38 protein-coding genes are annotated in these 49,247 nt (G+C 70.3%); 18 read left to right on the forward strand and 20 right to left on the reverse strand.

What is annotated here, in order from left to right:
* Window positions 1-47: 47 nt before the first annotated feature.
* Window positions 48-1,673: a hypothetical protein gene (locus tag CAP_RS51460; protein ID WP_052376723.1), complete on the reverse strand. Its 1,626-nt coding sequence runs from the start codon at window positions 1,671-1,673 to the stop codon at window positions 48-50.
* A 433-nt stretch (window positions 1,674-2,106) separates the two neighbouring features.
* Between CAP_RS51460 and CAP_RS38315 the strand changes: the two genes are divergently transcribed.
* Window positions 2,107-2,655 (forward strand): hypothetical protein, encoded by a 549-nt coding sequence (locus CAP_RS38315; protein ID WP_044250155.1) that lies wholly within the window; start codon window positions 2,107-2,109, stop codon window positions 2,653-2,655.
* Between the two features lie 595 nt (window positions 2,656-3,250).
* On the opposite strand, the gene CAP_RS38320 is transcribed toward CAP_RS38315, so the two are convergent.
* Both CAP_RS38320 and CAP_RS38325 read right to left on the reverse strand, forming a co-directional pair.
* Complete coding sequence (locus tag CAP_RS38320) at window positions 3,251-4,615, reverse strand: NAD-dependent succinate-semialdehyde dehydrogenase (protein ID WP_044250187.1); 1,365 nt, start codon at window positions 4,613-4,615, stop codon at window positions 3,251-3,253.
* Window positions 4,616-4,852: 237 nt separating this feature from the next.
* The gene (locus tag CAP_RS38325) at window positions 4,853-5,779 is read right to left on the reverse strand and encodes an aldo/keto reductase (RefSeq protein WP_044250157.1); all 927 of its coding nucleotides are present in this window, start codon (window positions 5,777-5,779) and stop codon (window positions 4,853-4,855) included.
* Between the two features lie 306 nt (window positions 5,780-6,085).
* Between CAP_RS38325 and CAP_RS38330 the strand changes: the two genes are divergently transcribed.
* Both CAP_RS38330 and CAP_RS38335 read left to right on the forward strand, forming a co-directional pair.
* Window positions 6,086-7,024, forward strand: a complete 939-nt coding sequence (locus tag CAP_RS38330) for a nucleotidyltransferase family protein (protein ID WP_052376724.1) — start codon at window positions 6,086-6,088, stop codon at window positions 7,022-7,024.
* 34 nt (window positions 7,025-7,058) lie between these two features.
* A complete protein-coding gene (locus tag CAP_RS38335; protein ID WP_081865703.1) occupies window positions 7,059-7,886 on the forward strand; it encodes a metallophosphoesterase family protein in 828 nt (275 codons plus the stop codon).
* A gap of 39 nt (window positions 7,887-7,925) precedes the next feature.
* Here the strand turns inward: CAP_RS38335 and CAP_RS38340 are convergent, their stop codons facing one another.
* The 4 genes from CAP_RS38340 to CAP_RS38355 form a co-directional block, all read right to left on the reverse strand.
* Complete coding sequence (locus tag CAP_RS38340) at window positions 7,926-8,450, reverse strand: hypothetical protein (protein WP_052376725.1); 525 nt, start codon at window positions 8,448-8,450, stop codon at window positions 7,926-7,928.
* Between the two features lie 200 nt (window positions 8,451-8,650).
* The gene (locus tag CAP_RS38345) at window positions 8,651-9,568 is read right to left on the reverse strand and encodes a sugar-binding protein (RefSeq protein ID WP_156041514.1); all 918 of its coding nucleotides are present in this window, start codon (window positions 9,566-9,568) and stop codon (window positions 8,651-8,653) included.
* Window positions 9,569-9,835: 267 nt separating this feature from the next.
* Window positions 9,836-10,819 (reverse strand): hypothetical protein, encoded by a 984-nt coding sequence (locus CAP_RS38350; protein WP_052376726.1) that lies wholly within the window; start codon window positions 10,817-10,819, stop codon window positions 9,836-9,838.
* A complete protein-coding gene (locus CAP_RS38355) occupies window positions 10,816-12,696 on the reverse strand; it encodes a protein-arginine deiminase family protein (protein ID WP_052376727.1) in 1,881 nt (626 codons plus the stop codon). The genes CAP_RS38350 and CAP_RS38355 overlap by 4 nt, the downstream gene beginning before the upstream one ends.
* 484 nt (window positions 12,697-13,180) lie before the next feature.
* Here CAP_RS38355 and CAP_RS46515 point away from each other — a divergent pair, with 484 nt between their 5' ends.
* Window positions 13,181-16,258, forward strand: a complete 3,078-nt coding sequence (locus tag CAP_RS46515; protein ID WP_156041515.1) for a hypothetical protein — start codon at window positions 13,181-13,183, stop codon at window positions 16,256-16,258.
* A gap of 27 nt (window positions 16,259-16,285) precedes the next feature.
* Here CAP_RS46515 and CAP_RS38365 read toward each other — a convergent pair whose 3' ends face one another.
* Window positions 16,286-17,314: a hypothetical protein gene (locus CAP_RS38365; RefSeq protein WP_044250162.1), complete on the reverse strand. Its 1,029-nt coding sequence runs from the start codon at window positions 17,312-17,314 to the stop codon at window positions 16,286-16,288.
* 263 nt (window positions 17,315-17,577) lie between these two features.
* On the opposite strand from CAP_RS38365, the gene CAP_RS38370 reads away from it, so the two are divergent.
* The 4 genes from CAP_RS38370 (at window position 17,578) to CAP_RS38385 (ending at window position 22,774) form a co-directional block, all read left to right on the forward strand.
* Complete coding sequence (locus CAP_RS38370) at window positions 17,578-18,861, forward strand: hypothetical protein (RefSeq protein ID WP_044250164.1); 1,284 nt, start codon at window positions 17,578-17,580, stop codon at window positions 18,859-18,861.
* Window positions 18,862-19,069: 208 nt separating this feature from the next.
* A complete protein-coding gene (locus CAP_RS38375) occupies window positions 19,070-20,413 on the forward strand; it encodes an oxygenase MpaB family protein (protein WP_052376729.1) in 1,344 nt (447 codons plus the stop codon).
* Window positions 20,414-20,432: 19 nt separating this feature from the next.
* Window positions 20,433-20,987, forward strand: a complete 555-nt coding sequence (locus CAP_RS52965) for a hypothetical protein (RefSeq protein ID WP_197041538.1) — start codon at window positions 20,433-20,435, stop codon at window positions 20,985-20,987.
* A 158-nt stretch (window positions 20,988-21,145) separates the two neighbouring features.
* A complete protein-coding gene (locus CAP_RS38385; RefSeq protein ID WP_044250167.1) occupies window positions 21,146-22,774 on the forward strand; it encodes a VWA domain-containing protein in 1,629 nt (542 codons plus the stop codon).
* A 62-nt stretch (window positions 22,775-22,836) separates the two neighbouring features.
* Here the strand turns inward: CAP_RS38385 and CAP_RS38390 are convergent, their stop codons facing one another.
* Entirely contained in the window at window positions 22,837-23,742 is a 906-nt protein-coding gene (locus tag CAP_RS38390; protein WP_231511944.1) for a terpene synthase family protein, read from the reverse strand.
* Window positions 23,743-23,989: 247 nt separating this feature from the next.
* Here CAP_RS38390 and CAP_RS38395 point away from each other — a divergent pair, with 247 nt between their 5' ends.
* From CAP_RS38395 to CAP_RS38405, 3 genes are all read left to right on the forward strand, one after another.
* Entirely contained in the window at window positions 23,990-25,714 is a 1,725-nt protein-coding gene (locus CAP_RS38395) for a cation:proton antiporter (protein ID WP_044250169.1), read from the forward strand.
* A 162-nt stretch (window positions 25,715-25,876) separates the two neighbouring features.
* Window positions 25,877-27,175, forward strand: a complete 1,299-nt coding sequence (locus CAP_RS38400) for a DNA topoisomerase IB (protein ID WP_231511945.1) — start codon at window positions 25,877-25,879, stop codon at window positions 27,173-27,175.
* Between the two features lie 70 nt (window positions 27,176-27,245).
* A complete protein-coding gene (locus tag CAP_RS38405; protein WP_044250170.1) occupies window positions 27,246-27,980 on the forward strand; it encodes a hypothetical protein in 735 nt (244 codons plus the stop codon).
* 21 nt (window positions 27,981-28,001) lie between these two features.
* Here CAP_RS38405 and CAP_RS38410 read toward each other — a convergent pair whose 3' ends face one another.
* The 6 genes from CAP_RS38410 to CAP_RS38435 all read right to left on the reverse strand — a co-directional run bounded on the left by CAP_RS38410 (window position 28,002) and on the right by CAP_RS38435 (window position 36,816).
* On the reverse strand, window positions 28,002-28,958 hold the full coding sequence (locus CAP_RS38410) for an HD domain-containing protein (RefSeq protein ID WP_044250171.1): 957 nt from the start codon (window positions 28,956-28,958) through the stop codon (window positions 28,002-28,004).
* A gap of 106 nt (window positions 28,959-29,064) precedes the next feature.
* Complete coding sequence (locus CAP_RS38415; protein ID WP_231511946.1) at window positions 29,065-29,961, reverse strand: hypothetical protein; 897 nt, start codon at window positions 29,959-29,961, stop codon at window positions 29,065-29,067.
* A 217-nt stretch (window positions 29,962-30,178) separates the two neighbouring features.
* Complete coding sequence (locus tag CAP_RS38420) at window positions 30,179-30,703, reverse strand: SixA phosphatase family protein (protein WP_044250172.1); 525 nt, start codon at window positions 30,701-30,703, stop codon at window positions 30,179-30,181.
* Between the two features lie 3 nt (window positions 30,704-30,706).
* Window positions 30,707-31,852: a recombinase RecA gene (recA, locus tag CAP_RS38425; protein ID WP_044250174.1), complete on the reverse strand. Its 1,146-nt coding sequence runs from the start codon at window positions 31,850-31,852 to the stop codon at window positions 30,707-30,709.
* A gap of 164 nt (window positions 31,853-32,016) precedes the next feature.
* Window positions 32,017-33,354 carry a DegT/DnrJ/EryC1/StrS family aminotransferase gene (locus CAP_RS38430; protein WP_156041518.1) on the reverse strand — a complete coding sequence of 446 codons (1,338 nt, stop codon included), beginning with the start codon at window positions 33,352-33,354 and terminating at the stop codon, window positions 32,017-32,019.
* Window positions 33,355-33,567: 213 nt separating this feature from the next.
* Entirely contained in the window at window positions 33,568-36,816 is a 3,249-nt protein-coding gene (locus CAP_RS38435) for a POTRA domain-containing protein (protein ID WP_052376732.1), read from the reverse strand.
* Window positions 36,817-37,125: 309 nt separating this feature from the next.
* Between CAP_RS38435 and CAP_RS38440 the strand changes: the two genes are divergently transcribed.
* Entirely contained in the window at window positions 37,126-38,067 is a 942-nt protein-coding gene (locus tag CAP_RS38440) for a hypothetical protein (protein WP_044250175.1), read from the forward strand.
* Window positions 38,068-38,178: 111 nt separating this feature from the next.
* Here CAP_RS38440 and CAP_RS38445 read toward each other — a convergent pair whose 3' ends face one another.
* Window positions 38,179-39,009 (reverse strand): SDR family NAD(P)-dependent oxidoreductase, encoded by an 831-nt coding sequence (locus tag CAP_RS38445; RefSeq protein ID WP_044250204.1) that lies wholly within the window; start codon window positions 39,007-39,009, stop codon window positions 38,179-38,181.
* 166 nt (window positions 39,010-39,175) lie between these two features.
* Here CAP_RS38445 and CAP_RS38450 point away from each other — a divergent pair, with 166 nt between their 5' ends.
* Complete coding sequence (locus tag CAP_RS38450) at window positions 39,176-40,060, forward strand: hypothetical protein (RefSeq protein WP_044250176.1); 885 nt, start codon at window positions 39,176-39,178, stop codon at window positions 40,058-40,060.
* Window positions 40,061-40,111: 51 nt separating this feature from the next.
* Here CAP_RS38450 and CAP_RS38455 read toward each other — a convergent pair whose 3' ends face one another.
* A complete protein-coding gene (locus tag CAP_RS38455) occupies window positions 40,112-40,546 on the reverse strand; it encodes a PRC-barrel domain-containing protein (RefSeq protein WP_156041519.1) in 435 nt (144 codons plus the stop codon).
* Between the two features lie 205 nt (window positions 40,547-40,751).
* On the reverse strand, window positions 40,752-41,855 hold the full coding sequence (locus tag CAP_RS55405) for a PDZ domain-containing protein (protein WP_044250179.1): 1,104 nt from the start codon (window positions 41,853-41,855) through the stop codon (window positions 40,752-40,754).
* 137 nt (window positions 41,856-41,992) lie between these two features.
* On the opposite strand from CAP_RS55405, the gene CAP_RS38465 reads away from it, so the two are divergent.
* Together CAP_RS38465 and CAP_RS51465 are read left to right on the forward strand one after the other, a co-directional pair.
* Window positions 41,993-43,522: a hypothetical protein gene (locus CAP_RS38465; RefSeq protein ID WP_231511947.1), complete on the forward strand. Its 1,530-nt coding sequence runs from the start codon at window positions 41,993-41,995 to the stop codon at window positions 43,520-43,522.
* Window positions 43,523-43,681: 159 nt separating this feature from the next.
* Window positions 43,682-43,846, forward strand: a complete 165-nt coding sequence (locus CAP_RS51465; RefSeq protein WP_156041520.1) for a hypothetical protein — start codon at window positions 43,682-43,684, stop codon at window positions 43,844-43,846.
* 480 nt (window positions 43,847-44,326) lie between these two features.
* On the opposite strand, the gene CAP_RS38470 is transcribed toward CAP_RS51465, so the two are convergent.
* Both CAP_RS38470 and CAP_RS38475 read right to left on the reverse strand, forming a co-directional pair.
* Window positions 44,327-44,770, reverse strand: coding sequence for a DUF4879 domain-containing protein (locus tag CAP_RS38470; protein WP_044250207.1), 444 nt, complete (start codon window positions 44,768-44,770; stop codon window positions 44,327-44,329).
* A gap of 261 nt (window positions 44,771-45,031) precedes the next feature.
* Complete coding sequence (locus CAP_RS38475) at window positions 45,032-45,943, reverse strand: LysR family transcriptional regulator (RefSeq protein ID WP_044250180.1); 912 nt, start codon at window positions 45,941-45,943, stop codon at window positions 45,032-45,034.
* Between the two features lie 186 nt (window positions 45,944-46,129).
* Here CAP_RS38475 and CAP_RS38480 point away from each other — a divergent pair, with 186 nt between their 5' ends.
* The 3 genes from CAP_RS38480 to CAP_RS38490 form a co-directional block, all read left to right on the forward strand.
* Window positions 46,130-46,975, forward strand: coding sequence for an oxidoreductase (locus CAP_RS38480; protein ID WP_044250182.1), 846 nt, complete (start codon window positions 46,130-46,132; stop codon window positions 46,973-46,975).
* 148 nt (window positions 46,976-47,123) lie between these two features.
* Window positions 47,124-47,987: an urease subunit beta gene (gene ureB, locus CAP_RS38485; RefSeq protein WP_081865711.1), complete on the forward strand. Its 864-nt coding sequence runs from the start codon at window positions 47,124-47,126 to the stop codon at window positions 47,985-47,987.
* 18 nt (window positions 47,988-48,005) lie between these two features.
* The coding region (locus tag CAP_RS38490; RefSeq protein ID WP_044250183.1) for an urease subunit alpha at window positions 48,006-49,247 on the forward strand (1,242 nt) is incomplete at its 3' end.

Genomic DNA, 49,247 nt, shown 5'->3' on the forward strand with positions numbered 1-49,247 from the left:
GTCCGCATCAGGAGACCGAAGCGCCCCTCCGCTCCGCTCTGCTCCGTTCAGGGCCCGACCGGCAACTCCAGCACCTTCGCCGCCAGGCCGCCCTCCGCCACCTCTCCGCTGGCCATCCCCCCGCCGGGCCCCCCCACCCCGGCCGCCCCGAACTGGAGCGGCGTCGACTCCTCCATGGTCACGGCAGCCCCGCTGAAAGCCACCGCCGCCGCATGCCCCCCAAGCCCGCCACCGCCAGGCCCCCCATCTCCGCCCTTCCCGCCGGCGCCACCCGGGCACCCGTCGGTCGCAGCTCCCGGGTCTCCCCCTCCGAGCCCACCAGCCCCGCCAGGACCCCCGACCTGACCCTCGCCTCCGGTACCTCCCACGCCCCCGCTCGCCGCAGTCACCGTGCTTGCCGTGAGCGTCACCGAAGCGTTGATGCTCACCAGCCCGAAGCTCGCGCCCCCGGGACCGCCGCCCTGGCCTGGCTTCCCACCGCAACCACCGCTCCCGCCGCTCCCGCCGGCACCGAAGGCCCCCTGGAAGAACGAGCAGTACCCCCCGCGTCCGGCTCCGCCGCCCCCGCCGCCTTGCCCGGGTCGCCCCAGGGTACCGGCGCCTCCGGCCATGCCCACGAAGCCCGTGGCCGACGACAGCATCCCCAGCCCGCTCGCAGGAGCGCCAGGCGTTCCCAGCATCCCCTCGGAGCCGGTGCCGCCGAGGCCCTTCCCTGCCGTGCAGGCCCAGGTCGTCGAACCGGCGGCCTGCCCGAGGCCTCCGGGTCCGGCGCTGCCGATCTGACCCGCCGCGCCGTCGAGACCCACGTTCGTGGTGCTGTCACCGCCCTTGCCGCCGATCGAGGCCGAGCCGTCCTCGCAGATGTTCTGCATGGCCGCACCGCCTGCGTTCACGGGGGCCACGCCGCCGGTCACCAGGACGCAGGGCTTGGTGCCCTGGTTGCCCTGTGTACCCGGGGAGGCCGGCGGGGCGGGGTCGCCTTCCATGACAGGTACCGCGCCGGGGGCGCCCGTCGCGCCAGTGGCGCCGTTGCCCGAGGCGAGATCGCAGCGCACGAGATCGGCGCGCGTCTCATGGGCCAGCACGGCGATCGACGAGGCGCCGGGGGTGGCACCGTCGGCGGCGCGGATCACGAAGTCTTCCACCCGTGTCGTGGCCTCGCCAGGGAGGAGCTTCATCGCGATGAGGTCGGGGGGCGCGGCGAGCACCGACTTCTCCTGGGCGCCGATGTACTCCCAGGTTCCCGTGCACTCGAGGCCGCCGTAGAGCGTGATGCCGGGGGGGATCTCGACGGCCTCGGGGAACTCCTCGGCGCAGGCGTAGACGCGGCCGGTGCCGTCGGGCTGAATGGCGCGCGAGATGGCCTCGGCGAGCGTCTTCGTGGGGCCAGCCTTGATGCCTGCGTTGCCGTCGTTGCCCTGGCTGCTCGAAGCCCAGACGCCGCAGTCGTCGGAGACGGGGATGGCGCTCTCGCTCGGGATGCAGCCACCGTAGCTGGTCGGGCCGTCGGTGCCGCTGTCGGGCTGGATGTCGGGGGAGGGGGAGACGGTGCCTTCGGCGCAGCCAACGCCGAGGGCCGTGGCGGTGGGAACCACGAGGGCGACGAGGCCGAGAACCGGGCCGCGCCAGGTGCTCCTGGGCGTGCCAGTGGGTGTGCGTGTGCTGGTCGTCATCGGTCGCGCTCCCTCTTCGAGCCGTAGAACGGCACTTTCGAGCCACCCATGTCAGTGCGGCGCCGCGCCGCGGAAGGGTGCCCTCACGACAATTAATATTCCGGATGGGAGGGCAGGATTGCCTGATCTGCCCATGGTTGATGCGTGAAGCCGTGCGGCGGTCGCGGGAGGCGCGTCGGAAGGCAAAGAGGGTGTGCGCGGCACAATGACGACGGAAGACGTGGGAAGAGGGCGTGGGGCATGGGGAGGTGGCAGGAGGAGGGGGGTGGCGGTGAGGAGGGAAGGCGGTGGGGAGGGGAGAGAAGGCGAGGGGGCAGGGCAGGCGGGCGAGGGGGTAGGTCGGGGCAGACGCGTGCTTGCGGAAGGGCGGCTATCGACCCGGGCCGGAGGGTGCGGCAAGATGGGGCACCTCGTAGAAAGGATCCAAGGCGTCATGCACTCCGGACTCTCGCTGTTTCTGCTGGCCTCGGCGGATGGTTCCACGCCGTGCTCCTGTCAGGGCATGGCGTTCCTGGGCTTTTCGGCCTCGTCACTGCTGTTCCTGGCGTTCGTGATCTGGCTGGCAGTGAAGCTGCTCCGGAAGCTGCGCAGGAAGGGGAAGCCCGGGAAGCGTCAGCGGACCGATCTGGATCGGTGGGTGGACGACATGCTGGCGCGTGAGGTCCACAAGAAGCTGGGGAAGAACGGGATCGATCGCGACACGGTGCAGCGGGCGCTGGAAGGGACACCAGAGCCGGAGGCCGTGAGCGCCATCGAGGATGCAGTGAAGAGCATCCAGATGCGCTACGCGAAGACGCCGCGCGAGGAGTACGAGGCCCGCCTCGAGGTGAGCTTCGAAGACGGCACGACAGCGACGGCGACCCGGTTGCTCACGGCCGCGCAACTCCCGCCAGAGGTGTGGGAGGAGCTGGGCCGCACCGGCGGCTCCTACGTGTTCCGGACCGTGCACTTCTCGTGGTCCGAGCCCGAGCGCTGGAGCTGAGGTACTGCGCACGGCAAATCAGGGACCCAGGGTCCCTACGCTCCCATTGGTCGGTACTGCGTACCCTGGAGCAGGGGCCTGTCGGCCCCTACGCTCCCGTTGGTCGCTACCCCCGTGACCTTGCGTGGACGCCAGCGCAAGGACCCGGGACGAGGGAGAACGGCCCCTTGCTGGTCACGTCCTCCCTCCGGCCTCGGGTGAGCGCTCTCCGGCTGACCACCGCCGTCCTTTCCGTCTCGTGATCCCCGGGTCCCTCTGCCTTTTCCCCGCTGCCCGGGCCCGCCACCCCCCATAGCCTGCCTCTTCGCGCCTGCGCCGGCCTGGAACAACCCCCGTCGGTCGCCCACCAGCGCTGTTCCGGTCCGGAACAAGACCGGTCGGCCTCCGACCACCGGCGTTGTTCCCGGGAACAAGACCGGTCGGCCTCCGACCCAGGCGCTCCCGGGCCGGAACAAGACCGGTCGGCCTCCGACGGACCCCTTTCCACGGCCGGAGCGATCCGGTGGTCCTCCGCGACGGGCGTGACCGCTGCCAGTCCGGGGGCTGCCGGGCGCCACGGGGCGGGTTCCGGCGTCGGACTGCCTCTCCAGCGGGGCTACTGCACCCAGACCGTCTTGATGTTCTGGAACTCGCGCATGCCGTAGACTCCGAGTTCGCGGCCGTAGCCCGACTGCTTCACGCCGCCGAAGGGGAGGCGGGGGTCGGAGGCGACCATGGCGTTGATGAAGACGGCGCCGGCGTCGACCTCGGTGGCGAGGCGCTCGCGCTCGTCAGGGTCCTGGGTCCAGGCGCTGGCGCCGAGGCCGAAGCGGGTGGCGTTGGCGAGGTCGATGGCCTCGTCCAGCGTCTTGACGCGGAGGAGGGCAGCGACAGGGCCGAAGGTCTCCTCGGCGGCGGCGGGGGCGTCGTGGGGGAGGTCGGCGAGGGCGGTGGGCTCGTAGAAGTAGCCGGGCCGGTCGAGGCGCTTGCCGCCGGTGAGGGCGCGGGCGCCAGCGCGGAGGGAGGCTTCGACCTGGGCCTCGATGTCGGCGCGGACGCGCTCGGTGGCGAGGGGGCCGATCTCGGTCGCGGGATCCATGGGGTCGCCGACCTTGAGGCGGGACATGACCTCGGCGAAGCGGCGCTCGAACTCGGGGGCGATCGACTCATGGACGATGAAGCGCTTGGCGGCGATGCAGGACTGGCCGTTGTTGATGGTGCGCGCCTTGACGGCGGTGGTGACGGCGGCGTCGAGGTCGGCGCTGGGCATGACGATGAAGGGGTCGCTGCCGCCGAGTTCGAGGACGGTCCTCTTGATCTGCTTGCCAGCCTCGGCGCCGACAGCGCGGCCTGCGCCCTCGCTGCCGGTGAGGGTGGCGGCGGCGACGCGGTCGTCGGCGAGGATGCGAGGGACCAGCTCGGGTCCGACGAGGAGGGTCTGGAAGGCGCCCTCCTGGAAGCCGGCACGGAGGAGGATGTCCTCGATGGCGAGCGCGCACTGGGGGACGTTGGAGGCGTGTTTGAGGAGGCCGACGTTGCCGGCGGCGAGGGCAGGGGCGGCGAAGCGGAACACCTGCCAGAAGGGGAAGTTCCACGGCATCACGGCGAGCACGGGGCCGATGGGCTGGAAGAGGACGTAGCTCTCCTTGGCGCTGGTCTGGACGGCCTCGGGGGCGAGGAAGCGCTCGGCGTTCTCGCCGTAGTAGCGGCAGACCCAGGCGCACTTCTCGGCCTCGGCGATGGCGGCGCGGATGGGTTTGCCCATCTCCAGGGTCATCAGCTTGCCGAGCGCTTCTTTCTCGGCATCGAGCAGCTCGGCAGCCTTGAGGAGGGCCGCGGTGCGCTGCTTGATCGGGCTGCGGCGGAGGGCGCGGTAGGCCTTCTCGGCAGCAGCGAGCTTGTCCTCGATGGCGGCCTCGGGGAGCGGGGTGAAGGTGCGGAGCGTCTCGCCAGTGGCGGGGTTGACGGTCGCGATGGTCACAGGGCCTCCTCTGGTAGCAAGGTCGATGGCGGCAAGGTCGTTGGCAGCAAGGTCGATGCCGGCAAGGTCGATGCCGGCAGGGTCGATGGCGGCTGGGTTGATGGCGGCTGGGCCGGTGACGGCTGGGCCGGCGCGCACCCTACCACGTCGGCCAGGTGGTGGGCGGTGAGGGGGCGCGCAGGCGCTCCAGGGGGATCAGCCGATGCGGCGAGGAGGCGCGCAGGCGCTCCAGGGGGATCAGCCGATGCGGTGATCGATGTCGGCAAGCTCGGCGTCGGAGAGCTTCCAGCTCGTGCCGGCGGCAGCGTTGGCGCGAACCTGCTCGGGGGTGGTGGCGCCGGCGATCACGGAGGCGACGGCGGGCCTCGTGAGCAGCCAGGAGAAGGCGAGGTCGAGGAGGGTGTGGTTGTGGAGGGCGACGAAGAGGATGAGCGCCTCGACGCGGTTGAGGTTCTCGTCGGTGAGGCTCTTCTTGAAGTAGTCGCTCGACGCGATGCGCGAGCCCTCGGGCAGGGGGTGTCCCTTGCGGTACTTGCCGGTGAGCAGGCCGTTGGCGAGGGGGAAGTACGGGAGGAAGGCGAGGCCTCCACGCTTGCACGCGTCGAGCACCCCGTCTTTCTCGGGCTCGCGCTTGAGGAGGCTGTACTCGTTCTGGACGCTGACGAAGCGGGCCCCATCGGCCTTCTTCGCGGCAGCCTCGGCGGCCTGGAGCTGCTCGGCGGAGAAGTTGGAGCAGCCGATCTCGCGCACCTTGCCGGCCTTCACGAGGGCGTCGAGGGCGCCGAGGGTGTCCTCGATGGGGACGGTGGGGTCGGGGGCGTGGAGCTGGTAGAGGTCGATGCGGTCGGTGCCGAGGCGGCGGAGGCTGTCCTCCACGGCGCGCTGGATGTACTCGGGTCGGGCGCCCTTGCGCTGATCGTCGACCTTCATGCCGAACTTGGTGGCGACGATCACCTCGTCGCGGCGCTTGCCGAGGGCCTTGCCGAGGTACTCCTCGCTCTTCGTGCCGCCATAGATGTCGGCGGTGTCGAAGAAGTTGATGCCCGCGTCGAGCGCGGCGTCGACGACCCTGGCCGTCTCGGCGGCGTCGATCTTCATGCCGAAGTTGTTGCAGCCGAGGCCCACCACCGACACGTCGAGGGCTCCGATCTTCCGCGTCTCCATGACGATGTCTCCTTGGAACGTTGGTTCGAGCGTTGAGTTACTCGACGGCGCAGGCGCGGTCCAGGCGGGGAGCGCAGGGAGCGCAGGGAGCGCAGGGGCCGCAGCATCCGCGCACGCCTACGCAAGCGCACCTGGTGTGCCCCGGGATGGCAGCGGAATCGTGCAACGTGCCGGATCGCCGTGCGCGCTCCAGAGATCTGTCTCCGATGCCGGTCGCGGACGTGACGTCGCGCCTTCCACGTTTTTCTCCATCGGCTGCTGGGAGGGCTGGCCATCGGCTGGGCAGGTTCTTAATCCTCTCCAGGTATGAGGCTGTTCGAGCGAGCCGAGGACTTGCTGCTGGATGCGGAGCCGGTGACGTTGGCCTCCCCGGCGTGTCTGTCGCACTTCGTCCTGGTGCCGCGCGCGGAGGAGCCGCCGGCGCAGGGGGAGGAGGCGAAGCCTCCGCCGACGGGCAAGGCGCACGAGATCGAGATCCGGGCGCGCGCGCTGGCGGCCATGATCGACGGTGAGGTGCCCTTCCTGGTCGCGGGCAAGTACGCGCAGTTCGCGTACACAGGCATTTACCGCGAGACGAAGGATCTCGACCTCTTCCTCCTCGAGCGGGACCTGCCCGCGGCGTTCCGCGTGCTGGAGAAGGCAGGCTTCCGCACCGAGATTCAGGACGCGCGCTGGATCGGGAAGGCATACTTCGGCGACAGCTTCGTGGATCTGATCTTCGCGTCGAGCAACGGCCTGTGCGTGGTGGACGATCTGTGGTTCCAGCACGCGCGCGAGGGAGCGGTGCTCGGCTACCAGGTGCCGCTCGCGCCGCCCGAGGAGATGATCTTCTCGAAGGCCTTCGTGGACGAGCGCGAGCGCTTCGACGGGGCGGACATCAACCACCTGATCTATGCGTGCGGGCACGAGATGGACTGGGAGCGGCTCCTGGCGCGGTTCGGGCCGCACTGGGAGCTCTTGTTCGCGCACCTGAGCATGTACCGGTTCGTGTATCCGGGCGCGCGGAGGCAGGTGCCGGACTGGGTGATGGATGAGCTGTGCCGGCGAACGCAGGCGGTGTCGCGGGCAGGCGACGCGGCGTCCGAGGTGTGCCGCGGGCACCTGATCAGCAACGAGCAGTACCGCCAGGATTACGAGCTGCGGGGGATGGCCAGCGTGGACGCGCTGCCCCTCTGTCTGTCACCAGGGTGGGGATCGAACGTGGCCCCGCCGCGCCCGAAAGCGCTCGGCACGGGAAGCGCATGACGGAAAGTGCACGGGAGAGTGCGCAGGAGGTCTCATGGCGTCGGACGCGAGCGAGCAGGGAGCGCCCGCTGCAGGGAGCACGGTCACGGCAGTCACGGCAGTCCCCGCGGAGGACGGGGAGGCAGGCCACGGTCGGTACACGCCGCCGCGGTTCAGGCTCGCCGCGACCTCGGATCTGCACTGCCGCGGGATCGACCAGGTGGTGCGCTTGAAGGAGCTGTTCCGGGCCGTGAACGACGGTGCGCAGGGGCTCGTGATGTGCGGGGACCTGACCGACCACGGGCTCATCGACGAGGCGAAGGCGCTCGCCGATGCGCTCACCGAGCTGAAGGTGCCGTGCGCAGCGGTGCTTGGGAACCACGATCTGGAGAACGGCGCAGCGCACGAGATCTGTCAGATCCTGAAGGCGGCAGGGGTGCACGTGCTCGACGGGGATCACGTGGAGTTCACGGACGACCTCGGGGTCGCGGGGGTGAAGGGGTTCTGCGGGGGCTTCGGGAGCGCGACGCTGCAGGCGTTCGGGGAGGCGTCGATCAAGGCGTTCGTGCAGGAGGCGGTGAGCGAGGAGCTGAAGCTCGAAGCGGCACTCGCGCAGCTCGACACGGCGCGGAAGGTGGTGATCATGCACTACGCGCCCGTGCCCGACACGACGGTGGGAGAGAACCTCGAGATCCGCGCCTACCTCGGGTCGAGCCGGCTGGCGACGCCGGTGGACATGCACGGGGCCGACGTGGTGTTCCACGGGCACGCGCACCACGGGACGCTGGAGGGGCGGACCGCGAAGGGCGTGCCGGTGTACAACGTGGCGTTCCCGCTGCTCCGGAAGAGCGTGGGGCAGGGGTTCTTCGTCGTGGATCTGTGAGGTCCCCGAGGGATCAGGCGGTGAGCAAGCGGTGGGGGCTCAGGGCTCCTCGACCTCGTCCCGGCTGAGGGTGATGTCCTCCTGAAGGGGGACGGGGCCCTCGCAGGCTTCACTCATGGGGGGTGTGAGGGTCTGGTCGTAGGCCGCGAAGCCTTCGGCCGAGACCTCGACCCGGGTGGGGCCGCTCGTCCAGATCTGGCAGCGGAGCTCGTGGACGTCGACCGGGGGTTGCTGGGCCTCACCCACGACGCAGACGAGGTTGGACTCGTCGAGCGCCTTCCAGGTGGAGGTGTCGTCGAGGCGGAACACGGGCTCTTCCCCGACGCTCCACGTGACGCGGACGGTGGTGTCGGGAGGGACGTTTCCTTCCTCGGCGCGGATGGTGATGTTGAGCAGGGCCTGAAGCTCCACGGGACACCCGCCCGCACCACCGGCACCTCCGCTGCCGCCGCCGCCCTCGCCGCCGCCGCCGTCGTCACAGGCGCCTGCCATGGTCGCGAGCGCCATGCCGAGGGCACCGAGGATGCTCGCGAGGAGAGAAAGAGGTCGCCACATGTCCGACACGGGGCGAAGGATAGGCATGAAGGCGGGCCGGATCCAGACGGACGGGGGCGAGAGATAGGGACGGAATGCGGTGGGTGGTACTGCGTACCCTGGATCAGGGACCTTCGGTCCCTACGCTCCCGACGGTCGCTACCCCCGTGACTTCGCTCGAACGCCGAGCCGAGGACCCGGAATGAACCTGGGAAACGGAGTACCAGGGACTAGGGGCAGGCTTGGAGCTGGAGCTTCCCGTAGCTGAGCGTGTTCTGGTGGTTCTGGGCGGTGCCCTGCCACATCAGGTGGAAGTCGCGGCCGGCGCCGTTGACGTCCGCGTTCACGCCGACGTCGAAACCGATGACCTTTCCGGCGGCGGGCGTGGTGCCCAGCGTGGACCAGGGGATGGCGAGTTCCACCTCGTAGCCGCTGTTGACGTCGGTGTCGTTGGACATCACGCCCATGGTCCGGCCGTTGCGCTCCCAGTTGTTACCGGAGTTGTTCCAGCCGACGTTGAACTGGAAGTCGTCGAACCCGAGCACCCCCGTGGGCATGTTGTTGACGTCGAGGTAGACCTCGATGGAGTCATCGTCGTAGCTGGAGGGATCGCCCGAGTCGTTGTAGCGCGTGCTGTCGTCCACGTGCACCCCGACGTAGAGGTACCCGGCGTTCCACCGGGCCTGGAAGTGCGCCGGCTGGACGGGGGGATCCTGGCCCACGTTCGGCTCCACGACCTTCTCGATCGGGTACGCGGTGCCGTCCCACTGATCGTCGAGCGAGCCGTCGAGCGTGATCTCTTCCGTGTTGCAGCGGGCGATGACGACCCCGGAGGTGGTGCCGCCGCCAGCGCCACCCGAGCCGCCAGCGCCGCCCGTACCGCCAGCGCCGCCGCTGCCGCCCGGGCCTTCGACATTCCCACCCGCGCCGCCGCTGCCACCCACGTTCATGCCCGTGGTGCCTCCCCCACCCTGGGAGGTGGTGCCTCCGCCGCCTTCCCCGGTGCCCGCGCCAGCGCCGCCAGCGCCGAGGGGGCCGGTGCCGAGCGGGTCGAGGACGCAGCCCGCGCCGAGGAGCGGGACGACGAGGGAACCGAGGAGAGGGGCGACGAGGCGCCACAGCGGCGCGTGCTTGCTGGGGTGCTGCATGGAGGGGGGACCCATTCTAGGAGACGCGCACGCGGGCCTGCCGTCAATGCGTCCGGTCATGGCGCATCGTCGGCGTCCGTGCGCTTGCGAGCCCGCGGGTCCTGACGCACACGGCCGGGGACAATGTGCGCTTCCCGAGGCGACAGGCGTCAGGCCCGAAGCGGCAGAACACTCCGGGAGAGCGCAGGTGGATCGCGGAGTGGGGGGCCCCGGCGAGCCTTGCTCGGCGGGGGGCGGGGGCGGGAGCCCCTGCCGTGTAGAGCAGGGTCAGGGCTTGCGGCGGAGGGGGCTCGCGGCAAAGCGCCGGGCGAGCGTGTCGAGGGCGGCGAGGGTCTCCGGCGAGGCGTTCTGGCGGGAGGCCTGGATCAGCGCCGGGGTCGAGGGATCGTCCACGACCAGGATGGCGGTGGCTGCGGCGCGGCGCACCTCGCCGTCGTGGGCCACGAAGGCGCTGACCAGGGCCTTCGCGGCCTCCGCGCGGGTGGCGGTTTCCTCGCCGCTCGCGGAGATGACGGGGGTCTTCCACGCCCACGCGGAGCCCACGTCGCCGAGGGCGTGCACCACGTGCCGGAGCGTCGCCTGGTCGGAGGTTTTGGCGACGGAGGCGGCGAGCGCGCGCGCGACGGCGTGGCGGCGGCAGGCGCCCATGCCCGCGAGGACCGCGGCCTGCTTGGGGCCCTCGGTCGCGGCGAGGGCGGTGAGCTTCGTGGCCGCGGCGTCGGTGCCGAGCTTGCCGAGGGCCGACGCGGCCTCGCGCATCACCTCGAAGTCCGTCGCGGGGGCGTCGAGGATCGCGGTCAGCACGGGGGCGGTGCGGGCGTCGCGCAGCATGCCGGTCGCTTCGAGGAGGCTGACCCGCCAGGTGAGCCACGCCGTCTCGGTCAGCTCTCCGCGCGCGCCGCCCTCCACGGCGAGCTGGTCGAGCATGGGGTAGAGCGCGTCGGCGCCGAGGCGCTTGAGCAGCGGGGTGACCGAGGCCATGCGGCCGCGGCGGCTCTCGTCGAGCGCGGGGAGCTGCCTGCGCACCTCGGCCAGCGCCTTGAAGGCCTCGGGGTGGGCTGCCCTGGCGGCGGCGATGTCCGCGGTGAGGCGGGTCCGCTCCGCCGGGGCGAGGCGGCTCGGGGCGAGGAGGGCGCCCTCGGCGCGCGCCTCGCCTGGAAAGCCGACCACGCCGCCGACCACGCCGGAGAGCACCGCCCCCGCGAGCCCGAGCTTGAAGACCAGCGCTGCGACCTTGCTCTTCGTGATCATTGCTCCGCCTCCCACCAGTTGAACGCCGGGATGGCCCGGGTGGTGTTGGTACCGCAGTGCACCTCGCCGCTGAGGAGGTGGTACAGGCTCCAGTTGTCGATCCAGTGCAAGGTGATGCCGAGCGGGGTGAAGGCCGAGATCATCTGCTGCTTGAAGAGGTCCTGCCCGCCGATCTGGGGGCCGAACGGGTTGGGCGCCGCGAAGTGGGTGTCCGAGAGGTAGATGCCGTTGACCATCCCCGGGACGTACGCGACAGCGTAGCCGCCCTGGGACTCGAAGATGCTGCCGATGCGGATGATCTCCGCCTCGGCGAGGCCGGTCTCCTGCACCAGCACCTCGCGCTGCCCGTCGATCTCGGCGGCGGCCCAGGCGCTGGTGTTCATGAGGTCGGGGTCGTCGAGGACCTCGCTGATGGAGATGCGGGCGTTGCCCTTGGCGACGAACATGTCGACGTCGCCGTTCCCCGCCGCCGCGGCGTCTTCGAGCATCTGCACGCCCATCGCAGGGTCGGCCAGCACGAGGACCCAGCCGCGCGCGTTCGGCGCCTTGACGAAGCTCGTGGTCTCGTCGACGTGGCCGACCGAGAGCCACTCGGTGTCGATGTACACGGGCGACTGGTAGCCCTGGGAGGTGAGCATCGTGTCGAAGCTCTCGTCCGGGTAGAAGCTCGCGGTCTTGCCGCGGAGGATGCGGCCCACAGGGTAGGTCTGTCCGGCGAGGGTGTAGGGCGGGATGGTCTCGGTGTTCCCGAAGGAGTTCAGCGAGTCCATCGAGTTCGGGTGGTTGGGGTCGTACTGCGCAGCGCCGGCGACGTCCTTGCCGCGGAGCTGGGTGAACACCACCCGGCCCGCCGAGCGGAGGTTGCCCCCCGAGCTGTAGTTGGCCGAGCGGACGTTGACGTGGATGGTGTGCTTCTGCCCGCCGGGGCCCGGCATCGCCATGTAGCCGGTCTCGAAGAAGTCCTGCGTCCACTGGTCGCTGACGGTGAACTCCCGGGTGGCCACCGGCACGCCCGCGGCCTGCACCGCCTCGGCGAGGCCGGCCCGGAAGACGGTGGAGCCGCTGCCGTCGGTGCGGGTGACGTAGGCCTGCTGCGCGGGGTCGAGGTGGTGGCGGAGGAGCAGCGGCGCGACCCGCATCCGCACGGTGTCGGTGATGGGGGCCTCCCAGGTGTCGCCCTCGACCCGGAGGGTGATGTCCGCGAAGCCCTCCCAGGTCGCCGCGTTCCTCACGAAGTTCTTCGCCTCGATGGCGAGCTCGACGCCCTCCTTCAGGTCGTCGAGCGACAGCGCGCCGTCCTCGTCGAGCGCCTGGAAGCCGGTCGGGGTGGCCTTGAAGATGCGCACCCTGCCCGTGGCGTTCGCGTCCGGGGTGACGGTGACCCGCGCGACGTCGACCGGCATTTCGGGCCAGGGGGCGACGCGCAGGCGGGCCAGATCGAGGAGATCATCCTCGCCGTTCACCACCTCGTCGGCCGCGTCGTTGCAGGCGGCGAGGTCGGCGTTGCTCACGCTCGCCGCGGTGGGGCACGTCTGGAGATCGTCGTCGATGTTGGCGAGGAAGATGGCCCCGTGGCTCGCGTCCCAGGTGTCCTCGTCCGTGTCGTCCGCGGGGTCGTCGAGGTCGACCGTGCCGTCGCGGTTCACGTCGGCGCGCAAATCCACGCCGCCCGAGACCGCGCTGCCTCCGCCGCTCGCGCCCGCGCCTCCCGCCCCTCCCGAGGCTCCTGTCCCGCTGCTGGTCGGGAGGAAGCCGCCAGCCCCGCCGGCCCCGCCCGTGCCGTAGTTCGGGAAGAGGTCCTCAACCTCCGTGCCGCACGCCGTGGCGCCAGCGGCGAGGAAGGCAGCGCCCAGCCACGTCCATCGACCTTTCACCATCAGGGTCCTGCTCCTCGGTGGCCGGTGGTTCCGACCTCGGTGGGATCCCAGATACCACGGACCTCACCTGCCCCCGAAGCGCCGTGAACGGTGATCGCACGCGCTCGGGCAGCGTCACCGCAGGGTTCCAGCAGCCACGTCGATGAGGCTGCCAGGGCGAGGTATGGAGGGCCCGGAGAGCGGCCGGGGTGGCCGGGGTGGTCGGAGAAGACAGCTCCTCGGGGTCTGAAAGCGGGGCGACAAAAAGCAGCGTGCCTTCAACAGGTATGTCCAGCCTCACCGCAGGTCCTTCTTCCCAACGGTGAGGCGGGCGGGCCATCATGGCCCTTCACGAGGTATGCGACGTCTCGGCCTGACAGCCCGTCAAGCATCGGTATCGCTCGCAGCTCAGGAGGACGGCATGGCAGGCGCTCCGAGGTTGACTCCCCCCCTTCTCCGCAGACGCTCCGGTGCAGCCCCGGTCGCCTCTGCCCCAGGTCGGACGATGGCCGGAAGGGCGGCGCGCGGCGTGTGGTGGGCCGGGTGTCTGCTCGCCGCGGCGTGCATGTCGGGGTCCGGAGCGGACACGCTGGGGGAGTCGCTCTCCAGAGATTCTTCGGGTGCCCCTGCTGCCCTGCGCGCCGCGTACATCGCGTCCATCCAGGCCGACGCCCCGGAGGCGTTCCACTTCCGCGCGGCGCCCAGCGGCCTCGCGGCGGAGGCAGAGGGCAGGGGGCTGACCGCGAGCCTCGGGGGTGAAGGCGCGCGGGTCGTGGCGCGGGGGCGCGAGGGCGCGCGGGGCTGGGAGGCGTCGTTCGGCGCGGTTGCGCTGGGGTGCGAGGGGGCGGCGGTGGAGGTCGGGGAGGCGACGCCGGTGCTCGCCGGGCGGCGCGCCGAGTACCGGCAGGGAGAGGTGGTCACCTGGTACCAGCACGGGCCCCTCGGCCTGGAGCAGGGCTTCGACCTCGCCCGGCGTCCCGGTTGCGCGGCGCGGGGCGAGGGCGCAGTGGAGGTGTCCGTGGCCGTGGGAGGCTCGGTGCGGCCAGTGCGCCTGGACGCGACGGCGGTGCGCCTCGTGGACGAGGCGGGAGAGGAGGCGGGCCGCTACGCCGAGCTGTTCGTGCGCGACGCGGAGGGGCGCGAGGTGCCGGCGAAGCTCGACGTGCAGGGGGAGCGGATCCGGATCCTCGTCGACGACCGGGAGGCGGTCTATCCGCTGGTGATCGATCCGCTCGTCTGGGAGGTGTCCCAGGTGCTCACGTCGTCGGGGGGGTCGGGCGCGCAGCAGCTCGGGGCGTCGCTCGCCATCTCGGGCGACACCGCGGTGATCGGGGCGCCCCGGGCGACGGTGGCGGCTGTGGGCGAGGCGGGCGCGGCGTACGTGTTCACGCGGACGGGTGGTGCCTGGGTGGAGCAGCAGAAGCTCACCGCGTCGTACCTGCCGGGGAGCCCCGTCGCGGCCCGCTTCGGAGCCTCGGTGGCGATCTCCGGCGACACGGTGGTGATTGGGGCGCCGGCCCCGATGCCGGTCGGTTCGCCGGGCCGCGCGTACGTGTTCACGCGATCGGGCAGCACCTGGACCCAGCAGCAGCAGCTCACGCCCGCGGACGGTCAGGCCAACGACGAGTTCGGCAACGCGGTCGCGGTGGACGCTGACACGCTCCTCGTGGGGGCCCACTTCGACGACGATCAGGCCACCAACGGCGGCTCGGTGTACATCTTCGGAGAGACGGGCGGCATCTGGTCCCAGGTCGAGAAGCTCATCGCGATCGACGGCGGGGCGGGGGACGCGTTCGGCGAGTCGCTGTCGTTCTCCGGGGACCTGGCGCTGGTGGGCGCGCCGGGCCACGTGAACCCCGGAAACCCTACCATCCTGGCGGGGGCGGTCTACGTGATGGCGCGCGTCTCCGGGGCCTGGGAGCAGGCCCAGAAGCTCGACGCTCCGGGACCCACCGTCCGCAGGTTCGGCTACAGCGTGGCGCGGGATGGCACGACGGCGGCGGTGGGCGCGCCCGGCGACACGGCGGCGGGGCTGGCCGCCGGCGCCGTGTACGTGCTCACGCAGAGCGGGGGGATCTGGACCCAGGCGCAGCAGCTCCTGCCGGATACGGGCACGTCGGAGGCGTTCGGGACCTCGGTCGCGCTCCGCGCCGACAGACTGGTCGTAGGGGCGCCGCTCGAAGGCGCGACCGACGCGGGGGCTGTCCACTTCTTCGATCGCTCCGGCGGCACGTTCCTCCGGACCGGCAGGCTCCCCTCGACGGCGGGCAACGACAAGCTGGGCATCTCGGTGGGGGTCGGCGCCGACACGGTGATCGCCGGCGCCCCCGGTGCGCTGGCCTTGCAGGGTGTGGCGCGGGTCTTCCACCAGGTGGAGAAGCTCGACGCGGGGCAGCCCTGCGGCGGGGCCGCCGCCTGCCTGTCGGGCTTCTGCGTCGACGGCGTGTGCTGCAATCAGGCCTGCGGCGGCGGGACCGAGGCGTGTCGGGCCTGCAGCGAGGCGGCCGGCGCGGCGGCCGACGGGGTGTGCACGATCCGGGCAGCCGGTGAGGTGTGCCGCCCTGGGGCAGGGGCGTGCGACGCGGAGGAGGTCTGCGATGGCGTGGTGGGTACTTGCCCCGGCGACGCGCTGGCACCGGCGGGGACGAGCTGCCGCGCCTCGGTGGGAGGCTGCGACGCGGAGGAGACCTGCGACGGCGCGACGGTGGACTGCCCGGAGGATGCGCTGCTGCCGAGCGGCGCCACCTGCCGCGCCTCGGTGGGGGGCTGCGACGCGGAGGAGACCTGCGACGGGCTGACCGATGCCTGCCCGCCCGACGGGATCGCCGCGGCGGGCGTGGAGTGCCGCGCGGCGACCGGGGCATGCGACGTGGCCGAGGTGTGCGACGGCACGTCGGGCGCGTGCCCGGACGATGTGGTGGCGGGGGCTGGCGTGGAGTGCCGGGCGGCGACTGGAGGCTGCGACATGGCCGAGGTGTGCGACGGCCTGTCGGGCGTGTGCCCGGACGACGCGCTCGCCGCGGCGGGGACCGTGTGCCGTGACGCGGAGAGCCTCTGCGACGCGGCCGAGGTGTGCGATGGCGCGAACGCGGCGTGCCCCGACGACGTGATCGCGGCCGCGGGGGTTGCCTGCCGCCCGGCGGCTGGCCCCTGTGATTTCCCGGAGAGCTGCAATGGCGTGACCGCAGACTGCCCTGCCGACGTCGTCCGCGGAGCCGGGGTGCTGTGCCGCGCTGCCCTGGGGACGTGCGACGTGGCCGAGGTGTGTGACGGCGTGGGGGCTGCGTGCCCCACCGACATGCTGGCCGCCGAGGGCACGGCGTGCCCTGGAGGCGCGTGCGTGGCCGGCGTCTGCACGCAGGATGGCACGGGCGGTGGCGCGGGGGGCGAGGGCGGCGGCGGCGTGGGTGGGGCAGGCGGCGGCAGCGTGCCCCCGATCCTCGGCGGCGACGCGTGCTCCTGCAGGCTCCCGGGAGACCCGGCCGGGGCATCTGCCGGCGTCCTCGGCGAGCGCGCAGCGTTCTCGGCGCTCGCCTTGATGGCGCTCGCGGTGCGTCGCCGTGGGCGGCGCGGCAGCCGGTAGCGGCGCGGAAGCGCGGATCAGCGCACGTCAGATCTCGTACATGCTCTGCTCGTAGACCACGACCTTGTGGGACTGCGGGAAGAGGATGATGAAGAGGCTGTCCCAGTGGTCGCCATTGGGACCCGTCTGGTAGGTGCGGTAGTAGCGCCGCACCTGCACCGCCTCGGTGCCATTGCCGTACTCCGCGAGGATCTCCGGGTGCAGGCCCCGGTAGAACGACACCATGTACCCGAAGAAATCGGCGTAGGTGAGCGTGAGCGGCCCGGTGTCGTACTTGTAGCGGTAATCGTAGCCCTGCTTGAGGGCCTCCTTGACGGCCTGGTCGAGCGAGGGCTCGCCGGCATAGGGCCAGCCGAAATCGAAGGTGCGCAGCTCCGAGTTCACGCCGTCGTGGCCGTTGGCGGCGTCGAGCTGGGCCTGGATGGAGGACGCGACGTCCAGCTCCAGGAAATCGAGGGCCGCCGTGCTCGGCGCGGTGGGCGCGGGGGAGGGGAGGCAGGACCACCCGGCACAATCGGCCTGCAGGCGGAATTGCTTGCCCGCGCCGCTGGCGGAGCTGACCACCGCCAGGTAATCACCACCCTGCTCGAGGGAGACCACCTTGATGCGGCTGAGCGAGCCGTAGCCATCCTCGTCGTCCAGGGCGACCGGCGTCACGCCGTAGCTACCGTTCGCGCCACTCGCGTCGCGCGGTCCATAGAGGAAGAGGCTGGTGTCGAGCCCATTGGAGCTGCCGAGGTGGGTGACCTCCAGCTTGAGCTGCGCGTGGGAGGGGACCTGGAGGCCGAAGGCGTAGTACTGCGGGCTCGTGGTGAAAGAGGTCTGGACCGCGCTCCCGATGGCCAGCGGCCCGAGGTAGGTGGTGCTGTCGGCGATGTTGCCGCTCGCCGGAGGGGGAGGCGGGGCGAGCAGCGCCGAGGCAGCCTCGCCGACCGGGGCGAGGGCGTCCTCGAACCCTGGCTCCACCTCGTCTCCGACCATGCCACCACAGCCACCCAGCAGCGCCACGGGCAGCATCCACGCGCACGCATTCATCCACGACAGGCTTCGCTTCATGTCGACCTCGCGAAAAGGAGGACCTGGGGGCACCGGGGCACATCGCCGTGTCCTCCGGTCCTCGGGCATGCGTCGCGTGTGTCATCGGGTGCTCGGTGCTTCAAGCGAAATTTGGGTGACAACCCGCGCCGCGATGCCGGCCCACGCGCGTCCTCCTGCGCGCACGGGCGTGGATGGTCGCGTGACACCGTGCGCGTGCGGTGGCGACGCACGATGCCGTCGCTAGAAGAGCCCACGGCGCGCGCGTGGTAGCCTGCGCGCACATGCTGGTCGAGTGCACCTTCTGCGGCGCCCCCCTCGACGTCTCGGGGACGAACGCCGTGACCAAGTGCCGCTATTGCGGGAAAACGAGCCACACCCGTGCCCTCCGCACGGTCGCCCCCCAGACACCCCCGGACTGGAGGCCGCCCCCTCACTGGACGCCGCCGCCGCACCTGAACCCCACGGGCGCGCAGCTCCACTACCACCGATCGCAGGCGGCGGTCTGGATAGCGCTCGGCGGCGCAATGTTCGTGTTCATGATCGCAGGGGGAGTCGCCTTCTTCGTGGCGAGCGCGCCGCCGTCGCGCTCCGGGACCGCGGGTCTCCCCGTGAGCGGCGTCTCCCGGGACAAGATCCTCGCGATCACGCTGCGCGAGAGCCAGGACCAGCTCTCGCGCCTCACGGGCATCAAGGTGGGCGCGAACCACAAGATGGTCGTGCCCATCGCGGACAGCCGCGTGGAGTCCGCGACGTTCACCTGGGACCCGGCCCACCCCGAGCACGTGCAGAGCGTCTCGCTGAGCGTCCGCTCCATCAACACCCAGCGGGCGACGATCGAGAGGCGCCTGCCCGAGGTCCTCGGCCCGCGGTACAAGGCGCCGGCGTACCTCTGGGAGGGCTGCTCGCTGCACTTCACGCCGGAGGGGGCCTTCCTCAGCCTCACCACCGAGGTGGACCGCTTCATCTACGGCGCGAACCCCTTCTGGCGGGAGCAGGCCGAGGCCCTGTGGGCCGTGAGCAAAGCGGTGCTGTTCGATCAACCCCTGGCAGACGCGCAGTTCGTGCGCGACTACCTCGGCATCGGCTCTCCCCTCCAGCGGCTCGCCTCCCTCGATCTCCAGGCCGATGTCGATCGGAGCGGGGCCGCCGTGAAGGCGACCTACCCGGGCGCCGTGCCCATGCTCCACATCAATCTCAAGTACAAGGCGGGGATCGATCACCCCTGGTTCGGTACGCTCACCCTCTCCTGGGCGAACAAGAAGGCGAGCCTGATGGAGGAGGCCAGCCTCGGGCCGCCTCCTGGGGTGCAGACGTTCGCCAACCAGGCCGCCATCGTGGCGTGCGTGAACGGGCTGCTCGGCAACCCTTTCCACGCCTCCGAGGGCGACCACCTGCGCGGCGGCGGCAAGAGCTACTCCTGGCGCCCGAAGAGCGGCGGCGAGGTGCGCATCAACGACTACTTCGTCTCGATCGTGGCGCGCAGCTCCTTCACCTCCCCCATGCCCAGGGATCAGTTCTCGCACGTCGTGCGCGGCCTCGATGCCTGCGGCAGGACAGCGCGTTGAGGGTGAGGGCCGGCGGGGACCGGCGCACGCGCGCGCTGCAGATCGGCGTGCGCGGCTCCTGACCATGCCCGCCCCAGACGGCCACTTCGCTCCGCGCGCTCTACAGGCAGCTCCTGATCGCGCCTGCATCCGCGTAAGCGTCATTGACCGTCCCCCCCGACCTCGGCACGCTGGACGCTTGGCCGCGAGGCACGGATCGGGGGGAGTCTTGGAACAGCAAGCCGCCGAAGAGCGCATTCCCACGGAGTTTCGCTACTGGCACAACATCCGGAGCGTGAGGGCGCAGCTCCTGCGCCGGGGGATCCACGCCCTCTTCGGCGCTGACCCCGAGCTCCCCGATGCCAAGGTGCGCGCCTACGCCCACGCCTACTACGACGCCGATCCCGTGGCCGAGGCGCTCGCCCGCGACGTCCACCTCCCGCGCGGCCAGGCCGAGGGCCGCAAGCTCCTCGATCGCGCCCTCGCCCGCGGTGTCGACGCCATCCCCGACCCCCCGCCCTCCCTCCGCCGCCTCTTCGCCGAGATCGAGGTCAGGCCACCCTGGCTCGACGAGCGCCTGGTGGAGCTCGGCGCGCGGGTCTTCCGCCGCTACGGCACCCACCTCTACTCGTTCGCCGGGGCCATCACCCTGGAAGGCTACCGCGAGAGCTCCGTCGCGAGGCCGCTGGCGCTCACGGGCGCCTACACCGGCAGCTCTGCCAACCGCCGCTTCCTGGAGACCGCCGCCTTCTGGGTGGACGTCTCCGAGCCAGGCGCCCTCGGCCCCGGTCAGCGCGGCCGCGAGACGGCCCTGCACGTGCGCATGATGCACGTCTTCGTCCGCCAGCGCCTCCTCGCCCATCCCCGCTGGGATCTCGCCGCCTGGGGTGTGCCCATCAGCCAGGCCGACGCCATGCTCACCTTGATGGGCGGCAGCATCGCGCCGGGTCACGGCCTGAAGCTCCTCGGCTACCGCACCTCCCGCGAGGAGATCGCCGCCCTGATGCACTTCTGGCGCTACGTGGGGCACCTGATGGGCGTCCAGCCCCGCTGGTTCCCCGAGACCGTCGACGAGGGGGTGGGGCTGCTCTTCACCGCCATGGTGAAAGGCGCTGGCCGCTCCGGCGACGACGGCGTGCACCTCGCCCGGTCCTATCTCGCCTCCTACGCGCCTCCGGCCTCCGAGCCCTGGTCCTCGGCGTGGCGCAAGCACCTCGAGTACCGCCTCCAGCTCGGCTACGTGAGCTTCTTCCTGTCGCCGCCGACCTACGCCCGCTACGGCCTGCCGCGCCCCGGTCTCTGGCGCTTCCACCCCCTGGCCCAGGCGCCGTTCGTCTACGCCCGCGAGACGATCCGCAGGCGCAACCGCCACCTGGACGACTGGCTGGACACCCAGGCCCGCAGCGAGACGCGCCAGTGGGTCGCCGCGCGGCTCGGCGCCCGACGGGCGGAGTACCGCGCCGTCGACCCCTGCGCCCGCGAGCCGGAAGCGCAAGCGCACAGGACCGCATCCCCGCCGCCGCCTTCGCCCTCCGCGCGTCGAAACGGCCCCCATGGCGCGGCTTTCGGCTAGGATGTTCGCTGGAGGTTTCATGCGCATGCGGACATGGTCACGGGTGGGGGTCATGCTGATGGTGGTGTCGCTCGTGGCCTGTGGTGGCGACGACGATGGCGGCGATGGGTCGACCGCCACCGAGACCGAGTGCACCCTCGCCGACGACCCGGGCGCACCCGGCCAGTACGCCGACACCTGCGTGATGCGCTCCTGGGTCGAGCCCTACGTCGGGAAGTACTCCTCGCAGTACTGCGTGCTCACCATCGCCACGGACACCAGCGTCCCGGCCGTGTTCACGCTCGAGATCAGCGGCGACAAGCTGCCCGGCACCTACACCATCGACTGGGAAGGTGGCAGCGGCATGGGCAACGACTCGTACTACCGGTTCACGACCGACACGACCTACGCCACGACGAGCGCCGAGAACTTCACCGCCGCCGTGAAGGTGAGCGACACGGAGGAGCAATCCGTCAGCCTCCGCGTGGACAACGTCAACGCGACGCCGGCATTCTCGGGGAACTTCCAGAGGACCGTGACCTCGCCCTTCCTGAACGAGCTGGTGGGCTGCGGCGAGTTCTCGCGGGAGCCCTGAGCACGACCTGTCCCGCCAGAGCATGCGCGGCTACACAGCAGCAGGCTCCAGGGAAGCGCCGACAGCCTTTCTGGGTGGGGAGGCCGATGGCCGCGGTCGTTCGTCCCGGCCCCGGCTTCGCCTTGGGAGGGGTGCAGGCGTGGGGTAGAGTTCTTCTCATGGCCCCTCCTGCCCTCGACCTGGCGCTCGGTCTCGATCTGCGCGGTGTCTCGCCGGGGACGCCGGTGCGGGCGCACCTCGTCGCCTCGCTGCGCGCGCTCGGGGAAGGGGTGGAGCGCGCGAGGCCGCCGCTGTCGGTGGTCTTCGTGGTCGACGTGTCCGGCTCGATGGCGGGGCCGCCGCTGGAGCAGGTGGCAGGCTCGATCGACCGGCTGGTCGGGCTGCTGGAGCCGACGGACCGGGTGGGGATCGCGGCGTTCTCGGACGGGGCGAGCGAGGTGGTCGCGCTGGCGCTGCTGGATGCCGAGGCGCGGCGGCGGATCAGCACCCGTGTGCACCGGCTGAAGGCGGAGGGGGGGACGAACATGGAGGAGGGGCTCCTGCGCGGGAAGGCGATGATGCCGCCGCGGGGGAAGCACGAGCGGCAGCTCCTGGTGATGCTCGGCGATGGCGCGCCGAACCGGGGGAAGGTGACGCCTGAGGATCTCTCGGCGCTGGCGCGGTCGTTCCGGCCCGACGTGGTGGTGTCGACCCTGGGGTACGGGGCGCACCACCACGAGGACGTGCTGGCGCAGATCGCGGATGCGGGGGCCGGTCGTTACCATTTCATTGCCGATCCGTCGGTGTGCTCGATCGAGCTGGCGCAGGCGATCGGGGTGCAGGGCGACGCGGTGGCGGAGGCGGTGGAGCTGTCGCTTGCGCCGGCGGAGGGGGTCGAGATCAGGCGGTTCTACGGGAACCCGGAGGTCCGGTTCGGGGCGGGCGGGGTGCGGGTGGGGGTGCCGGACCTGCTGGACGGGGGGCGCGCGGTGGTGGTGGCGGAGCTGTCGCTGACGCCGCCGCGAGAGGCAGGGATGTGGGAGGCGCTGGGGGCGACAGCGTCGTACCGGCGGGCCGGGGAGGTGGAGGCGCTGTCGCTGGCGGCGGTGCTGAAGGTGCCCGTGGGGATGGCGGTGACCGGGCCCGAGCCGGTGGCGCGGGCAGAGGTGCTGATCGCGCAGGCCGACGAGGCGCGGGCAGAGGCGCGTCGGCAAGCGGACCGGGGGCAGTTCGAGGGGGCGGCGGCGGTGCTGCGGCAGATGATCCGCGTCATCGAGGAGGAGCCTGGGCGGGCGCGGGGCGATGGGTCGGCGCTCGACGAGGCGCTCGAGCAGCTCGTGGACGAGGCGGTGGCCATGGAGCGCAAGCCGAGCCAGGAGGCATACCAGGTATTCCGGAAGGCGCAGGTGCAGAGCCGCTCGCTCGTGGATGCGTCGGAGATGCATGCCTCGTCGCCAATGAGTGTGAGAATGGTCGAGAGCGTGGCAGGGGCGCTGCCACGGGCGTCGCTGGTGGTGGTGGCCGGGGATGACGCGGGGAGACGCTATGCGCTCGACCAGCCGCGGATCACCATCGGGCGGACGAAGGCCGCGCAGGTGCGCATCGTGGACGCCAACGTGTCGCGCATGCAAACGCTGATCGTGGGGCAAGAAGGGAAGTTCATCGCCTCGGACCTGGGGAGCACGAACACCACGTGCCTGAACGGTGAGCGGCTGACGCGGCCGGCGCCGCTCGGGCCTGGGGACGTGCTGCGGGTGGGCGACGTGGAGCTGCGCTACGAGGAGGAGGGCGGGGGCGCGCGCACCTGATCATGAGCCAGGAGGCGCGCGAGCGGCGGGCAAGCGGCGGGCAAGTAGCGCTCAAGCAGCGCTCAGGCAGCGGAGACGTCCTTGTAGCGGGCGGCGCGCTCGGACCAGTCGTAGTTGGCGCGGATCCAGGCGCGCAGGCCCGCGGTGAGGCTGGCGAGCTGCGTGGCGATGGGCGCCTCGAACGAGGTGAGGCTGCGTTCGAGGTCGAGGTAGGTGGCGAGCTCGGCGTCGTGAAGCCTGGTGGCGCGGGCGATGGCCTCTTCGCGGGAGCACCCCTGCTCGTGCTGGATGAGTATCACCAGATTGTAGACGTCGCCATGCCGTATTTCCTTGCTCAACGAAAGAATATCGTTTGAGTAGCAGATGATCCGGTTGGCGGTCAGGAGGGTGGCCTCGACGAGAGGGTGATCATGGATCCGTTCCGGGAGATCGATGGCGTTGGTGAGGAGGATGATGTCGAAGCACGGGATGACCGCGCCCGTGTAGGGGCGCATGGCGATGTACTCGGCGAGGCTCGGGATGTGCTGCCTGCGTCGGTTCTCGCATTCCCAGCGGTTGGCCTCGAAGTACCCGATCGTGTCGTGGCAGAAGCGGTCGACCCAGGCCGGAGAGGCGATCTCGACGAAGCGGGTGCGGACGTCGTGCAGGGCGTGGGTGAGCTTCGCATCGTCGGGGCGGGGGGAAGCGCCGGAAAGCACGGCGCCGAAGCGGGCGTGCAGCGAGGCCACACGGTCGAGCTCGCGCCCGAGGTCGGTCTCGTCGAGCTGATCGTCCGCGAGGAAGAGCCAGGCGACGAAGTAGGTCGCCACCTCGAGGACCTCGCGCGAGGCGTGCGGGTAGGTGCGTCCAGTGAACCAGCCGTACTCCTCGTGGCGTTGCTGCGCCGCAGGGTCGTCGGGCATGAGCTCGAAGCGGCGGATCCAGTCGTTCGTGGCCCGATTGATCGGCTCCGAGAGCGGATGACGCACAGACGGGAAGGGGTAACTCAACAGCGGAGGGCCGAAGGTCTTCATGGTGCGGGTCGAGGCGTTGCGTACAGGAGCGCCCCAGTGAACGACCATACCTCGACTCACGAAGGCGCTGGTGACCCGAGGGGTGCGTATCCACGCCGATCCGAACGCACTTTCCGTGTCCACAGCGGATGAGCGATTCACACACAAGACGACCTGGCGTGTTCGCCCGCAGGACGCCAGACCACACCTCGGACACCGGACGATGCCCCATAACCTCGACCTCATCTTCACACTGACCGGCGGGCTTTCTGCCGCTCTGGTGCTGGGCTTCATCACGCACCGCCTCAAGCTCTCTCCCATCGTGGGTTACCTGCTCGCAGGGATCGCGGTGGGGCCCTTCACGCCAGGCTTCGTGGCGCACGCAGGGATCGCGGAGCAGTTCGCGGAGCTGGGGGTCATCCTGCTGATGTTCGGCGTCGGCCTGCACTTTCACCTGAAGGAGCTGCTCGCCGTCCGGCAAGTGGCGCTGCCAGGTGCCATCGTGCAGATCGCGGTGGCGACGGGGCTCGGGGTGCTGGTCGCGCATCTGGTGGGCTGGAGCAGCGCCGCCGGGGTGGTGTTCGGCCTGGCCATCTCGGTGGCGAGCACGGTGGTCCTGCTGCGTGTCCTGTCGGACTACGATGTCTTGCACACGCCGGCCGGGCACGTGGCGGTGGGGTGGCTGGTCGTCGAGGACGTGTTCACGGTGCTGGTGCTGGTGATGCTGCCCGTGCTCACCGGGCCAGAGGCGAAGGGCGACATCCAGGGGATCCTGCTGTCCGTGGGGGGCGCGGTCCTCAAGATCGGCGCGCTGGTGGTCTTCACGCTGGTGGGGGGGCAGTGGGTGATCCCGCGCCTGCTGGGGTACGTGGCGAAGACCCGATCGCGGGAGCTGTTCACGCTGACCGTGCTGGTGCTCGCGCTCGGCATCGCGGTGGGGTCTGCGAAGCTGTTCGGGGCCTCGATGGCGCTCGGCGCGTTCCTTGCCGGGATGGTGGTGGGGCAGTCGGCGCTCAGCTCCAGGGCCGCCTCCGAGGTGCTGCCGCTGCGCGATGCGTTCGCGGTGCTGTTCTTCGTGTCGGTGGGGATGCTCTTCGATCCGAAGGCGATCGGAGCGAACCTGGGCCTGGTCCTCGCGACCCTGGCGGTGGTGCTGGTGGGGAAGCCGGTGGCGGCGTTCGCGGTGGTGCTGCTGCTTCGCTATCCGCTGAAGAAGGCGCTCTCGGTGTCCGTGGCGCTGGCCCAGATCGGGGAGTTCTCGTTCATCCTGGCGGCGCTCGGGCGGAGCCTCGGAGTCCTGCCGGCGGAGTCGACGCCAGCGCTGGTGGTGGCCTCCGTGGTGTCCATCACCCTGAACCCGCTGCTGTTCCGCTACGTAGAGCCCGCGTCACGCTGGCTCTCGGCGCGGTGGCCAGAGAAGGCGGATGCACCGCTGGCCGCGAACCCGAATGACCCCACTCACCGCGCGGTGGTGGTGGGCTACGGTCCGGTGGGACGCACGCTCACGAAGCTGCTCAAGGAGAACCAGATCGAGCCCACGGTGATCGAGCTGAACCACGAGACGGTGCACCGGCTGAACCGGGAGGGGACCCGGGCGGTCTACGGCGATGCGTCACAGCTCGAGATCCTGGAGCGGGCAGGGGTGAAGGAGGCGTCGAGCCTGGTCTTCGCGGCGTCGGGATCGCCGGCAGATGCGGTGATCCTCGCGGCGCGGGCCCTGAACCCGGACATCCAGGTGCTGGCGAGGACGACGTACGTGCGGGAGGTGCAGTCCCTGAAGTCGGTGGGAGCGTCGATGGTGACTGCGGCAGAGGCGGAGGTGGCGCTGGCCATGACGGAGCACCTCCTGACCAAGCTCGGGGCGACGGGGGAGCAGCTCGACCGGGAACGCGCGCGGGTGCGCAACGAGATCGCGTCGCTGATGGACGGGGGGACGCCCCCAGCCTGATCCCAGGTGGAGCCTGGGGGGAACGCGAGGGGGGGCGGGCTGTGCCAGGCCGGACACTGGAGGACGGCGCGGCGCTTGCCTGGTTCCGGCGGCGACATGACCAAGCTCCATCGCCACGACCGATCGGTTGCCTCTCAGGGGCGCAGGGGGTCGTCCCGCGCCGTGAAAGCCTCCCGTGGGACCCGGAAGGTGCTGCCGCCTGTGCAGGTGCTGCCCGTGGCCTCCGCGGAGGAGGCCGGGCTGCGGTACGTGACCGACACCATCGACGGCATCCGGCGGATGCGGGCAGGGAAGGGGTTCTACTACCTGGGGGTAGGCGGCAAGCCCGTGAAGGATCCCGCAGAGATGGCGCGGATCCAGGCGCTGGGGATCCCACCGGCGTGGACCGAGGTGTGGATCTGTCCCTTCAAGGATGGCCACCTGCAGGCGACCGGGCGCGATGCGCGGGGCCGGAAGCAGTACCGCTACCACGCGCGCTTTCGCGAGGTGCGGGACGAGACGAAGTACCACCGCCTGCTGGCCTTCGCGCAGGCGCTGCCCGGGATCCGGAGGCGGTTGGAGGAGGATCTGGCACGCCCCGGGCTGTGCCGCGAGCGGGTGCTGGCGACGGTGGTGAAGCTCCTGGAGACGACGCTGATCCGGGTGGGGAACGACGAGTATGCGCGGAGCAATGCGTCATTCGGGCTGACGACGCTCCGCGACGAGCACGTGGAGGTGAAGGGGCCCGAGCTGCGCTTTGCCTTCCGGGGGAAGTCGGGGAAGGAACACACGATCGGGCTGCGGGACGCGCGGCTCGCCCGGATCGTGAAGCGGTGTCAGGACCTGCCCGGGGAGGAGCTGTTCCAGTACGTGGACGAGGCGGGGGAGCAGCACGGGATCCACTCGGGGGACGTGAACCAGTACCTGCGGGAGATCTCGGGGCAGGAGTTCACGGCCAAGGACTTCCGGACCTGGGCGGGGACCGTGCTGGCAGCGCAGGAGCTGGCGCGGGTGGGGCCGGCGTCCACGGTGAGGGACGTGAAGCGCAACGTGGTGGAGGCCATCGATGCGGTGGCGGCGCGGCTGGGCAACACCCGGGCGGTGTGCAGGCGCTGCTACATCCACCCGATCCTGCTGGAGGTCTATGCGGAGGGGACGCTGAAGGGGCCCGAGGGGAAGGTGGAGGTGACGCGCGCCGTGATGGAGGTCGAGAACGCGCTGCCGCCTCACGAGGTGTGGGTGGTGGAGCTTCTCCAGACGCGGATCGCAGGAGCGGCGGGGAAGCCGTCGCTGGAGGAGCAGCTCCTGAAGAGCGTGAAGGTCACGAAGGTGGCCGAGGACGGGAGAGCGCGTCGGGGAACGGCGAGGACACAGGCGGCGCGGAAGGGCGCCGTGAGGAAGGGGAAGCCGCGGGGAGCTCCGGGGAGGCCTCGGCCGCCGGGCGGGAAGCCCCGGGGAGCAGGGGCCTCCCTGCGCTCCTGAGCCGAGGTGCAGGGGGCTGGGGCTGGTCGATGCCTTTGCGTTCCGGCCCCTGCTCCGATAGGAAGCCGGCATGGCAGCGGACAGTTCGACCAAGCGCAAGCGCAAGACTTCCGGGACGGCAGCGGACGCCAGGGATACCTTCCTGCGGACGCGCAGCGATCCCCGCCAGGAGTGGCGCTATGACGGCGGGTCGTCCCTGCCTGCCGTGCTGACCATGGTGGGGGGATCGCTGGCTGCGCTGTGCCTTGGAGCCGGGGTGTTCGGGCAGTTTCTCCGGGAGGGGGCGGCTCCGCACCCGTACGCGCTGTACCTGCTCGGTGCTGGCGCGGTTCTGGCCGTCCTGGTGGCGCTGTTCGGTCAGTGGGGCGCGCTGCCCATGCGCGTGGGAGATGCGGGCGTGGCGGTGGAGCGGAGCGCTGGCGAGGTGGACAGGCTCGGCTGGTGCGACGTCAACGCGGTGCAGCTCACGGCCACGGCGCTGACGTTCCGGAGCCCGGGGACTGTCGTCTCCATCCCCGTGCGTGCCCAGCGCGAGGCTGCGGCGCGGGCGCTGGCGGAGGCGCGGACGCGCATTCCGGGGAAGGTCACCGGGATCCAGGAGAAGGCGCTGCCGAAGCCGAGCGAGGGGGCAGGCAGGGTGCTCACGCTGGAGCCGCCGCAGATCGCCGGGCTGCGCTGCAAGGCCAGCGACAAGGTGATCACGTTCGAGCGCGATGCGCGGCTCTGCGGCCGCTGTGGCGAGGTGTACCACAAGGACGATGTGCCCCGGCGCTGCGCGACCTGCGAGGCGCCTCTGCGGGCCTGAGCACGCCGACGCTGTCCGAGATCACAGGCCGAAGCGTTCGGCCTGCTCGCGCATGAAGTTCACGTAGAACTCCGCGGGCTGGTGGGGCTGCAATTCGCCGGACTCCACCGCGGTCTCGAGCGCCTTTTTCAGCTCGCCGACCCGTCGTGAGGGGGGAATGCAGAACGCGCTCATGATGGCGTCGCCGATGCCGCCGGGGAGGGGCGGGATCACCGCGTCTTCCTGGACGAGCTTCTCCACGCGGTCCGCGAGTTCGCTGATCTGGCGGAGGCCCTTGCGTTTCTTCTCGGGGCGCTTCGTGGTGATGTCGGCCCGCGACAGGTCGAGCAGGTCCTTGAGCAGCTCACCCATCTCCTTGGCGAAGCGGCGCACGGCGCTATCGGTCCAGGAAGGATCGTACTGGCTGGCGCGCAGGTGGTGCAGGATGAGGAGGCGGACGGTGCTCTTGAGGGCTTCGTCCCTGGTGAAGAGGGGGAGGCGCCGGTCGATCTTGTCGAACATGCGGGCGCCCACCTCGGCGTGGCCGAAGAAATGGACCTCGCCGTTCGGGGAGATGCTGCGCGTCTTGATCTTGCCGATGTCGTGGAGCAGCGCTGCCCAGCGCACCTCGAGGCGGGGGACGGCCTGGCGGACCACCTGCTTCGTGTGCTTCCAGACGTCCTTGTGGCGCCACTCTCCGTCGCCGAAGCCGACCATGGCCTCGATCTCGGGGAGCATGGCCGTGAGAGCGCCGCTCTCGAGGAGGGCGTCGAGGCCTGCCTCGGCGTCGCTCGACATCATCACCCGGTCCAGCATCTTGCGGACGTCGGGCATGTAGAGCTGGGTCGCTGCCCTGAAGTCGGCGGGTGTCGCCCGGACGATCAGGCGCTCCTCGACGTGCTCGGCGCGGACGGCCGCGCATTCGAGCGCTTCCATGGCCCGGGCGGGGTTCGCTTCCTTGATCGGGGGGTCCTGCACGGCAGCCTTCGTGTCGCTCATGGGTAGGGCACTTCCCCCGCGAGAGACCGGCTGTTTAGCCGTTCTCCAGCGGGAAGCAAGGTCGTCCGCCTGCGGGCAGCGAGGGCTCGCGTCTTCGCCCTGAGAATCAGGAGGCGCGAAGCAGGCGGCTCACGTGGGTCTTCTCCCAGGTGATGGCGCGGTCGAAGTGCCGGAACATGCGCTCGCGGGCGAGGAACTCCGGCGGATGAATGAGCCGTCGCCCCTGCTCCTCCCCGGACGGGATCACGTGGTGCAGCATCTCGTGGTAGATGATGTAAGACAGGAAGTACCGCGGAACCCAGGGGCGATCGAGGGCCGGGTGGATGCGGATCAGCCGCTCCACGGCCGAGTAGCTTCCGAGCTTGATGGTCCGTCGCTTCTGCTTCGCCTTGCCGCGCCGCCCCCAGGTGATGAGGGCATCCATGGCACCACCGAAGTACGTGTGGTTGACCTTCCGGTAGAGCGCCAGGAGGTCGTGCGTCTGCCCCTGGGTGCGTAGCGGCGTGCTCACCTTCCGGGAGGCACGGATGCGGTAGCCATTCTGGTCGATGTACTGGCCCACCAGCAGCGAGGCCTCGCGGTCCTGGTCGACGAGGTAGCGAACCAGCGCTTCCTGCACGGAGGCGGGGGCATCGAGGAACATGTGGTGCACCCGCGCCCGCAGCACGCCTCCGTCGCGGGAGGACGAGAGCATCTCCCGGAAGTTGTCGGTCACCGAGAGCAGCACCGGGCACCGGGTGGCGAGTTCGAGCCGGCGCGCCATCGCCTGGCGCGCTCCCTCATGGACGAAGATGCGGGGGTAGCCGGGGGGGAACCGGACCTCGAAGGGCAGCGCGCGCGGGTCGGGGACCCGGATGGCCGCCGGCGAGACGCGGGGGGCGAGGGGGCTGCCTTTCCCGGTTCCACGGGAGACGCGACCGGCAGGAGGTGCCTGGGTCGAGCGCGTTTTGTGCCCGCGGGGCCCCCCAGCGATGAAGGGGGGGTGAGCGAAGGGAAAGGCCATCTGTCCCGTCATCCTCAGCCTCCTGCCGGACCGGGCGTATTCCCGGGGTGTTTCCATGTCAAGGGAGGGGGTCAACCAGTTGAAATGACTGGATTTCCTCCCGCTCGGAGGGCCCCCCGGTGATCCCTCGCAGGGGAGACGGCGCGGCCGAGGACCTGCGCCGCGGCGCTACCTGTTTTTGTTGTTTAACTTCGAAGAGTTACAGGTGCTCTCGCAGTCACCTGAATGTCCGCGGATCGAGCACGTCCGTCATCCGCCACTGACCGGGGGGGTCGAGGGGCGAGAGCGCGACGACCATGGCGGTGCAGAAGCCGCCCGCGACGGCGGCCGGCGGGTTCTTCCCGGCGCCGGGGGCGAGAGCGCGGATCAGATGGTCGACGCTGGGGGCATGGCCCACGAGCAGCGCATCCGTCCCGGAAGACGCTGCCTCGGCCACGAGACGGAGGTTTCCATCCAGGTCCGCGTCGAGTGCCAGCTCCGCGCGGTGCTCTGGTTCGCTGGAACCCATGCCTGTCACGCCGGCCGCCCCCAGGACCTCGGCGACGATCTCGGCGGTCTGGCGGGCACGCGTGAGAGGGCTCGACAGGATCTTCAGGGGAGCCGAGGTCCCGCGGAGGCGGTGGAGGTGGAGGGCCACCTCCTGGACCCGTGCCCGGCCCTCCGTGGTCAGCATCCGGTCGGCATCTCGCCCGGTTGCTGACCGGTCCTCGGCCGGTCCGTGACGCATCACGTAAAGACGCATGATCTAGTTGGCCTTGGGGGGCTGGCGGCGTCCTTCCGCGGCCGGAGCCGCCGCTGCCGCTTCGCGACCCTTCCCGCCAGCGGCCGGCGCTGGAGCTTCAGCCGCAGCGCCGGCGGTGCGGCGGTTGATGCCATGCTTGGCCAGCACGAGCTGCTCGGCCTTTTCCAGCATCGCCGGGTGCTGCTCCAGGAAGGAGCGCGCGTTCTCACGGCCCTGGCCGATGCGCTCTCCCTGGAACGAGAACCATGACCCGCTCTTCTCGATGATCCCGGCCTCGGTCGCCAGGTCGATGACGTCGCCGCTGTGGCTGATGCCCTGGCCATAGAGGATGTCGAACTCCACCTCCCGGAAGGGAGGCGCCATCTTGTTCTTCACCACCTTCACCTTGGTCCGGTTGCCGACGACGGCCGGATCCTTACCGCCCGCGACGGCCTCCTTGATCTGGCCGACGCGCCGGATGTCGAGGCGCACGGAGGCGTAGAACTTGAGCGCGTTGCCGCCGGTCGTGGTCTCGGGGCTGCCAAACATGACGCCAATCTTCATGCGGATCTGGTTGATGAAGATCAGGAGGCACTGCGAGCGGGCCACGGTGCCCGTCAGCTTGCGCAGCGCCTGGCTCATCAGACGGGCCTGCAGGCCGACGTGGCTGTCGCCCATGTCGCCCTCGATTTCGGCCTTGGGCACCAGGGCGGCGACCGAGTCGACCACGATCACGTCCACCGCGTTGGAGCGGACCAGCATGTCGGCGATCTCCAGGGCCTGCTCACCGTAGTCGGGCTGGGAGATGAGCAGCTCGTCGGTCTTCACCCCGAGCTTCTTGGCGTAGTTGACGTCGAGAGCATGCTCGGCGTCGATGAAGGCAGCCGTCCCGCCATTCTTCTGGATGTTGGCGATGGCATGGAGGGTCAGCGTCGTCTTGCCGCTCGACTCCGGTCCGTAGATCTCCACGATGCGGCCCCGCGGGTATCCACCGATGCCGAGCGCGATGTCCAGGCTGAGCGAACCCGAGGAGACCGCCGGCACCTCGTCGTGGAGCGATTGCCCTTCCTTGAGGCGCATGATCGCGCCCTTGCCGTATTCCTTCTCCACGCTCGCGATCGCGAGCTCCAGGGCGGCGTTCTTCTGCTTGCTGTTCTTCTCTTCCGACATGGGGACCTCGGGCGGTGGGAGGACAGGCGCGGCCAGCTTCTGCGGGAACTGTTTACTGGCCGGCTGTTCAGGAAGCAAGGATGCCGGCATCAGGACGAGACAGGGAATGACCGAGCCTTGGCACAGGGGTCAACAGGCTGCGCAAGGACCGGACCGGCAGCGCGTCAGGCGAACGCCGCTTCGAGGGCCGCGACCACCCGGTCCTGGGACGCCAGCGTCAGGTTGTTGTGGAGCGGCAAGCTGAGGATCCGAGCCTGTGCCGTCTCGACCTGGGGGAGTGAGACCCCCTCGAACAGGCGGCGGTGGTGTTGCGTCGGCTGGAGGTGGGTGAGTACCGGGTAGTAGACCGCTGTCTCGACCCGACTTCGCTCCAGCAGGCGTCGCCGGATCTCATCGCGGCTCCATGGAGGCAGGACCTGCACGGTGAAGATGCGGTACCCGCGATCGTCGCTGAACGCAGGCAGTAGGAGACGGCCGCGGGTCGCCAGAGGTTCGAGGGCCCTCAGGTAACGTCGCGCGAGGAGCATGCGTCTGAGGTTGTTGAGGGTGAGGTGCGGCAGCCTGCGTGAGGCCACGGCAGCCTGGGTACCGTCGAGCCGGGAGGTGCTGCCGAAGGGGTGCATCCTCGCGGCTTTCGTCTCCGATCCCTGCGTGCTGTCGCTGGAAGAACGACAGCGCCGGGCGAGGTCCAGATCGGCGACGGCGATGGCGCCTCCTTTGCTGCAGGCGCCGAAGTTCCTGTACACGTTCAGGCTGTAGACGGCTGCATCCGCGTGCCTCATGGACTCCATGACGCCCAGGGACTGGCAGGCGTCGAGGACGACCTTGAGACCATGGGTGTCGGCCACCTGGCGGATGGCCGCCACGTTTGCTGCCTTCCCGTGGTTGTCGACGGCGAAGATGGCCCTGGTGCGGCGGGTGATCTTCTCCTCGATGCAGGCGGGGTCGAGGTTGAGATCACAGGGGTCGGAGTCGACGAGTACCGGCGTCGCTCCGCAGGCGAGAATGGCGTTTTCCGTGCCGATGAAGCTGTTGGCGGGCAGGAGGACCTCGTCACCAGGACCCACACCGAGGGCGCTGAGGGCGATGATCATCCCGCCAGCGCTGCTCGACGTGGCGATCATGTGGCGGCCGAGGAACGCGCCCAGCTCGGCTTCGAGGCGATCGATCTGCGCGTCAGCGGTGGGGCTTCTGGATGAGGGCGTCTCGCGGAGGCTGCCGAGGGCAGGCCATGGCTCTTCCTCGGGGAGGAGCTGATCGGCGGGGAGGAACCGGATCACGCCACAAGACGCCGGGCCCTGCTGGAGGAGGCGCTCGAGATCGCGCCCCTCGAGAGCGTCGAGGGCGCGGGCGAGCCGCTCGTTGACCCGGAGAGGTGCGAGCACGGGGCGCCTGCCATCCGGGCACTCTCGCTGTTGCAGCGCGAAGAGGCTCCGGGTGTCACCCCACACATGAATGCCGGAAGGCGCGTCGCCGATCATGACGGATGGGTGGAAACTCACGGGTCCTCCTGGGATCAGCTCACGGGGGAGGTTCGCCGGGACTGGCTGGCGCGTGCTGGGGGGGGTGAGCGCTGGAGAGCGTCGGCGAGGGCACAGCATGCAGCTCACGGATGTATCGAGTAGCACTTCGGCCGCCTTCTGCTCGTCCTCTGGCCGGCGGAAAATGGGGCAGCGTCTGGCCTTCCGTTCGCGCTGCCGGTGCAGCCGCCAGGGTCAGAACAGCCCGATGGAGAACTGGAACGCGCCGAAGTCCTCCCAGGGGCGCCGGATCAGGTTGATGCCATAGTCGAGCGCCAGCGGGCCGATGGGCGTGCCGATGCGCAGACCTGCTCCCGCCGCATAGCGCATCTCGAAAGGATTGAAATTCTCCGGCTTGGCCCAGAGATTGCCGGTGTCGAGGAAGAGGCCGCCTTGCAGCACGCCCCCCGAGCCGAGCGGAAAACGCAGCTCGACGCGCGGGTTCAGGGCGAGGTCGCCGCCGCGGATGGGGACGTCTTCGATGGTGAACAGTCCGCCCTGTGCGTCCTCCTGATCCCCTCTCAAGATGCGCTCGGCGACGTCCTGGGGGACCAGCGCGTCCACCAGGAATGCGCGTAGCGAATCGACGCCGCCCAGGAAGAAGAGGCGGTCGGGGTAGGTCTGGCTGTCCCCGGTGAGCTGTCGGTTGTACCCGGCCGACATGCTCAGGGCGATGCTCACTCCTTTGAGGGGCAGCGGAATGTAGCCAGCGACGCGGCCGGTGAGGCGGAGGAAGTGGCTGTTGATCGTGGCGGCGCCTTTCCCGGTCGTGGCGGGGAAGGCATTGACGTGCTCGACGCTCCCGCTGAGGAGCGCGCCTTTCGTGGCCGCAAAGGGGCTATCGCGCCCGTCCCAGGTCAGGCTGATCTGCTGGGCGAGCGCGATCGTCCGACCCTGAGGCACCCTCAGCAGGCTGATGGTGCGGTCGAGCGCGTCTTCGTTGAACAGCCCGACGTCGTTGAGCTCCGCGCTCAAGCCGAGCTGGCTGTTCAGCGTGCGCCTCGGCCGGTAGGTCAGGGCAGGGATGACGGCCTGCTTCGTCAGCCCGAAGTCGCGCTGGTTGTCGCGCACGTCGATGGCGTCGAGGGACAAGCTCACCAGCGGCCCGAGCCCGATCTCCGGAAAGACCACCGAGACGTTGTTCCGCCGCTCCAGCCTGTCGAGCCCGGTCAGCGAGGCATAGTTGGCCTGCACGCCGGAATCGAGGATCATGAAGTCGAAGAGGTAATTGAGCTGCAGCCGCAGCGTCAGCGAGACGGCCGCACCGCCGATGTTGCGGTGCCCGTACTCCACGGCGAAACGGAGCCCCTCGCCCGTCGAGAAGCCGATGCGGGGGTCGAGATACTGAGGGAGCTGCTCGGCCACCGTGATGACCACCCGCTTGTTCTTCTGGGGTACATCCGGATCCTCCAGGGACACCGACACGCTCGCGAAGGGCCCCAGGGTCGCGATGCGCTCCTCGCTGGTGCGAGCCTGCTTCTGCCCGAACGGCTCGTTCTTTCGCAGCGCGAGGCGGCGCAGGATGAGATCGTGATCGGTGCGCACTGCGCCCTTGATCACGAAACCCGTGACGAACACCCGCTCTCGCTCGGTGATCACGAAGCGCACCCGCGCGCGCGTCCGGTCCGGAGACGGCTCCACCGTGGCGTGGACCTCGGCATAGGCATACCCGAGGTCTCGATAAGCATCGAGGAGCCTCAGCCGGGCTGCATCCATGTCGAGCGTGGACAGCGGTTGTCCCAGGGTGAGTTCCGCCATCTGCGCGAGTGCCTGCTCGGGAAAGGCTCGGTTCCCCTCGAAAGCCAGATCGTAGAGCGTCGTCTGCGGCCCTGGCTGAATGGGAATGCGCAGCGTGATCTCGGGCGCGCACTCCACGCCATGGGCTGGATCGGGCTGGCACATCAGGGCGTCGGGCACGGGTGCCTCGGGCAGCGGCAGCCCGTATTCATCCGTGCGACATTGCGCGCTCACGCGTACCCGTGGTGACTCCGGAATGCATTGCCCCGGTGGTGACAGGCGCGAGCACGTCGCCCGCATGGGCGAGACCGGACCCACGATCGCATTGAGGTAGCCCTTCGCATAATAGAGGTCGCGAATATGGCTCAGGGCCCGCTCGTAGGTCTCCCGGTCGTACGTCATGGCCGGGTTGAGATCGGCCGGCCTCGCCCGACCTCCGGCACCCTGAGTGGGCCCGAAAATGGAATCCACCGCAGCGATGTCAGGGAGCGTGATGAACTCGCCGCCAGGCAGATCTTCTTCGAGGAACGTCTGGATCTCTGCCCCGATGTCGTTCGCGCCGAGCGTGCCGGTCAGGCAGGGAAAGACCCGCTTCGTCACGCGCACCTGCGCGTTCTCCCGGACGATGAACACCTGATAGACCACCGTGTCGCTCGTGCCCTTGCGCTCCTCGGTGCGGATCTCCACGTCGAGGAAACCCCGCCGCACGTAGAACGTGCGCAGGCGCTCGAGCAACTCGGCGGGCTTGTGCTCGGTCTCTCCGTCCAGCTCGAGAGCATCCTCCAGCATGACGGCATCGAACGCGCGGTTCCCCTCGAAGGCGGGCAGGATGCGCGGCCCAGGGGTCAGATAGACATACAGATAGCTGCGGGGCCCCACGTGCACCACCCGGTGCAGCACATCGGCCCGGTGGAACCCCTCCTTGCGGAGAAGCTCGACCATCTCCTGATCCGCTTCGGTGAACGCCGGCTCATCGACCCGATCTCCGGAGCCGAAACGGTAACGCTGCTTGAGGGAGCCGATCTCCCGATCTGCCGCGGGGTCGATCACGAATACCCGCTGGGTGACGGCGCGCGGTGGCCCAGGCACGATATCGATGTCGAGCACCACGCGCATCGGATCGTCCGTATCCGCGGCGTCCACGTCCACCTGCGCCGCCGTGTACCCGTGCTGCGCGTAGAACGCGCGGATGCGCGCCCGGATGTCGACGAGCATCGGCGCCGTGACCTCGCTCCCTTCCGCGATCCGGGCTGCCTCCAGCGTCGGCGCCAGCCCCAGCGCCGCGCCGGTCATCTGCACTGTCGCCACGAGCCGCCGTGGCAGCACGAAGAGCCGCAGCTCCACCCCTTCCTCGTTCGCGACCACCTCGGCGGAGGCGCGCGCATAGCTGCCCGTGGCGAGGAGCTCCTTCAGCGCCCGCCGCGCCGAGTCCGCGCTCAGCGGCTCATCGAGCTCCACGGAAGTGATGGGCTCCACCCTGGGCCAGCGACCTCCCACCGCGGTGACCGTGATGGGCGCGATGGGCTTTCCTGCGAGATCCCCGAGGGACGGCAACGGCTCGAGGGCGGGCGTGTCCGCGCCCTGCACCAGATCCTCGGCTCCGAGGACGGCCTGCTGGGCCGGCGTACGCTGGCCGGCGCTGGGCGTCACGCCTGGCGGTCCTTCGGCGCGCGTCGGCCGGCCCGCGAGCGCGAGCACGGCGAGCACGACTGAGACGATGCCTACGCGCACGCGGGGGAGGGTGCCTGTCAGGGCACTGCCTGCGCAAGGGGCTGTGAACGCACGACAAATACCAGCCGCACCCCCTCGTGCGCCCGAGCGTGATGGCCCACCGGAACGCTCGAAGACGGCTCCTCCGGAGAGGCCGGACCCCCCTCCCCACCCTCATCCCGCAGGCACTGTGGTCTCTTGAAATGAAATTGACTTTCTATATCTAACAAAGTAGCAAGCCGCGCAGTGACTCTGGACGAGTCCTTCCGCCGTGCCTGTGAGCTTCACCATCAAGGATCAGTGCAGATGAAGTATTTCGCCCTCTTTAGCTCGTTCGCGCTTGGCCTCGGAGTTGCCGCTGGCGCGTGCGGTGACGATGGATCGAACCCTGGGGGCGATGGCGGCACGACCACCTCCGTCGGCGGCGCGGGAGGAACGGGGGGAGCGTCCGCATGTCCCACCTCCCTGGACAATGCCTGCGGGACCTGCATGGGCGAGGCCTGCTGTGAAGACCTCTCGGCGTGCGAGGACGATCCCGACTGCTGGGCTTGCGTGAACGCGCAGGACAGCGAGGCCTGCGAGCGCACGCAGGAGACACACGAGCGTGTCGATCGCTACCTCGTCTGCCGCGGCGGCTCCTGCCAGCAAGCGTGCATCGAGGGGGGCAACGGCGAGTGCGAGGGAGATCTCGCCCCCGTCTACGAACCCGCCTGCGCCGCGTGTCGCGAAGGGGCTTGCTGCGACGAGGTGGCCAACTGCGCCGCCAACGAGGCCTGCTGGGTGGACTGCTTCACCCAGCACGACACCGACCTCTGTCACGCCAATCAGGACGGCCACGCCCTCTACCACGCGCTGATGTCCTGCTTCAGCTCCGCGGACTGCGAAACCGAGTGTGCCGTGGACCCCGTCGACGCTGCCTGCGATGCGCCCGCGGATTCCCCCTCCATGGGCGCGTGCGTGCCCCAGAACGCGGCCTGCAACCCGGTGACGAACGCAGGGTGCACGGAGGAGGGGAGCGCCTGCGACATCGCGCCGAGCGGCGCCTTCCAGTGCTTCCCGGCCCCGAACACCCAGGCCATCTGCGAGCCGTGCTCTCAGTCGGTTGGCTACTGTGCTCCGGGAGGCACCTGCGTCCCGGGAAGCACCTGCGCCCGCTTCTGCTGCGACGACGGCGACTGCGGCACCGGTACCTGCGACAAGACGCTTCTGAACTCGACCGACGTGGGTGTCTGCGTCGCAGCGAACTGACCCTCTCCGCGGTCGCCGGAGCTTCCCCCGCCATCGCTCTGCTCACCACCCGGGCCCTCGCCCCCGCTGCATCCCAGCGCGCCGGGCCCTCCCTCCCAGAGCACTCCCAGGTCACGAGCCCGCGCGGATCGCGAGCTGCTTCCTGCGCAGGGCCCGTGCTGCTGGCGCATACAGCACCCGGAGGAGCCACCGGGGGCTGTAGCCACCCAGAAACAGCAGCACCCGCATCAAGAAGCCCGGTACCACCAGGGCTCTTCCCCGGTCGAACCCCCGGATCGCCGCGGCGGCGCAGGTCTCGGCCGAGATCATCAGCAACCCTGGCACATCCATCCCCGTGAAGTTGCCGACCGTGTCGTGGAACTCGGTCGCGACCGGTCCTGGACAGACCTGCATCACCCGTACTCCCGTGCCGGCGAGATCGAGCCGCAGACCCTCGGTGAACCCACTGACGAAGTGCTTCGTCCCGATATACGCCGCCATGCCAGGGCCGAACGTCAACCCGAACCCCGAGCTGACGTTCATCACCCCTCCGCGTCTCCGCGCCACCATCCGTCGCAGCACGCGATGGGTCAGGTAGGTCAGACTCGTGACATTGAGCGCGATCATCCGCTCGGTCTTCTGCCAGTCCGCCAGATCGAACGCGCCGAGGTCCCCGTATCCCGCGTTGTTGACGAGCACGTCCACGCCGCCGAGGTCGGCCTCGATCCGCGTGACCATCGCGTCCGTCTGTGTCCGGTCCGTGACGTCGCACTCCACGACGAGCACGTTCAGCGCTGGCGTCGCCCGCGTCAGCTCCTCGCGCAGCGCCTCCAGCCGGTCCTTGCGGCGGGCGGCCAGCACGAGGGCCTTCGCGCGCGGTCCGAGCCTCAGCGCCAGCGCGCGACCGATCCCGGAAGACGCACCCGTGATGAGGACAACCCCTTGATCCAGCGGTGATGTCACGTCGGCAGGGTGCCGCTCCGGGACCTGCGAATGCAACCGGTTCTTTCGGAGAGCCGGCGCTGCACCGCCAGGAGTGCGGTACGACGGTTTTTTGCGCCTTTCATGACCCGTGGAAGCTCATGCGTTAGGTTGGCCTCTCGATCAACGCCGAGGAGTCTTCACACCCATGCGCACCCTTGTCCTTGCAGCAGCTTTCGCGCTCGTCGCCACGCCCGCCCTCGCCCAGGAGGCTCCCGCCCCTGCCGACGTGGAGCGACCCTCCGACACCCATAACTGGACCAGGAGCCAGAACAACCGCGTGGGGCTCGAGGTCGACCTCTTCAGCAGCTCCCAGAAGGGCCGCGTCTTTGGCGAAACCTTCGAATTCAGCTCCCTCGGCCTCCCCATCACGCCCGTCCTGCAGCTCGAGCTGATCGAGAACCTCTACCTCGACGTCGAGATCCCGCTCGGATACGGGAGCGTCTCGAACAATGGCGACTCCACGGGGGGCTTCGTCTTCGGCAACCCCACCCTCGGCGCCCACTATGCCGCTGCGCTGAGCGACAGCCTGACGTTCCACGTGGGCGGCACGGTCTCCATTCCCACCATCCACGACCCCGACGAGGAGCAGGGGATTGCGGCATCGTTCTCCGCCATCACGCGGGCCCAGTACGACATCTACCGGTTCATTCCCGAGAGCATCGGCGTCCGCGCGCGCGGTGGAGTCGAGGTCCGCATCCTGCCCTACCTCTACTACCGGGGCGACATCGCCCCCACCGTCTTCATTCCGACGGGCGATGACGAAGCCGAGATCCTCATCGATCAGGGCAATGAAATCGAGGCCCGCAGTGAGGGTGGCTTCGGAGGAGGTCTCCGCTTCCAGGCCTCATTCCTCCTCACCGACGACGACCTCGTACAGACGGCTCTCGAGCCCTTCGTGAGCTACGAGCCCAAGCCTTCTGGCCTCTACGCTCGCCTCGGCATGCTCATCGCGCTCGACGAGACCCTGGGCTTCGGCTTCGACGAGGGCAAGGTCCTCTCGGGCCGCCTCGGAATTGGTTACAAGTGGTGACCTGAACCTCGCCGACCCCTCCGCGAGCGTTCTTGAGACCTGCGCCTGCTCTCAGCGGCGCCTCTCGTGCACCCCCCCGAGCATCTCGGACGGCCTCTCGTCTCGTCTCTCGGCCTTGCTCCTCGGCGTTCCTCCCCCCTCGTGGAACCCGTACACACCCACCTGATCGAAGCCCCGCCCCAGCCCCAGCTCGTCCTTGGTCCTGGCCACGTGGATGGTCCCGTCACGGATGTCCGTCACCTCGCTCCAGGACACCAGGCAGTCCCGAGGGAACAGGAACCCCTTCTCGACCATGAAGGAATCCGCCTGGGTGCCGATGACCTTGCCGAGCTTCTCTCCGTCGGCCCCCCGGACCTCCATGCCTTCCTCGATCCACACTTCCGACGGATCGTGCACCTCGCCCTGTCTCGGCTGCGTGCTCCCTCGCCACCCCATCAGCCTCGCCGCCGCGCGCATCCAGTCGCGACTGGCTATCCCGTAGTTCATGATTTCACACGATGCATCCGTCGTGCCCACCTTCTGGTGGTCACTTTTCATCCAGAAAGCTCCGGATGACCCGTGCCCACCCCGAACTGCACGCTGGCAACGTGTGCCCGTGAGCAACCATGGTCATCTCTCGGGCAAGGCCTGCACTTCCTGACCGGCCTTGCTGCCGGCCTCAGGGATGTGCCGACGCCCCCCCCGCGAGGGCTCATCGCCCGATCCCGCCCGCCATCCCGCCTCCGAGCGCGCCGCGCGCCGCCCCGCCCCTCGGCGCCCCTGCGCCACCGAGAGATCCTGCGCCTCCTCCGCGGCCCCCGACCGTGGCGCGCCCCCCTCCAGGGGCAGCGGGAGCACCCGCCGCCCCCGCCGTGCTGGGAGCGCCCGACGTGCTCTCGATCCCGACCCGTCCAGGCACCCCCGGGACCGTCGACCCTGGACCGAACCCGGGCGGCTGTGCCACCCCGGGCACCTGCGGGAACACTCCGGGAGGTGCGAACCCCGTCGTGGCGCCCGGGAACCCCGGAGGTTGCGCCACCCCGGGCACCTGCGGGTAGGACGACGACGACCCTGGCCCCGGCGCGAACGTCGCGCCTGGTACCTGGGCAATCCCGGGCGATGACACCGAAGGGGGCCGCGCCCCGAGCGGTACGTCACTGCCCCCGTAGAAGAACCCCCCCATCGCCGCCACGGCAGGCGCCTGCGCCATCGGCACGGGTTGCACCACCACCACGTGGGGCGCTGCAGGTGCGGCTGCGGCTGGTTCTGCCCTCGGCCGCGCTTCTGGCGACTTCGGCTTCGGCGCTGCAGAGAGCTGCACCCCGATGAAGCGCCGCTCTCCGCCCCGCATCACCTCCACCAGCACGGGTTCCCCGGGCGACAGCGTGGCCAGGTGCCGCTCCATGCCCTCCACATCCTCGACCCGCCGCCCATCCACGGCGAGCACCTGATCCCCCTTCTGCAGCAGCGACGCTGCCGGGCTCGACGCGATCGCCTTCTTCAGCCGGGCGCGAGCGGCAGCCGGATCCTTCCTCGCCTCCACCTGACGTGGCTCGCGCGTCTCGCCCTCGGCACGCCCTGCACGCTCCTGCGTGCGCTCTGGCGCAGTCGCTCTCAGCGAGGGCCGCTCTTCGAGGCTACTGCTGCTCCGGGTGCGCTCCTGCGCGCCCTCCCGGGCCGACGCGCCTTCCTGGGCGTCGCTGGCCCGCCTCCCCGTCGACTCCTGGCCTCGCGCGGTGTGGATGGCGGCGATCGCGACGCCACCCGCCACCATCATGCCGAGCGCCACGTGCACCGTCTTCGCTGTTCCGACCATGGCGGCCCTCCTGCTGTCCGCTCAAGCAAAGATGTCGCCATCCACCCACATCCCCTCCTTCCTCAGCTTGCCCTGCTGCGTCGTCTCCCTCCGTCCAACTCGCCTCCCCGCACGCCACCGACTACCTTGGAGCGCCCGTGCCCGTCCCTTCCAAGCTCCTCGACGACACCTCCGTCAGTGGCCCTCTCGGCTCGCTCGCGCTCTCCCAGATCCGGCCTGGCAGCTCCTCCCTCGCGCTCCGCGCCATCCGCTGGCACGAAGGCCTCGAACGCCTCGGCGTCGTCCTCCCCTTCGCCCTCGCCCACGACGTCGGCCTTCTCTTCGCCGCCCCCCGCGAGCAGCTCGAGATCGGCCCCCGCTGCCCGCCGGCCCAGCTCACCGCCCGCCTCCGCGACGCCCCCCGCCTCTTCGAGGCCTACCGCTCGCTCCTCGCGGAGATCGGCGACAGCGAAGCCGCCCGACGCGCAGCCCAGCTCAAGATGAATGACGACCTCATCACCGTCATCCTCTCCCGCGTCCTCGGCACCGTCGCCGCGCGCCTCACCCTCGCCCCGCCTTACCGCTCCCGCGTCCCTGTCGACGCCTCCCTCTTCGACGGCATCGACCCCCAGCTCCCCTCGCTCTTCCAGACCGCGCGCCGCGACTTCGAGCAGCGCGCCCTCGAAGCCCTCGAAGCCGCGCGCCTCTTCGTCCTCACCATGGCCGACGCCCTCGACATCGACACCCTGCGCCTCTTCGGCATGCTCGGCTCCGAGGCCAGCGCCGGCGCCCTCGCCCAGGTCGATCTCCTCGCGGCCCTCGAATCCCCCGAAGCCAACGACATCGTGAACTTCTCGCTCGAGATCCTCCCGAGCGTCCTCGAAACCAAGACCCGCCCTGCCTCGGGTACCACCGCCGCCTTCGGCTACTCCGGCATCAACACCCGCGGCACCATCGACAGCCTCATGCTCACCGAGCTCGCCTGGGACGACCTCGAGCTTGCCCGACGCATCGCCGACAACGAGGTCCTCTACTACGCCCGCGAGCAGAGCCGCGACGAGCAGCGCCGCATCCACTACCTCCTCATCGACGCCTCCGCCTCCATGCGCGGCGACCGCCAGACCTTCGCCCGCGGCATGGCCATCGCCACCGGCAAGAAGCTCCTCCTCCAGGGCGAAGACGTCGCCTTCCGCTTCTACGACGCCCGCCTCTACGAGCTGCACCGCGCCAAGGCCGGCCAGCTCCCCACCGGCCACATCCTCTCCTTCAAGGGCGAGCGAGGCCGCAACCCTGCCCGCGTCTTCGCCGAGCTCTCCACCGACCTCGACCTCACCCGCCACCACGACCCCCGCACCCCCGTCGTCCACCTCTTCACCCACGCGGCCCTCTACATCCCCCGCGAGATGATCCAGGCCGTGCGCGCCCACGCCCACCTCTCCGCCGTCTTCATCCTCCCCTCCGGCGGCGAGCTGGATCTCGACTACCTCGACCTCCTCGACGCCCACTGGGTCGTCGACCACGCCACCATCTCCGGCGGAGGCGCCGCCCGCGCCACCGCCGCGCGCTCCATCCTCGGCGAGACCCAGGGCGACACCACCGCCGGTCCCGCCTCCGTGCACCGCCCCCTCGACGCCCCCGCCTCCCGCCGCAGCGCGCCCTCGGGCTCCCCCACGACCGGCGGCCACTGAGCATGGACGCGCCTTTCGCCGGCCGCGCCGCGCCGATCACCACCCCGATCGCAGCGCCCCTCACCGCGCCAAGCGCGCCCCTCACCGCGCCAAGCGCGCCCCTCACCGCGCCAAGCGCGCCGCGCCGAGGCCCCCACCCTCGCCGCCTCCCGCCCCCGCGTGCGTGCCCGCGCCTCCCTCCACGCCGCGGCCAACCCCGTCCCCGGCGGCGCCCTCGTGCGCGTTGCCGGCGAGCGCATCGAGGACGTCCTCGCCTTCATCCGCGCGACCCTCGCCCCGCTCACCGCGCTCCTCGGCGAGGACCCCTGGGCCCGCAGGTGGTGAGCCGACCCGAGGGCGCCACGGCGCCCCCCGCGTGGAGCAGGTAAGGTGGTGAGCTGAATCACGCCGGTCTCCCCTGCGGCGGGTCGCAGCGCTGGAATTCCACCAGGACCGCTCCCTTGCTCGGGGTCCCTCCGGAGCGCGGGGGAGAGTGTCGCCACGTTGCTGGGGCCTCCGTCGGAGTCCACCGGAGGTCGCAGCAACGTTGCGACACCCGCTGTCGGAGTCCACCGGAGGTCGCAGCAACGTGGCGACACCCGCTGTCGGAGTCCACCGGAGGTCGCAGCAACGTTGCGACACCCGCTGTCGGAGTCCACTGGAGGTCGCAGCAACGTTGCGACACCCGCTGTCGGAGCCCACTGGAGGTCGCAGCAACGTTGCGACACCCGCTGTCGGAGTCCACCGGAGGTCGCAGCAACGTTGCGACACCTGTTTCCGCGCTCCTCCGGGGGCCCCGGCAAGCCCCACTCCCGGTCGTGCGCGCTACTGGATGGTGAGCGTGTCCGACATGAGGTTGAACGGCGAGTTGATGGACCGGGTCTGGTAATAGAAGGCCCCGCCGGAAGAGCCGCTCAGATCCCAGTACCGATACCACCCGACGATCACGTTGTTGCTGTCCGTGATGGCATACGCAGACCCGGGGACCTCGTACACCTGCACGCCGTCCATCGTGGCGTACTTGAGAGTCCCATAGCCGTACTCGAAGGTCTCCACGTACATCTCGCTGCCGCCGTGGTCTCCGAGCGTCGTGGTCTGCGTGGGAGCGATATTCTCCCAGTCGCCATAGATGAGGTAATCGTCCTCGGAGAGGACGCCGGTGATCTGAAGGTACGTGAGCGGCGGTGCCGGGTCCGACAGAGCGCTCGACGCGAGGAGGGTCGACGAGACAACGAGCGCTGCGGATGCGAATTTGAGCGACGAGAGCATCAGGAACACCTCATGGGTACGGACCAGGCTCGTCCGGCGCCAGGGAGGATCGAGGGCACACGGGGGGTGATTGCTGCACAACGACCTCGGAAGGTGCAGGCGTGCCGTGACGCCCCATCTCCTCCCCCCGGGCGCACCAGGACGAGCTGACTTCCGGTATCGTGGGCGCAGGTGGAATGTCAAGAACATGTGACCATCCCCACATCGAAGGGGAGAGGCATGTCAGGCCTTCGACCGGCCGTGCCTGGAAGCAGGTGTCGCTCAGCGCCCCGCTTGCTTCCCCTCGGCGCGCGCCATCTCGATGAACGCGCGCAGACCCCCGCTCATCTGCCGGCGGCTCGGGTAGTACAGGAACATGCCGGGAAACGGCGGGCACCAGCCGTCGAGGACGCGCACGAGCTGCCCTCCGGCCAGGTGGGGCGCGACCAGGTTCTCGAACACGAACGCGAGCCCCACGCCGTCGAGGGCGGCGCGGATCATGAGGTTCTGGTCGCCCAGGGTGAGGGGACCCGCCACGTCGACGCTCAGCTCCTTGCGATCCTTCTCGAACTCCCAGTGGAAGAGCGCGCCGCTCTGGAAGCGGTAGCGGATGCAGGCGTGTGACTTCAGGTCGTGGGGCGTCTCCGGCCGGCCTTTCCGCGCGACGTAGGCGGGAGAGCCGACCACGGCCCAGCGCTGCTCCGGGCCGATGGGGACGGCGATCATGTCCTGCTGGAGGCTCTCGCCGAAGCGGACGCCCGCGTCGAAGCCGGCGGCCACCACGTCGACGAGGCCGTCGTCGCACACGATCTCCAGGTGCATCTGCGGGTGGGCCTGGAGGAAGCGGCCCATCAGCGGGGCGAGCACCAGCTCTGCGGCGGTGTGGGCGGCGTTGAGCCGCAGCGTGCCGGTCGGCGTGTCGCGGAAGGCGTTCACCTCTTCCAGCGCGTCGGTGATCTCGGCGAAGGAGCCAGCGAGGCGCTTCATCAGGCGCTCGCCCGCCTCGGTGGGGGAGACGCTGCGGCTCGTGCGGTGGAGGAGCCGGACCCCGAGGCTCTCCTCCAGCTCCCGGACCGCGTGGCTCAGCGCCGAGGGGGTCACCTGAAGCTCCACGGCAGCGCGGCGGAAATTGCGGTGGGTGGCGACGGCCACGAAGGCGGAGAGGCGAGAGAAGTCCATCCGGGGGGCAGGCATCGGTGAGCTCCGCTCAACGGGTCGGTGAAGCGTCGGGAGCTTATCGGATCGGCTTTGATCGGCCAGATTCCAGTCATCGAGCGCGGGCGACGCAGGGACGCAGCGACGCGGTGGCGAAGGGCGCCTCCGCGCCGCCCCGGCGCCCACCCGACCCCGACCTACCCCGAAAGAGACGAGGAGATTCCCATGAAGATCTGGTTCATCACTGGTGCGTCCCGCGGCCTTGGCGCCGAGATCACCCGCGCCGCGCTGGAGCGTGGCGATGCCGTGGCGGCCACGGCGCGCTCTCCCAAGGACGTCACGGCCCGCCTCGGCGAGCACCCGAACCTCCTGCCGCTGGCCCTCGACGTCACCGACGAGGCCCAGGCCCACGCGGCCGTGAAGGCGGCCGTCGCGCGGTTCGGGCGCATCGACGTGCTGGTCAACAACGCTGGCTTCGGCGTGCTGGGCGCCGCCGAGGAGACCAGCGTCGCGGAGGCGAAGGCGCTCTTCGAGACCAACGTCTTCGGCGTGCTCCGCGTGCTCCAGGCGGTGCTCCCGCACTTCCGGCAGCGCCGCAGCGGGCGGGTGCTCAACATCTCGTCCATCGGCGGGTTCAACGCCGCCCCGGGCTACGCCGTCTACGCCTCGACCAAGTTCGCGCTGGAGGGGCTGTCGGAGTCGCTGGCCCAGGAGGTCGCGCACCTCGGGATCAAGGTCACCATCGTGGAGCCCGGCTACTTCCGCACCGACTTCCTCTCGGGCGAGTCGCTGCGCCCGACGGGGGCGCAGATCGCCGACTACGCCGAGAGCGTCGGCAAGGTGCGCCAGATCGCGAAGGAGCGCAACCATCTGCAGCCCGGCGATCCAGTGCTCGGCGCCCGCGCCATCGTCACCGTCGCCCACGCCGAGAACCCGCCGCTCCGCTTCGCGCTCGGCCCGGACACCTTCCAGCGCAGCCGCCAGAAGCTCGTGGAGGTCGCGGCCGAACTCGATGCCTGGGAGCACGTCGGTGGGGCGACCTGGTTCCCCGAGGGCAGCGGGAACGGGTGAAGGGGCGGCAACCCCACCCGGCTTACCCGGTCCACGCCGGTCCACCCCGGGTGGAACGGTGGGGGTCTTGCCACGCCGCAGCGCCTGGACCGGGGACTCGGGAACCCTTCGTCGTCACGTCCCGTCCCCTGGGCGAGACCCAGGGAACATGCACCTCTCCCCGCGCGAGATCGACAAGCTCCTCCTCCACAACGCGGGCTTCCTGGCGCAGAAGCGCCTGGCCAGGGGCGTGCGGCTCAATGTCCCCGAGAGCATCGCGCTCATCTCCACCCAGCTCCTCGAACTGATCCGCGACGGCCAGAGCGTCGCCGCGCTCATGGACCTCGGAAAGAGGTTCCTCGGCCGCAACCAGGTGATGCCTGGTGTCCCGGAGATCGTCGCCGAGGTGCAGGTCGAAGGCACCTTCCCCGACGGCACCAAGCTGGTCACCGTGCACCACCCCATCGCCGCCGAGCACGGCGACCTCGCCCTCGCCCTCCACGGAAGCTTCCTGCCGGTCCCGGAGCTTGCGCTCTTTGTGGCCGTCCCGCCCGAGCCCATCCCCGGCGCCTTCGAGATCGCCGAGGGTGACCTCGTGCTCAACGAGGGCCGCACCGCCATCCAGCTCCAGGTCACGAACCTCGCCGATCGGCCCATCCAGGTGGGGAGCCACTACCACTTCATCGAGACCAACCCTTATCTGCGCTTCGACCGGGAGCGGGCCTACGGGCGGCGTCTCGACATCCCCGCCGGCGCCGCCGTGCGCTTCGAGCCAGGCGAGACCAGGACCGTCGATCTCGTCGAGATCGCGGGAGAGCGCGTCATCCGCGGCGGCAACGCCCTCGCCGACGGCCCCGTGAGCCCCGAGGGGCTCGCCCGCGCCATGGAGCGCGTCCGCGCCTTCGGCTTCGGCCACGCGCCCGAGCCCGAACCGAGCCCCGAACCGAGCCCTGAACCGAGCCCTGAACCGAGCCGCGAACCGAGCCGCGAACCGAGCCGCGAACCGAGCCGCGAACCGAGCCGCGAACCCTGACTGAACCCCGAGGTCTCCATGTCCCGCCTCCTCTCCCGCCGCGCCTACGCGGAGATCTACGGACCCACCACCGGCGACCGCGTCCGGCTCGGCGACACCGCGCTCGTCATCGCCATCGAGAAGGACCACACCGTTCACGGCGACGAGTGCAAGTTCGGCGGCGGCAAGGTCCTGCGCGACGGCATGGGCCAGCGCGCGGGCGCGAGCCAGGCCGAGGCCCTCGACTGCGTGCTCACCAACGCCGTCGTGATCGACTGGACCGGCATCTACAAGGCCGACATCGGCCTCAAGGACGGCCGCATCGCCGCCATCGGCAAGGCTGGCAACCCCGACGTCATGGCCGGCGTCACCCCGGGGATGGTCGTCGGCCCCACCACCGAGGTCATCGGCGCCGAGGGCCTCCTCGTCACCGCGGGCGGCGTCGACACCCACATCCATTTCATCTGCCCGCAGCAGTGCGACGAGGCCATCGCCGCCGGCATCACCACCATGATCGGCGGCGGCACGGGCCCGGCCAGCGGCACCAACGCCACCACCTGCACGCCCGGCGCCCACCACCTGCGGATGATGCTGGAGGCCACCGACGCGCTCCCGCTCAACATCGGCTTCACGGGCAAGGGCAACGCCTCGAAGCCCGAGGGCCTCTCCGAGCAGATCGTGGGCGGCGCCATCGGCCTCAAGCTGCACGAGGACTGGGGCACCACCCCGGCGACCATCCGCTGCTGCCTCGACGTCGCCGATCAGCACGACATCCAGGTCACCATCCACACCGATACCCTGAACGAGTCGGGCGCCGTCGAGCACTCCATCGCCGCGTTCGAGGGGCGGACCATCCACACCTACCACAGCGAGGGCGCAGGCGGCGGGCACGCCCCCGACATCCTGCGGGTCTGCGGAGAGCCCAACGTCCTCCCCTCGTCGACGAACCCCACCCGCCCCTTCACGGTGAACACCCTCGACGAGCACCTCGACATGCTCCTCGTCTGCCACCACCTCGACCGCAACATCCCCGAGGACATCGCCTTCGCCGAGTCGCGCATCCGGGGCGAGACCATCGCCGCGGAGGACATCCTCCACGACCTCGGCGCCATCTCCATGATGTCCTCGGACTCGCAGGCCATGGGCCGGGTCGGCGAGACCATCACCCGGGCCTGGCAGACAGCGGACAAGATGCGCCGCCAGCGCGGACGCCTGCCGGGTGAGCGTGACGAGCGTGACGAGCGTGACGGGCGCGGCGAGCGCGGCGAGCGCGGCGAGCGC

Source organism: Chondromyces apiculatus DSM 436, from assembly GCF_000601485.1.
Classification (GTDB): Bacteria; Myxococcota_A; Polyangia; order Polyangiales; family Polyangiaceae; genus Chondromyces; species Chondromyces apiculatus.

Bases quoted from the DNA above. Each gene is read 5' to 3' on its own strand.
- CAP_RS51460 (WP_052376723.1), bottom strand. From the start codon at position 1,673: ATGACGACCAGCACACGCACACCCACTGGCACGCCCAGGAGCACCTGG.
- CAP_RS38315 (WP_044250155.1), top strand. From the start codon at position 2,107: ATGCACTCCGGACTCTCGCTGTTTCTGCTGGCCTCGGCGGATGGTTCC.
- CAP_RS38325 (WP_044250157.1), bottom strand. From the start codon at position 5,779: ATGGAGACGCGGAAGATCGGAGCCCTCGACGTGTCGGTGGTGGGCCTC.
- CAP_RS38330 (WP_052376724.1), top strand. From the start codon at position 6,086: ATGAGGCTGTTCGAGCGAGCCGAGGACTTGCTGCTGGATGCGGAGCCG.
- CAP_RS38335 (WP_081865703.1), top strand. From the start codon at position 7,059: ATGGCGTCGGACGCGAGCGAGCAGGGAGCGCCCGCTGCAGGGAGCACG.
- CAP_RS38345 (WP_156041514.1), bottom strand. From the start codon at position 9,568: ATGCAGCACCCCAGCAAGCACGCGCCGCTGTGGCGCCTCGTCGCCCCT.
- CAP_RS38350 (WP_052376726.1), bottom strand. From the start codon at position 10,819: ATGATCACGAAGAGCAAGGTCGCAGCGCTGGTCTTCAAGCTCGGGCTC.
- CAP_RS38355 (WP_052376727.1), bottom strand. From the start codon at position 12,696: ATGGTGAAAGGTCGATGGACGTGGCTGGGCGCTGCCTTCCTCGCCGCT.
- CAP_RS46515 (WP_156041515.1), top strand. From the start codon at position 13,181: ATGGCCGGAAGGGCGGCGCGCGGCGTGTGGTGGGCCGGGTGTCTGCTC.
- CAP_RS38365 (WP_044250162.1), bottom strand. From the start codon at position 17,314: ATGAAGCGAAGCCTGTCGTGGATGAATGCGTGCGCGTGGATGCTGCCC.
- CAP_RS38370 (WP_044250164.1), top strand. From the start codon at position 17,578: ATGCTGGTCGAGTGCACCTTCTGCGGCGCCCCCCTCGACGTCTCGGGG.
- CAP_RS52965 (WP_197041538.1), top strand. From the start codon at position 20,433: ATGCGCATGCGGACATGGTCACGGGTGGGGGTCATGCTGATGGTGGTG.
- CAP_RS38385 (WP_044250167.1), top strand. From the start codon at position 21,146: ATGGCCCCTCCTGCCCTCGACCTGGCGCTCGGTCTCGATCTGCGCGGT.
- CAP_RS38395 (WP_044250169.1), top strand. From the start codon at position 23,990: ATGCCCCATAACCTCGACCTCATCTTCACACTGACCGGCGGGCTTTCT.
- CAP_RS38405 (WP_044250170.1), top strand. From the start codon at position 27,246: ATGGCAGCGGACAGTTCGACCAAGCGCAAGCGCAAGACTTCCGGGACG.
- CAP_RS38410 (WP_044250171.1), bottom strand. From the start codon at position 28,958: ATGAGCGACACGAAGGCTGCCGTGCAGGACCCCCCGATCAAGGAAGCG.
- CAP_RS38415 (WP_231511946.1), bottom strand. From the start codon at position 29,961: ATGGCCTTTCCCTTCGCTCACCCCCCCTTCATCGCTGGGGGGCCCCGC.
- CAP_RS38420 (WP_044250172.1), bottom strand. From the start codon at position 30,703: ATGCGTCTTTACGTGATGCGTCACGGACCGGCCGAGGACCGGTCAGCA.
- recA (WP_044250174.1), bottom strand. From the start codon at position 31,852: ATGTCGGAAGAGAAGAACAGCAAGCAGAAGAACGCCGCCCTGGAGCTC.
- CAP_RS38440 (WP_044250175.1), top strand. From the start codon at position 37,126: ATGAAGTATTTCGCCCTCTTTAGCTCGTTCGCGCTTGGCCTCGGAGTT.
- CAP_RS38450 (WP_044250176.1), top strand. From the start codon at position 39,176: ATGCGCACCCTTGTCCTTGCAGCAGCTTTCGCGCTCGTCGCCACGCCC.
- CAP_RS38455 (WP_156041519.1), bottom strand. From the start codon at position 40,546: ATGAACTACGGGATAGCCAGTCGCGACTGGATGCGCGCGGCGGCGAGG.
- CAP_RS55405 (WP_044250179.1), bottom strand. From the start codon at position 41,855: ATGGTCGGAACAGCGAAGACGGTGCACGTGGCGCTCGGCATGATGGTG.
- CAP_RS38470 (WP_044250207.1), bottom strand. From the start codon at position 44,770: ATGCTCTCGTCGCTCAAATTCGCATCCGCAGCGCTCGTTGTCTCGTCG.
- CAP_RS38475 (WP_044250180.1), bottom strand. From the start codon at position 45,943: ATGCCTGCCCCCCGGATGGACTTCTCTCGCCTCTCCGCCTTCGTGGCC.
- CAP_RS38480 (WP_044250182.1), top strand. From the start codon at position 46,130: ATGAAGATCTGGTTCATCACTGGTGCGTCCCGCGGCCTTGGCGCCGAG.
- ureB (WP_081865711.1), top strand. From the start codon at position 47,124: ATGCACCTCTCCCCGCGCGAGATCGACAAGCTCCTCCTCCACAACGCG.